Below are 43790 nucleotides of genomic sequence, written 5' to 3' on the forward strand. Positions count from 1 at the left end.
CGCGCATCGGCCACCACGGTCGAGGAGACGACGTTGCCGTTCTGGATGGTGTCGGGGCTGACCATGCCCGAGAAGCGGATGAACTCGATGCCCTTGTTCATGGCCACCTGCTTTTCGCCGGCCACGATCAGGTTGCCGTTCGAGAGGACCTCGGTGACGGTCACGCCGATGGTGCCGGTAAAGGCATTGCTGGCGCTCTGGTTGTCGCCGTCCGAGAACTTGGTGCTGCCTTCGGCCGCCACGTTGGCGCCCAGTTTCGACTGGATCACGCCCGGCAGGCCGAAGCTGGCGCTGCCCGACTTGTTGCCCGAGCTGGTGCCGGCCTTGTTGGCCGAGGTCTTTTCGACGATGTTAATGGTCAACAAATCGCCGATCTGGCGCGCGCGGCGGTCTTCGAACATCGGGCGGTAGCGCGCGGCGTTATAGATCGCGCCGTCGGTCGGCGGAGCGACTTCGGCCAGGGCCGGACGGGCGCTGCGCGTTTCCTGCACGATCGAGGTCGGGGTGGTGCCGCAGCCGGCGAGCACAGCGGACAAGGTAGCGATGAAGGCGAGCTTTTTCATGAATGGGCGTAAAAGAAGTCGGATTAGAGCTGGGACAGTTTTTGCAGCATCTGGTCGGACGTCGTGATCGCCTTGCTGTTGATCTCGTAAGCCCGCTGGGTCTGGATCATGTTGACCATTTCCTCGACCACGTTGACGTTCGAGGTTTCCACATAGCCCTGCATGATGATGCCGGCGCCGTTGGTGCCCGGGGTGTTCGCGTTCGGGTTGCCCGAGGCGGTGGTTTCCAGGTACAGGTTTTCGCCCTTCGATTCCAGGCCGGCCGGGTTGATGAAGGTCATCAGCTGCAGGTTGCCGATCTGGGTGGTGGCATTCGTGCCGGCCACTTTCACCGACACGGTGCCGTCGCGGCCGACGGTGATGGTTTCGGCGTTCGCCGGCACGGTGATCGGCGGCTGCAGCGGATAGCCGCTGGAGGTGACCAGGGTGCCGTTGGAATCGGTCTGGAACGAGCCGTCGCGGGTATAGGCCTGGGTACCGTCGGGCAGCAGCACCGGGAAGAAGCCGGTACCGTTGATCATGACGTCCTTCGAATTGCCGGTTTCCTGCGGATTACCCTGGGTGAAGATGCGCTCGGTCGAGACGGCGCGCACACCGGTGCCCAGCTGCAGGCCGGACGGCAGGTTGGTTTGCTGCGAGGATTGGGCGCCGGGCTGGCGCACGGTCTGGTACAGCAGGTCCTCGAACACCGCACGCGATTTCTTGAAACCGTTGGTGCTGACGTTGGCGAGGTTGTTGGTGATGACGTCGAGGTTGGTTTGCTGCGCCTCGAGACCGGTCTTGGCGATGTACAGCGAACGAATCATGGGTTTCTCCTATTGGCGGCGGCGCTGGTGGCAACAGCGCCCCACGCACAATAGAATTATGCTGGAGAAACACTTAGTTCAAAGCGAGGATCTGGCTGGCTTTCGCGGCGTTATTCTCGGCGTTCTTCATCAGGCTCATTTGGGTCTCGAAGCTGCGCGCCAGGCCGATCATCGACACCATGGCATCGACGGCATTCACGTTGCTGCCCTCGAGCGCGCCACCGGCCACGCGCACCGCCGGGTCGGCCGGGGCGCTGCTGCCGTCCTTCATGCGGAACAGGCCGTCGTCGCCGCGGGTCAGGTTGTTCTGGTCGGGATTCACCAGCTTCAGGCGGCCGAGGATGACCGGGGCGGCCGGGCGTTCCACGTTGGAGATGGTGGAAATGGTGCCGTCGCCGCCGACCGTCACGGTGACGTCGGGCGGAATCGTGATCGGGCCGCCCTCGCCCATGATGGTCTGGCCGCCCGGCGTGGTGAGCACGCCGTTCGGGCTCATCTGCAGGGCGCCGTTGCGGGTGTACGACTCGGTGCCGTCGGCGTTCTGCACGGCGATCCAGCCCGGGCCCTTGATGGCGACGTCGAGGTCGCGGCCGGTCATCTGCAGCGGGCCGGACGAGAAGTCGGCGCCGACCGTGTTGTTGACCACGAAGGCGCGGGTCGGCAAGCCTTCGCCTTGCACCGGCACGGCGCGGAAGGTGTCCAGCTGGGCGCGGAAGCCGGTCGTGTTCAGGTTCGCCAGGTTGTTCGAGGTCGTGGCCTGCTGCTCGAGGACGTGTTTGGCGCCGGAGGCGACGGTGTAAATCAGGCGGTCCATGTTGTTCCTTCGTTTGTTCGTGCCGGGTGATGCGTTTCGATGTGTTGCTGTTGTACCGCGTGGACTCGGAGTCCACCCTACAAAACCTGCTTGACCGTAGGGTGGACACCCGTGTCCACGCGGTCTCACCGTATGCAACGATGCGGCGTCGATCCCATCAATTAGCGCAGGTTCACCAGCGTCTGCAACACCGAATCCTGCGTCTTGATGGTCTGGGCATTCGCCTGGTATACGCGCTGCGCCGTGATCATGTTGACCAGCTCGGCGGTCAGGTCGACGTTCGAGGTTTCCACCGCCGACGACTGCAGCACGCCGAAGCTGCCGGAATCCGGGGCGCCGATCAGCGGCGTGCCCGACTTGGCCGACTCGGCCCATGCGTTGTTGCCCAGCGGCTCCAGGCCGTTCGAGTTGGCGAAGTTCGCCAGCACGACCTGGCCCAGCGGCTTGCTCTGGCCATTGCTGTACTGGCCTAGGATGGTGCCGTCGTCGCCGATCGAGAAGCGCTGCAGGTTGCCGGCCGAGTAGCCGTCCTGGGTCAGCTTCTTGTCGGTGGTGGGGGTGCCGTGCTGGGTGCTGCCGGTGAAGGCCACTTCCATGGTCTGGGTCTGCTTGGCGCCGGTCGACGGGAAGATCGGCAGGGTCACGTTCATCTTGCCGCCGCCGGTGGTATCGACAGCGTTCAGGGCGCCGTTGACGTCGAAGCTCAGGGTGCCGATCGGCACCGACGGCACTTTGACGGCGCCGGCGATGGCCTTGTCGACCTGGTCCGGCGAGTAGCCGGCGATGCGCGCGGCGTCGGCGCCTCGGGTCGGGCCGCCCCGGCGGAGGCCGACGACGAGACCGATCGTGATCGCGAGCACCACGACCGCGACCGCGACCGCGAGCATCCAGACGTTCGCTAGTGCCACGTGTGCACCACCGTCCTGGCGGCTTCGGCGCCGGCCACAGGATCGATCACCGGTCCCTGGCGGAAGATGCTCGGGTAGTAGTGCCTGCCGAGCGCATCGATGAGGGCGGGATGCACACCGCGGGCCACGAGATCGTCGAGCGCGAGCACCGGCGCCTCCAGGCCGCTGTACTCGTTCACGAAGGTGCGCACGGTGCGGCTCAGCTCGAGATTCGCCTGCCGGGCGGACATGCGGCGTTCGACGTACTCGGTCTCGATCTGCTGGATGCGCGCCAGGTACTCGGTGCGCAGCTGCGAGAGCACGTCGATGACCAGCGGTGCCTGCCCGGCGTTCGCGTCGGCGACCGCCAGGGTGCGCCGCGGTCGGGTGAGGACGATCAGCAACCACGCCCCCAGCACCAGCAGAGCCAGGATGCCGATCGCGAGCAGCATCCATCCCCAGCCGTACTGCGCCGGCGGATAGAGGTCGTCAGAGCCGGGCATTCGACCTCCGATTCAGCAGCGTCAGCAGCTGAGCGACGGCATCGTCCTGCCCGTCCAGCGTGGAGTGGCTGATCTCCATCCGGGTGAGGAGCTCGGCGAGGTGTGCGGCGTCGGCCTCGCGTTGCGCGGTCAGCTCCTGCACGATCTCGCGGTCGCCCTGCACGAATCCCGGCACCTGCCAGCGACTGTCGACGTCACTGCGGATGTGTCCGGTGGCGTGGTCCAGCACGGGCTCGGCGTCGCGCAGCGTGAGCCAGAGCACGTCGTGCTGCACGCGCAGTCGCCGCAGCATCCGTTCGGTCTCGCCGGTGACGGGGGCCTCGTCGGTGATCACGACCACGATCATGCGACGCGCGATCGTGCGGGTGACGAACGACAGCAGGCCATCACGGTCGCTCGGTGCGTCGCTCTGGTCGACGGCCCGATCGATCGTGCGCAGCGCGTGCTCGAGCGCCCCCTCGCTGCGGCCCGGCGCGAGGCGGCGCACCTTGGCGGCATCGCCGTACACCGTGGTGAAGTCGTCGCCGTGGCGCAGCGTCAGTACGCCGAGCACTCCGGTCGCCAGGATCGCCAGGTGCTTCTTCGACTGCTCGTCTGCGGCGAGGGCCGACATCGAGCGCCCGGTGTCGACCACGAACAGCACGGTGTGCATGCGGGTCGCGCGCGAGCGCTTCACCAGGGGCGTTCCCAGCCGGGCGGTCGCCCGCCAGTCGATGTCGCGCACCTGATCGCCGTACTCGTACTTGCGCAGGTCTTCGAAGTCGAGGCTCCGCCCGCGCAGCAGCGACGCGTAGGCGCCGTCGAGCGCGTGCAGCGACTTGCGCGTCGAGTGGATGAAGAGCTTGCTCTTCACCTGCGTGATCAGGCTGGCCATGGAGATGTCAGGGTGTGGGGACCGACGCGAAGATCTGGTCGATGATCTCCTCGCTGCGGATTCCTTCGGCGTCGGCCTCGAAGGTCAGCAGCACCCGGTGGCGCAGCACGAGGTGCCGGAGCTCGCGGATGTCTTCGGGCAGCACATGCGTGCGTCCCTTGAGCAGAGCCAGTGCTCGCGAAGCCTGGAGGAACGCGATGCTCGCACGCGGGCTCGCGCCGTACTTGATGAAGCGGGCGCGTTCTTCGCCGATGTACGGCGCCGGGTTACGGGTGACGTAGGCGATAGACACGATGTAGTTGCGGATCGCGGGGTCGACGTAGATGCGGCTCGCGACGTCCTGCAGCAGATGCACGTCGTCGAGGCTGACGGCGCTGGCGACGTGCCGGTCGGGGTCGAGCACACCCGAATCGATGCGGCTGAGCACCTCGAGCTCTTCGGCCGGGCTCGGGTACTCGACGATCTCTTTGAGCAGGAAGCGGTCCATCTGCGCCTCGGGCAGCTCGTACGTGCCCTCCTGCTCGATGGGGTTCTGCGTCGCGATCACGAGGAACGGCTTCGGCAGGTGGTGGATCTCCCCGCCGATCGTGGTCTGATGCTCCTGCATCGCCTCGAGCATGGCGCTCTGGGTCTTGGCGCTGGAGCGGTTGATCTCGTCGAGCAGCACGAAGTTCGCGTGCACCGGGCCGAGCACCGTACGGAACGATCCCGTCGCCGCGTCGTAGATCTGGTTGCCCGTGATGTCGCTCGGCAGCAGGTCGGGCGTGCACTGGATGCGCTTGAACTGCGCCTTCACGGTGTCGGCGAGGGTGCTGGCCGCGGTGGTCTTCGCCAGTCCCGGCACGCTCTCGAGCAGAATGTGGCCGCCGGCGATGAGCGAGATGAGCAGGCTCGTGCGCAGCCGGTCCTGGCCGACCATCTTGGCGGAGTAGGAGGCGGAGATGACCCGCAGAACCTCGGACGCTCTGGACATTTCGGCGTCCGTGGGGGCGGCGTTGGTGGGCGCCGCATTGGCGGGCGCGGACGGAGGTGTCGGCGGGTGCGTCTGCGCGGGGCCGGGCGGAGGCGGCGGTGCGGAGATCGTCCGCAGGTCCGGCGTGGAGGACTCGGTCATCGGTAGGCTCCCTCGTTCGGGGACCCGCGTCGCGGCCATCCCCCGCGGACCAGCGTAATCGCAACGACGGAGCGGCCGGCTGTGTGCGGTCTGACGATCACGCTCCGCTCACCTGCATGAACGGATTGCGGATGCAGGAGGGTTCGTCGTGCGGACCTCCTGCATCCGTCGAAGGATCATGCGTTCGGACGTTGTCACTGGCCGAACATCGTCGCGACGGCTGCGATCCCTCCGAATGAGAGAACGACAGCGAGCATGATGACCCAGAGGCTCATGGCGATCGCGTTGAGGGCGACTCCCCACCCGGCCCTGGTGCGTGCCTGCGGCTCGTGACGCAGCGAGAGGATGCCGAGGATGAGTCCGATGACCGGTGCGAAGAAGGTCCAGCCGGCGAAGAGAGAGCAGATCCCGAGAACGAGACTGACCGTCCCTTTAGCGGTCGAGGTGGCAGGGTCGGACAGAGCTGAAGGGGAGACGGTGGTTGACATGTCTTCCACGCTAGGACGGGCCGTGCCACGGGGCATCGGCCCTGAGTGCCGACGCCGTACATCCAGCGGATGATCTCGTCTACTCCCGTACTCGACCGTCGTGTCGGGTCCGCGCATCCTCGAGAAGTCGGTTCCGGAAGTCCGCGAGCATCTCGGCCGGCGTCGCCGACGCGACCACCGTGGTGCCGAGCTCGCCGGTCGCTCGCCGCTCACCGAGCAGATCGTCGAAGCGTGCGTCGAGGAGAGCCTTCAGCTGATCGCCGTTGGACCAGCGTCCATCGCGTCCTTCCGCACCATCTCGGAGGGCCCGTTCCCCCGTATCCAGAACCAGATACAGAAACGCCGCGGAACGAGGAATTCTCGTGAGCTGGTGACGGTATTCGGACTGCCATCGGCCGAACTGCTCCGGTGACAGAAGATCGACGTCGAACATGATCTCCGTGTACATCTTCACGCGCATCGGCGAGGCATCGGTCACGACGTAGTCGAACGGGCCGCTGAGTCGTTCGGCGCGGACGAGAGTGTCGAAGGTCTTGCGCAGTGCTTCCATCTGATTGGCGAAGGCGTAACGCCCGGGGTCGGTGAGGAAGCTCTCCCAAGTGTCCCACTCGTGGCACGCGATGCCGACCACCGAATGTTCGCCGTGCTCGGAGGTGAGAGGGCCCAGCTCGGCGCAACGATCGAGGATGACCGACTTACCCGCTCCACTCGAGCCGAGGATGCTGACCGAAGGCAACTCAGCTGCTTTCGTGAAGCAGGGCAAGCGCCTCATCCCGTAGGCGAACGGCGTTGAGGCTCGCCTCGAGCACGCGGTGAGCCTCGGCGGTGGCTTCGCGGTCTCCGGCTGAGAGCCCGAGAAGCACGTTCCAGGCTTCGAACATGCCACTCGGGGCGGGAGAGCGCAGTGCCACCGACTCGCCGTCGACATCGAGGAAGTCGTTGTAGACGCTCCTGCCCAGCTGAGCTGCTGTTTCGAAGTCATGGACATGCTCGATGACGACCTCGCCGCGTTCGCCGCGGAAGACGTATCGATCTCGCGACCAGGCGTCGGTGATGACGCTTCGAATCGTGCCGTTCCATTCGCCGGACACGAGGTGCATGTCGACGATCTGTCCGATCTCGATGTCACGAATGACCTGGGCGGATCGCACATGTGCGTCGAGCACCGGCTGGCCGAGCCTGTGCAGCGCCGCCAGTGGGTGGACGATGTGCTCCTTGAAGAGATCCATGTCGGACCGGAAACGGACCCGATCTCCCCTTCTCAGATAGTCGACGATATCGGCCGAGGCGCTTTCCGGGAGCCATGCGGCGTGCGGGTGGCCGATGGCGGCGACGAACCTCTCCTGGAAGTAGAAGTTGTCGCCGACCACCATTCGATCCCGGGCGCCCTCCAATGCGGTGATGCGAAGGGCATCGGCGTAGGACGCGCCCAGAGGCTTCTCCAGGTAGACCATCTTGCCGGCTCGGAGCGCCACCTCCGCCGACGACAGGAGATCCGACGCGGGCGTCGCGATCAGCACGGCATCGATGTCAGGGTGGGCTGCGAGCGCGGAGAGTGACCCCACGCGGGTCATGTCTCCACGGTAGGTCTCCATCGCACGATAGAAGCGTGCGCTGTCCCGCGTCGCGATGTGGGTGACGGAGATCTCCGGGATGGCGCGCAGCTCATCGAGGTGCCTCTCCAACACGACCTGACCGAGACCATAGATTCCCAGACGCACGATCTATCCCCACTTCTTCGGATTGGACAACATTTGAGATCGACTTCCGTATGAAGTCCGCTACCGTCCTCGACGGGCTCCACCGGAAATCGTCCTTGACGTTCGTTGGATCCCCCACCGAAACCCGCAACGCTGCCGGAGTGCTGGGCACCGTCACGGTGGGGATGGCGGCATCTCGCCGCGCGAGGGTGACGACATCATTAACGCTCAACACGTCGGGGCCGGCGACGTTGTAGATCCGCAGCTCCTCAGCGATGCGCGACGCGTCAGCCGTGACCACGGAGACGAGCAGATCCATGAGGTCGTCGACATGCAGGAACGTCCTGGTCTGCTCGCCATCCCCGGACAGTGCGATCGACTCGCCGGTCGCGGCCGCGTGAAGGACGGACGGCAGTAGCCGATTGTGCTGCTGCCCGGGCCCGTAGATGTTGTAGAGCCGCATGATGGTGGCCGCGTAGGCGCCGCCGGAGGCGATGTGGTGGGCATGAAGCACCAGCTCCTGAGCCGCCTTGCTCGCGGCGTAAGGGCTCTTTGGCACCAGCGGTGCCCTCGTCGATGGCCTCGTGGCGTCTCCGTACACCTCGCACGACGAGAAATGCAGGAGTTTCCCGCGGAAGCCGCCTGTGCTCAGAGCGTCCAGGAGGTTCTGGGTGGCGAGGACATTGTTCGTCAGGTACCGACGAGGTTCGGTGAAACTCGACGGAACGAAAGAGAGAGCGGCGAAGTTGAGCACCCAGTCGTACTCCGCGCTGTTTCTCAGGGCATCGACGGTTGCGCGATCGTCGGTCAGGTCCACGTGGATGTCGGTGCTCTGACCCTTTTCGCGATCGAGCACAGTGATCACGGACTCGGGGAACTCTCGGCGCAGACGTTTCGCGCTATGGCTCCCGAGGAAACCGGCTCCGCCGGCAACGAGCACGCGAGGAGCTGCGCCATCGTTCATCCGGCCACCCCGGTCTCGACGCGGTGAACCTGCATGCCGACCTTCGCAGCCATTGCGCAGACATCCGCACTGTCGTCGTAGACGCGGAGTGTGTCGGCGGGGCGATTCAGCAGCGCTCCCAGCCGTCGCCAGAAGTCCTCGGTCTCCTTGGCCAAGCCGAGGTCGAGGCGACTGAAGATGGACGCGGCAGAGAGCGAGGGCAGCCACGCACCCAGGTACTCGCGGACGTTGGCAGAAAGGTTGTTCGTGGCGATCACGATGTCCTTCGTGGCGAAACGCGCGATCAAGGAGAGGGCTTCCGGTCGCGGGGGCGTCTGCATGATGAGGGCCTGGATGCGTGCGTAGGTCTGTTGCCTCGGCGTGCCCTCTCGATGCGCGCGTTCGGTCTCTCGTCGTCGAATCGGCTCGGAATCGACGATGACTCCGTCGAAATCGATGACGAGGGTGCTGCGGGAGTCAATGACCACTCTCACCGGAACCGTCTGTGTTCTGCGCGAGGCGGATCCACTCGGCGATCGCGTTCGAGCAGGAGATACCGTGATCGTCCGTGGTGTTCATGAACGTGCGCGATGTGTCGATCCCCTCGGACTTCTTCCTGATGAGGTGTCGTATGCGCGAGACGAAGTCGACGAACTCATCGGGGTCGACGGAATTGCGTCCGTCCCTGCCGATGACGATGTCACGCCGCTCCTCCGGGAGTTGCTCGTAACGTGCGCGTACAGTCGAGTCGTCGAGTTCGAGGACGGCGGTGTAGACGGTGAGATCCGGCCACGTGCGCCAGTAGGCCAGATCGTCGATCCAGCCGGCGATCCGGCGGATGCGGCTCTGCTCATAGCCGAGATTCTCCGCTTCGATCACGAAACGGCACGACGTCTTCAACCACCACGAGTCCAGAACCGCGACCCCACCTGCGCGCACATGGGGGAGGACCTGACTCTCGAGGATGGCCGCGTCTTGAGTGATGGCGGCGAGGGCGAGCACCTCAAGCGCCGGTACATCGTCCAGCGATTCGCCGAAGAAGGTGCCGACGCTCCGGGTCAGGCGGTCGAGCGACGTGTCCGCATCTGCCGTGATGCGCGAGAAGACCGTCCCGCCGAGTTCCGACGCCAGCGAGCCGGCGACGGTCGATTTCCCTGTGCCGTCGGTGCCTTCGAGTTCGACGATGTATCCGCTCACGCTTTCATCCCCCTTGTTGTTCGGCGTTCAGATGAACGATTTCCGGAGCGCCTCTAGATGCGCTCGATCACTCCGGCAGCCTCCAGCTGCGGCCTGATGAGATCGACGTCCGCGGGAGGAAGGGACGCTTCGTCGCCGGTGATCAGCGCCTGCCACACCTTTGCGGCGACGACGGAGAGCAGCACATGATTCTTCCCCTCCTCGTTCAGGAGAACTCCGTCAGCGATCTGAATCGGCATGTGATTCGAGCGGAAGCTCGGAGTCGTCGTCGATCGGTCGACCGGGAATCGGTTGGACAGGATCTGGCTGGCGATGAGGAAATCCTGCAGGAAAGTCTGGAATTCCATGAACCGTGGATCCGACTCGCGAATCCACTCGTACTGACCGAATCTTCGCGCGCGCGCCAACTGCTCCGAGGGCATGCCCTGCCGAACTGCCTGGGTGAAAGCGTACTTGTCGACGAAGTACACATCGCCGGTCGCTGCCACCCACGACTTCACGGCGAAGTTGGTGGCCCGTGAGGAGGAGAACCCGAGACCATCCAGGTTCTTGGCCTCCGCGAAACCTTCGGCATCTTCCAGCGTTGCGGCGGCCTCCAGAGCGAATCGTGCAGACAGCACCTGCTCGTACTCTCCCTCGCGGGGGAGGTTCGCGCTCACCCACGACGAGTAGAAGCCTTCGCCGATCACAGGGACAGCGGAGACCACGCGACTGAGGAAGTCGAAATCGGGTGATCTCATCTCCCCCAGCGCATGCACTCGCGATTGGCCGACGCGGAGAGCATCGACGATACGCGCGACGGTTCGACCGAACTCTCCGATCGTCCAGGTCTCGATGTCGACGCGCTTGTCCCCGATGGTGAACTGATTCGCGTACAGTTCACCCCCAGCGGCTCCGCCGGGGTTGTCGAGGGTGACGAGGAAGACGTCGATGTCGCTCTTGCTGTTGGCGAGCCCCGTTGGGACGCTGCCGACGAGGAGCGCGAATGCAGGATTCACACCTTCGCGAATCGAGTACTCGGTGACGGCTTCGTTCGCGGCCGTCAGTGCCTGCGTCAGTGCCGTGGAGCTGGGGGCGGTTACCACCGGAGGGACGAACTGGATGATCGGTTACGGATTGATCTTCCGGTCGGCGAGCGTGGTGACGTGCTGGCCGTTGGTCACCGTCGGACCGACGGAGGACGTGCCGGACGTCTGCCCTGCCCGGTTGGCCGCGCTGGGGACATCAGAGGAATTGACCACGGCCTGCACCGTGATCGGAACAGCCGAGAGCGCGAGCGCGCCGGCAGCGACAGCGGTGGTTCCGAGGGTTTTCGAGATCGTCTTCATGATGCGTACCTTTCAAACTCTTATAGCAACAGCTGGTCAACGCCTGCGACGCTACCACAGTGGATGTCGATAGCAATGGGGTCGAAAGTAGAGGATGCTCTTGCGAAAGGTCACCTGATTACAGTCGCTTCTGAAATGCGAGCGCGATCACGTCTGCATCCGTGGGATTCAGGTGATCTCCGGCAGAGCTTGTCTCGATGAGCAGGGACTGGTCGCTGACAGGTGTTCCTGGCGGCAGCGTTGCGGTAAAGAAATGCTGCTTCGAGACGAACATTCGTCCATCGGATTCGTCGAAGAACCAATCGAGATGTACGAGCAGCTTTCTCAGCTCGCCCGCGATCACGATGCCCGTTTCCTCGAAGGTCTCACGCAGAGCAGCATTCCGGATCGACTCCCTCACGTCCCGTCCGCCTCCGGGGATCTCCAGCCCTGCACCGTCGTCTCGTGGTGCGAGCAGCACATGCGCTCCGTCGGCGGTGAATGCGATCACGTAGGCGGATTCGCGCAGCTGCGCCGCTTTCAATGGTGCGAATCTGGCGTTCCCCGAAGGCGATCGGAAGCGAACGTGACTGCTCCGGAAGAGGAGCCGGAGCAGATGCATCCGCAACATGCGGCTAGGGGGTCTCCGTCGACATGCTCTCGAAGGCCTCCAGAATCGTTCGCGAGTGCTGGGGGGTGAACCCCCAGTGGAAGGGGAGGTTGAGGAGGCGGCGTCGCCAGTCGTCCGCCCGCGGGAACGTCGCGATCGGTCCCTCGACTGCATCCCGAATCGCGGGGTCATCGTGGGCCGCGTACAACCACATCGCGCGTGCCTGGATACCCCGAGAGCGCAGGGTGCGCAGCACGTGGTCCCGCTGGCTCTCGTTCTCCATGAGAATCGACACCGGACCGAAGTCGGCATCGGTCGACCGGAGGACGGTCGTCGCAGGGAACACCTCGTCGAGCACCGCATCGAGCGCGGAGATGAACTCCTTTCGCAAGGACACCAAATCCGGAAGATGGCGTTGCGCCCGTGCGAGTGAAGCGGCACCAAGAACGGCATTGAGCTCGCCGATGTTGGCGTTGAGCGACTGGGAGCTTCCCACCTTGTACGTGGTGGACTCGATGAGACCGTTTCTCTGCACGATCCGCCGTAGGGCATCGGCTTCCTGGCGGTCGTCGACAAAGATCGCCCCGCCCTCGCCGGCCGCGATCGGTTTGCTCGCGTGCAGGCTGATGACAGACATGTCTCCGAGAGTCCCGGCACGACGATCGCGGTCCTGGACGAGCAGACTTGCTGCCGAATCCTCGATCAGCAGACGCTTCTTCGTTCGCAGATCTCCGAGCGACGAGCTGAACAGGATGTCCATGTAGTGCATGCCCACGGTGACGGGGGCGTTCAGGCTCAGGGCGGCTGCGGCGTCGATCGTCGGCGTATCGGCCGAGGAATCCAGAAGATGGAGCGTCGATCCGGCCAGGGCCGCCGCCCGCGCAGCAGCGTGATAGCCGAAGTCGGGCACCGCCACTCTCCTGCCTCCGCGATCAGACGCGTGGAACAGGCTGGCCATCAGCGCAGAGGTCCCCGAGGAGGTCAGTACGCAGTACCGCCCGACGGCATCCCCTAGACGGTCTTCGAGGATGCGGGTGTACATTCCCCTGGTCCACTGGTCACCCTCGACCACGCTCTGCAGATCTCCCTTGAGATCGTCGAACCGGAGCCTCGGTGCGGCCCACGGTACGCCGGCTTCCTGTGCAAGGGAGTCTTCGGTCATCGGCTGTTCACATTCCTCTCGATACCAGCGCTGATGAGGTATTCATCCGCGTTCCAGTTGATTTCGGCAGAGCCGTCGGCGGGGGCGGAGAGTGCCTGCAACTCGGCTTCGACGACGCGTTCCGGGGCGAGCACGCTGATGCCGTAGTAGCTGGTGAGATTCTGCGAGGCGTCCTGCTGAGCGTTCAGGAAGGAGGCGAGTCTGTCCGAGTGGGAAGAGCTCCACATCTCGCGCACCGAGGAGGTGTAATGATTCCCGAGCACCTGACTCTTGCCGATGATGCGGTTCGACGTCGTCGTACCGCTCAGACGGAAGACGATCTGAGTTCCGGGATACATGTCCTGGACGATGTGGATCGGGGCGGGCTCGCCGTCCCACTGCCCGACTCGCGTCGAACCCAGGTTGAGCCTGACGCTGGTCGACTTCTCGGGGAGATCATCCTGATAGGCGCGGAAACCCGATTCCAACCACTGCAGATCCTGAAGGTCGAGGGCGGCACTGTCCAACGACTGTGCTCTCCCCAGCTGGCACATCGGGCTGAGATCGATCGATGACGCGCCGAGCGCTTTCATGTCGGTCACGAAGCTCCGCCACTCACGGAAGTTGTCTTTCGTCAGGACGGAGATGATGTTCACCGTGATGCCGGACTCGATCGCCGCCCGCATTCCTCGGACGGCGCGGGTCCATGATCCTCGGCCCCGGTGCTTGTCGTTCGCCGCCTCTGCGCCGTCGAGGGAGAGCGAGATGCGCCTGACCCCTGAGCCGACGATGTGGCTCAACATCTTCGGCATCAGGAGCGTGCCGTTGGTGATGATCTGAAACGTCAGGTGCGGATAATCGGCCACGATGTCGAGGTATTCGTGGAAATCCTTCATCGTCGTCACTTCGCCGCCGGTGAGCGTGACTTCGAAAGTGCCCATCTCGCTGAGCTCATCCAGAATGGAGCGGAAGTGCGCCTGAGGCAGCGTCGGGCCGACACCGTCTTTCGGAATGAACCCTGCGTTGACGTGGCAATAGTCGCACTTCAGATTGCATGTTTCGTTGAGGTCGATCACTGCGCGTAGCGGGCCGCGTGTGTATAAAGATGCCTCAATCGGATTCACGCGACCGAATCTAGCACTTCATCCACATGGAGCAACCCGCCGATCTGAAGCGTTCGATATGCGAGATCCAGATGGTCCAGATCGGTAGGAGGTCCTCTTGCCTCGACGGGAGAGAACTACTCGGACCGGTGATCGAAGTCGCTTCCGGGACCGATCACCGGCCCTGCTAACGTCGAAGAACAGCCGCTTTCCGGGTCGGTCGAGCTCTCCGCTCCCACCGGGACAGACCTGTTCCTCGCTCGGATGCGGCCGCTCATCGATACATGACGCAAGTGTGAGGACGATACGTGACGAACAGAGAACGAGTAGCGATCATCGGCGCCGGCCCCTCGGGCATGGCACAGCTGCGGGCCTTCGAATCCGCAGCCCGCGCGGGGGCGGAGATCCCCGAACTGGTCTGCTTCGAGAAGCAGGCCGACTGGGGCGGACAGTGGAACTACACCTGGCGCACAGGGCTCGATGAGTTCGGGGAACCCGTGCATTCCAGCATGTACCGCAACCTGTGGTCGAACGGTCCGAAAGAGGCGCTGGAGTTCGCCGACTACAGCTTCGACGAGCACTTCGGCCGCCCGATCTCCTCGTACCCGCCGCGCCCCGTGCTGTGGGACTACATCGCCGGACGCCTGGCGAAGAGCGATGTGCGGAAGCTGATCCGCTTCCAGACCGTGGTGCGCTGGATCGAGTTCGATGAGGAGCGCGAGGTCTTCACCCTCACCAGCGAAAATCTGCCGACCGGCCAGTCGCGCGTCGAGGATTTCGATCGCGTCATCGTCGCCACCGGGCACTTCTCCTTCCCGAATGTGCCGGACTTTCCCGGGATCGAGACCTTCCCCGGGTACATCAGCCACGCCCACGACTTCCGAGGCGCCGAGGCCTTCGCAGACCGTGACGTGCTCGTGATCGGGTCGAGCTACTCGGCGGAGGACATCGGCAGCCAGGCGTTCAAGATGGGTGCCCGTTCGGTCACGGCGAGCTTCCGTTCGGCACCGATGGGATACGACTGGCCCGATGGCATCGAAGAGCGTCCGGTCCTCGAGCGATTCGAGGGCAGCACTGCGTTCTTCGCGGATGGCTCCTCGAAGCACGTCGATGCGGTCATCCTGTGCACCGGATACCTGCACAAGTACCCGTTCCTGCCCGATGACCTGGCTCTGTCGTCGCCCAACAACGTCTACCCGGACGGCCTGTACCGGGGCGTCGTGTGGCAGGGCAATCCGCGCCTGACCTACCTGGGCGCGCAGGACCAGTGGTTCACGTTCAACATGTTCGACGTGCAGGCCTGGTACGTGCGCGACGTCATCCTCGGTCGTCTCGAACTGCCCGACGAGCAGGAGCGCGCGGCCTCCATCGCCGAGTGGCGCGCCCGCTTCGACCGCATCGACTCGGCCGCGGCGGAGATCCGCTTCCAGGCCGACTACATCCGTGATCTTCTTCAGCTCACCGACTACCCGGAGTTCGACATCGACCGGGTCGTGGAGATCTTCCTCGCGTGGAAGCACGACAAGAAGGAAGACATCATGGGCTATCGCGACCGCACCTACGAGTCGGTCATGACGGGCACGATCGCCGTCGTGCACCACACGCCGTGGCTCGAAGAGCTCGACGATTCGCTCGAGCGCTATCTCGACGTCGATCCGGACGCCACCGAGACGACACGGATCATCGCGGGTCAGCCGCGTGATGATGACCGCGAGGCGCTCGCCGCGGTCTGAGCCTCTCGGTCGATGCCCCTTCCCTCCGTCTGCGGAGGGGAGGGGCATCGTCGTCACGCGGTGTCGCGGGTGCCCCGAAGCCGGCCGACCCAGACCACGAAGGCGGCGGTGGCGATGATGATCGCGGCGATCAGGAGGACCCAGAGCGCCACGCCACCGTAGCCGCCGTTGAGGTGCGGATCGAGGAACGGATACGGATACCACCAGTGCTTTCCTGTCGCCGGCGCGATCACGAGGTTCGCCCGGATCAGCGTGTAGGCGACCCACACGATCGGGAAGATCGCAGCGATCCCGACCGCACTCCAGCCGAGCGCCCGACGGCGAGGCGCGAAGAGCAGGTCGACGAGCATGATGAGCGGGATGACCACGTGCAGCACCTCGTTCGACCAGAGGACGGTCGAGCCCTGCGGCAGCTCGATCCCGCGCAGAAGCGTGTTGTAGACGATGCCGGTGACGATCATGTAGGTGCTGGCGCACGCCAGGAGCACCGCCAGCCACCGCGGTTCGGCCGACGTGGTCTTGCGGTTCGCGAGTGCCCAGACTCCGCCGATGGCGAGGACCGTGGCCGCCAGCACGTTCGAGAGGATCGTGAAGAAGCTGAAGAAGTTCACGAACACTGTGGGCAGGTGTGCGCCCCACGCGGTCTCCGAGCTGAGGGCGATCTCGAGAGTACGCACCAGCTGGGCGACGATCGCGGCCACGGCCAGAACCGATGCTGCCAGTCGTGCGTAGGGCCACCAGGTCGTCATTTCGCCTCCGAGCGAAACTGTAGCGCCACTCCGTAGACCGCATCGGTGGGGCGACGACTCAGGCGCGTCGCCGCCAGCGCAGCCGGGTGATGAGTACGCCGAGGAGGCAGAGCGCTCCGCCGAGGAACATCAGCGGTGTCGGCACCTCGCCGAGGATCGCCCACGACATCAGGATCGCGATGGCGGGTACGACGTACGTCGTCGCCGAGGTCTGCCCCGCGGTGCTGCGCTGTAGGACATACGCCCAGGTGGTGAAGGCGATCGCCGTGGGGAAGACGCCGAGGTAGACGACCCAGAGGGTCGCGTCCAACGGCGCCGTCTGGAGGGAGCCGACGAGGCTGCCGATCCAGGGCAGCAGTGCGACGGTACCAACCCCCGCGCCGAGCCACGTGAGGGTGGTGGCGTCGACACCAGAGGTGAGCAGACGCTTCTGCACGAGCGTGCAGCCGGCGTACATGACAGCGGCGAGGAGGGCGAGCAGGAGTCCTGTGATGTCGGGGCCGGTGCTGGAGGTGGAGTTCATGCCGATGAGCACGACCCCGAGGAACGCGATGGGTGCGCCGATCACGAGTGGCTTCGGGAATCCCTCCCGCAGGAACAGTCCGCTGAAGACGACGACCATCAGAGGTGCGAGATTCACGACCATCGCGGCGGTGCCGGCATCGAGCGTCAGCTCCGCGCTGTTGAGGGCGAGGTTGTAGACGCAGAACCAGCCGATGCCCCACACCGCGATGAGCAGCCAGTGGCGTCGGGCAGGGATGCGGATGCCGTGTCGAACCGCGATGATCGTCAGCACGGCCGTGCCGACGGCCATGCGGAGCAGCGCCAGAGCGCCAGGGTCGTAGTGCGGGCCCGCACCGCGGATGCCGATGAACGCGGACGCCCACAGCACCACCGTGACCAGTGCGGCGATGAGGACGAGCGCCCCCTGCTTCTTGGGCGTCTCGGTCTTCTTGGATGTCCCGACGTCGGTGCGGATCCCGTCGGAGGTGATCCGGTCGGAAGTGATCTCGGGGTCACCGGATGCGGCTGCTGGCATCCTCCGATCCTGGCAGGGGTGTCCGACATCGAGCGAGCCGCGCGAGTGCCATCCCCCGTCGTATTTCGGACGACGGCCGCTCCGGTCGCGATGTTCCATCTTCAACAGCCGCTGAGGCTGTCGTATCGCGACCGGAGGGCCGTCGGGGAACCCTTCGATAGGATGGGACCGCCCGAAGAGGGCCAGCTCATCGGCCGGTGCGAACCCGGCGAAAGCCAGGGGGTTACCCATGCCAGGAATCGTTATCGTCGGCGTGCAGTGGGGCGACGAAGGAAAGGGCAAGGCCACCGATCTTCTCGGTGAGCGCACCGACTGGGTGGTGAAGTTCAACGGCGGCAACAACGCCGGGCACACCGTCGTCGTCGGTGATGAGAAGTACGCGCTGCACCTGCTGCCCTCCGGCATCCTGTCTCCGGGCGTGACGCCCGTGATCGGCAACGGCGTCGTGGTCGACCTCGAGGTGCTGTTCTTCGAGCTCGAGGCGCTCGCCGCTCGCGGCATCGATGTCTCGCGTCTCAAGGTCAGCGCCAACGCGCACATCATCACGCAGTACCACCGCACGCTCGACAAGGTCACCGAGCGCTTCCTCGGCAAGCGCATGATCGGCACGACCGGCCGCGGCATCGGCCCGGCGTACGCCGACAAGATCAACCGCGTGGGCATCCGCGTGCAGGACCTGTTCGACGAGAACATCCTGCGCCAGAAGGTCGAGGGCGCCCTCGACCAGAAGAACCATCTGCTGGTGAAGATCTTCAACCGCCGTGCGATCACCGCCGACGAGGTCGTCGAAGACCTGCTGTCGTACGCCGAGCGACTGCGGCCCATGGTGGCCGACACCGGCTACCTGATCGCTCAGGCCCTGGACCGCGGCGAGGTCGTCGTGTTCGAGGGCGGCCAGGCGACGATGCTCGACATCGACCACGGCACCTACCCGTTCGTGACCTCGTCTTCGGCGACGGCCGGAGGCGCAGCGACGGGTGCGGGCGTCGGGCCTGGTGCGCTCGACCGCATCGTCGGCATCGTCAAGGCCTACACGACTCGCGTCGGCTCGGGTCCGTTCCCGACCGAGCTCTTCGACGAGCAGGGCGAGTGGCTGCGCAAGCAGGGCTTCGAGTTCGGCACCACCACCGGCCGTCCGCGCCGGGTGGGCTGGTACGACGCCCCCATCACGCGTTACGCGACGCGCATCAACGGCATCACCGACCTGGTGCTCACCAAGCTCGACATCCTCACGGGTCTCGAGCAGATCCCGGTGTGCGTGGCCTACGACGTCGATGGCGAGCGGTTCGACGAGGTGCCGGTCAACCAGACCGACTTCCACCACGCGAAGCCGATCCTGGAGTACTTCCCCGGCTGGAGCGAGGACATCTCGGTCGCGCGCACCTTCGAGGACCTGCCGCAGAACGCGCAGGACTACGTGCTGGCGCTCGAGAAGATGAGCAACACGCGCATCTCGGTGATCGGCGTCGGCCCGGAGCGCGACCAGGTCATCGTCCGCCACGGTCTGCTCGACTGACCCGCGCCGGTGACGCGCTTCTGGCTGGGCGGCTACGGTGCCGCGATGGACGGCTCGGCCGACGGCATCGGCCTGCTCGCGGGGGATGAGGGCCGCGAGGCCTCGACTCTCGCCTACCGCGGTACCGTGGTCGAGACGCCGTCGCCGTCGTGGCTGGCGCAGCATCCGTCCCTCGATGTCGTCTACGCGGCACTCGAGGGCGACTCCGCGGTGCAGGCGTTCTCCCGCGCGGGGGAAGCCGCCCTCACGCCGCTGGGTGCGCCCGCGCCGGTCGGCCAGTACGTCTGCCACGTCGCGGTGGCGCCGAATGGTTCGGCCCTGATCGCCAGCTGCTACGGCGACGGTCGCGTGGTGCGGTTCGACCTGGATGCGGAAGGCCGTATCGTGCCTCCGAAGCCGGATGCCGCGGCGGCGCTCCGCGCAGCACTGTTCGGTGACGCCGACCCGGATGCTCCCGCTGCGATTCCGCCCGGCGACGGCGTCGCCGCGATCGACCCGTACGGGGTGGGCGGCGACCGCGTTTCGCACGCGCACGCCGCCGTCTTCCTGCCCGATGGTCGGGTCGCGACGACCGACCTCGGCTTCGACCTCGTGCGGTTCTGGCGGCAGAGCGGCAGTGGCCTCGTGCTCGACCACGAGGTCGTGCTCCCGCTCGGCACCGGACCGCGGCACATGGTCCTGCACCCCAGCGGGCACCTGCACGTGGTCACCGAGTACTCCTGCGAGGTCTTCACCCTCGCGCGCGCGGCAGACGGCATCTGGAGTGTCGTGTCGGTGACCCTGACGAGCCCGATCGCCGAGGTGGGGACGGACTTCCCGGCAGAACTCGCACGTACGCGCGACGGACAGTTCCTCTACACGGCTCTGCGCGGCAGCAACACCATCGCCGCGCTGCGGGTGCGGGGTGCTGGCGAGTCTCTGGAATCCGTGGCGCTCGCCGATTCCGGTGTCGACTGGCCGCGGCATCATCTCGTCCACGAGGGCAAGATGCTCGTCGCCGGTCAGCGCTCCGACACGATCACGCTGATCGACCTCGACGAGCGCACGGGCGCGCCCCTCGGTATCCGTCACGAGGCGCAGGTTCCGACCCCGACGCACTTCCTGCCGGTGCGCTGACCTCGGCGTGATTCATTCGCTCGCGGTGAGCAGCAGCGCCGCGTTGTGGCCGCCGAAGCCGAACGAAGTCGACAGCACGGTGCGGACCGGATGCGGTCTTTCCCTGTCTCGTACGAAGTCCCAGTCGTCGGCACACGGATGCGACAGATTCATCGTCGGGGGCAGCACCTGATCGCGGAGCGTCATCGCGACGATGACGGCCTCGACGACGCCGGCCGCACCGAGCAGATGTCCGGTCGTCGACTTGGTCGCGGTGAGGGGAACGGATGATGCTCTCCGGCCGAGCGCCTGCGTGAGCGCGACCAGCTCGGCCTCATCGCCCAGTATCGTGCCCGTGCCGTGCGTGTTCACGTGGTCGACCTCTGCAGCGTCCGCGTCGGCGTCGGTGAGGCAGGCGGCGATCGCTCTCGTCGCCCTCGCGGCGGCAGGGTCGGGCGCGGTGGCGTGATGTGCGTCGCTGGTCGCGCCGAATCCGGCGATCGTCGCGAGGGGCCGAATGCCGCGCTCCCGTGCGGCATCGGCGGATTCCACCAGTACGGCGGCCGCGCCCTGAGCCATGACGAAGCCCGTGCGGGCGCGGTCGAAGGGGCGTGAGGCCGACGAGGGGTCGTCGCCGAAGCCCGTCGCGACCGAGCGGAGGTTCGCGTGCGCGGCGAGGTGCAGCGGGTTGAGGCAATCCTCCATCCCGACGACCAGCACGGTGTCGGCGTAGCCGTGGCGGATCCGTCGAAGGGCTTCCCCGATCGCGACCGCTCCACTCGCGCAGGCCGCGGCGACCGCGTGGGTCTGACCGAGGAATGCGTACCGTCTGCTGAGCACGCCGGCGATCGCATCCGCCGTTCCGTAGGCGGTGAGCCCTGGCGGCACCCGGCGAGGTCCGTGCTCGCGCAGTGCATTCGCCGCGTGGACTGTCGCCGCCACGGGCCCGGATCCTGTGGCGACGATCACCTGTGCGGCATCCGTCTGCCAGGGCTGCCCGTGGACGCCCGCGTCGGCGAGTGCTTCATCGGCGGCGGTGATCGCCCACTGCTGCATCGGTGTGAGGTGCCGGGCGAGCGATGCCGCCAGATCGACCGGGGTGGTGAAGCCGCGCACCACTCCGCCGACCTGCACAGGGCGCGAGCCGGAGATCTCCGGAGGGAGGCGGGTGATGCCGCTTCGTCCCGCGCGCACAGACGCCCACGACGCCGGCACCGTCAGTCCGCTCGGTGTGACCGCGCCGACACCGGTGATGACCACGGATCGCCTGCCATTCATGCTCGCCCCTTTCCGAGCGCGACGAGATCCGCGACGGCGGCGCGACGGATCTTCCCGCCGGAGGTGCGCGGAAGCTCCGGCAGCGCGTACCAGCGGCGCGGAACGGATGCCGGGGCGAGATGCTGTTTCGCCCACCTGCGCATCTCCGCGGCGGGTGGGGCGACGCCTTCGGTGACCAGCACGATACGCGTGCCGAGACGCTCATCGCTCTCGGCGATCGCGCAACAGGCGCTGAGGCCCGGCATCCCTTCGAAGGCGCGGTCGACCTCGTCGAGCGCGACGGTGTGTCCGCCCGTGGTGACGACGTCGCCTCTTCGGCCGACGAACGTGAAGTCCCGATCGCGCAGTCGCCCTTGATCGTGCACGCTCGCCCAGCCATCGGCATCCGTCAACACCGTCGGTGTCATCCCTGGGAGGTAGTCGGTCGAGCAGGAGGGCGAGCGCACCCAGAGGCTGCCCAGCTCACCGGCGGGAAGGTCGGTGCCGGCGTCGTCACGGACGCGCGCGTCGACGTGCGGGTAGAGCCGGATGGCCCCGCCGCCGGCGCGGTCGTCGCCGATGAAACCGAGTTCGCCGGTGCCGAAGTAGCTGATCGTCCGGGCATGCGGGAGAGCCCGGGTGACGCCGGTTCGTGTCGATGCAGAGAGTGCCGCCCCTCCCGTGACGATGAGCTCGATGCCGTCGTACCGCCCTGGATGGCGGGGGGCGGCATCGACGAGGGCCGTCACCGCCGCAGGGATCGTGACGAGACGCGTGATGCGCTCGTCGTGCACGCGGGAGGTGAGCCACAGCTCGTCCAGGCTGTCGGCGACGTGCAGCTGACCACCCGTGGCGAGTACCTCGAACAGCGTGTACAGGGTCAGGCTGTACGACATCGGCCCGGGTGCGAAGGTCGTGACGCGGTCATCCGCCCCCAGGTATTCATGCGACACCTCGATGTTCGCCGCGTACTGCGCTCGCGTCTTCAGGAACGCCTTCGGCGCACCTGTCGTGCCCGACGAGGTCAGCAGCAGGAACGGGGCGTCGTCGGCGGGAACCTCCGGCTCCGCGGCATTCGGGGTGGTCGGGGCGAGGTCGGCGAGTCGGAGGACCAGTCCGCGCCATCCGCTCGCTCGGAGTGCCGTTTTGAGCGCAGGAGAATCAGTGATGAGGGCCGTCGCTCCGGTGGCGGCGATCAGTCGCATCTGCAGAGCGGTCGGCCATCGTTCATCGATGACGGTGAGAATGCGCGGGCCGGCCTCTACCGCGACGGAGATGCGTGCGATGTCGACGGCGGTGGACAAGCAGATGGCGACGATCGGTGGCAGGGCCGAGGGGAGATGCGGATGATCCGTGGTCGCGGCCATCATGAGCTGGCTCTCGAGAGTCGCTGAGATTCGACGGGACTCGGCGTGGAGTTCGCCGTACGTCAGGTGGGCATCGCGGCCGACGATCGCCGGCCGGTCAGGGTCGTCGGCCGCGATACGGTGCAGCATCGGGGAGAGAGACGTGACGACTCCTGGGGTGGGTTTGCGTGGGGAGGGCGGGCGTCCCTATTCTAATGAACACCGTTCAGGTGAACGGTGTTCAGGAGGATTCATGACCAAGCCCCGCGCCACCGACACAAGCGCCTCGCTCGGACGCATCGCGGTCTTCGCAGCTCTGATCGTCGTGCTCGGCACTGTGATCGTGCCCCTGCCGAGCGGCGTGCCGATCACGGCGCAGACCCTGGGGGTCATGCTCGCCGGACTCGTGCTGGGGCCGCGTCTCGCGCCGCTCGCCGTGGTCCTGGTGCTCGCGCTCGCCGCGGTCGGTCTGCCGGTGCTGGCGGGCGGTCGCGGCGGCCTCGGCGTCTTCGTCGGGCCGAGTGCCGGGTATCTCCTCGGCTGGATCGCCGGAGTCGTGGTGATCGGGCTCCTCATGCGCACGGGGCGCTTCACCTGGTGGCGTTCCGCGATCGCCGCTTTCGTGGGAGGGGTGCTCGTCGTCTACGCGTTCGGCGTCCCGGTGCAGGCGCTCGTGACCGGCGTACCGCTCGGACCCACCGCGCTGTCGAGTCTCGCCTTCCTGCCGGGGGACCTGATCAAGGTAGTGGCCGCGACGCTGGTTGCGGTCGCGCTCCGGCGGGCCTACCCGCGTGCGTTCGCCGATGGTCGGCGGGTGCGGACGGTTTCTGCGGTCTAGGAATCCGCGCAGCGGCCACGGGCTCGCGACATGATCACGCGCGTGGCTGACTGCTCCCATCGACACCGTGATCGCGGACTCACTCCAGTCGGACGCAGCAGGGTTGGACGAAGTCAGTATGCCGAGTGCATCAGGCTGGCTTCGATCGATGGGCGGAGCAGCCAAGAGACCTTAGTCGATTGGCAGGGCTTTGTCTGTCGGCCGAACGTCCTACAGACACGGAGGTTGCGGGTTGGCGATGCTATAGCTTCCAGTTACTCAGGGAGATAGCTCATGACGAAGAAGTTCTTGACAGTATCGTCACGCGGGGCGAAGGCGCTGATGGCCGAGGACGGTCACCAGATCGAAAGTGATACATTTCATTTATGATGGTGTGGATCGTGTATTTGGAAGAAACTCCTGGTTTCATCGGCGTTTTTGACGTCGAAAGCGACGCGTACGAATTCCAGGAAAAGTATGCGGCTGATAGCGGACTCTCAGTTCTGCTTACCCCTGTCTCTGTGCCTTATCGGGTTGCAGGGACAGATGGGCCTCTTTATTCGCAGTAGACGCTACGACTCTCCTACCGCGCGTCAAGCGGCTCGAGTGTCTAGCGGAAGTTTTAGTTGACTAGAAATAGGTATTCAAAGACGCGACACCGTCACCACCGTAAGTTCGGTTCTATTATCGCTGGATCTTTGATCCTCGGGATCGTAGCAGCCGGCGGCAGCCCGGCTTACGCGGCTTCATCAGGCAACGACGCGCCCGACCTCCCGCCACTCACAGCGGTGAGCTCGGCGGACGTTCCCGACGAGTACCTCGTCTACCCGGATGGAACACCACTTCCTGCTGATGCGGTGGTTATGACAGACGCGGAGATGGATGCACTTGGGTCGGACACGAGCATCGGCGCTCCTGAATCGACGCCAGGTGCGACCACGAGAGCGACGGTAGTAGGAAATTGTCATTTTGCGGTGGGACAAATGTGGAAGAGATCATCCGGACAGGGGTTCCCCTCCGGTTCAGTGGGCGCGAAGCCAGCAATCTCTAGTTGTTGGGGAGCCGTCACCAAGACGTACATCAGGTCCATCGTTTTCATGCATAACGGGTGGCTCTGGGTTCCCGTTACTGAAGCCTTCGAGAGTTTTGGCACGTGGAACATGGTGCAAAAAAGTGTCCAGTACAAATGCAATGGGACCGGGCAGCACACGTTCCGCGTTGTCTCGTATTTTAAATCCTCTGGGGCCAAGGATGTCACCGCTGCGTCAGCTCAGCTCAGCTCAGGCGATTACAAGCTCCAGTGCGGCTAAAGAACTGTCTGATCTCATGACGCGGTGAGCAATCGCTGCACTGAACCGCGAGCTGGCCCGTTACCCTCGAACTCGTCACCGTAATCTCGGACTACGAACGACGACTGCTCTCGAACAAGACGCTAGTCCACGCACTCGAGTCCGCATCAGCGGAAGTCGAGCGAGGCAAGATCGTCCCGGCTGAACGTCGACACGTCGCCGCTGACCAGCAATACGAAGAAGGCCCACGTTCGCACGTGGGCCTTCTTCGTGTTGCGGCGCGACGGGTGAGCCCCGCAACTTGCAGGGCGACACGGTACTGCCAGGTAGCCCACAGCGTCGCGGCGGCGGTCATCGACAGGGTCGCCAGTGCGTTACCGACAATCCAGGTCCAGTCATACAGGTGGAGAGTCTCGACGGCCGAGGTATTCCCGTCGAGGTAGCTGGTGAGCGCCGTGATGCCCATGGCCTCGACGCCAACGAGCACGAGTGCCAGAACACCGCAGACGATGACCATGACCTGGGTCGCGGTGGCGAGCTTGGTGATCGTCCGCAATACGGCCCGTTCGCTCCGTGGTGGCAGCCGGCTGGCGCCAGTCCACCACCATGTGGCCTCGGTGCCATCCGATGCCGGATACCAACCAGGCGGCGGGGGCGTGATCGCAGTGCTCATCGGCGGGCATCCTCGGAGATCGTGCGGCTAACAGCGCGCGAAGTGGATCTGCGCGCGGGGCCTCCGCCGCCGATCGAAACAACGAACCACCCTCTATGACCTGCCGCAGCCCCCCTCGCGCCACGCCGAAGGGAACAACTCACCCGTGACTCGGCGTTGCTCATGAGCGAGACTGGGCCACGTAACCGGCTCACGGAGAGGTGCGACGCATGAATGCTGCGGAGAAGACCGACGAGTACGACCTGATCGTGTTGGGCGGTGGTCCGGTGGGCGAGAACGTCGCCGACCGAGCCGTGCAGGGCGGACTCACCGCGATCATCGTGGAGAGCGAGCTCGTCGGGGGTGAGTGCTCCTATTGGGCGTGCATGCCGTCGAAGGCGCTGCTGCGTTCGGCGCAGGCGCTCCGCGCCGCGCAGCACGTGGGCGGGTCTTCGCAGGCGGTGACCGGAAAGCTCGACGTGCGCGCCGTGTTCGACCGTCGCGACTCGTTCACCAGCAACTGGTCGGATGACGGTCAGGTCAAGTGGCTCGACTCGGCCGGCATCGACCTGGCCCGCGGCCACGGCCGCATCACGGGTGAGCGCGAGGTGACCGTGACGGATGCCGACGGCGCGGAGCGCGTGCTCAAAGCTCGGCACGCCGTCGCGATCAGCACCGGATCGGACGCCGTCATCCCGCCCATCGACGGACTGCGCGAATCCACCCCGTGGACCAGCCGCGAGGCCACCAGCGCAGAAGAGCTTCCCGAGAGCCTGGCCGTCATCGGCGGAGGCGTCGTCGCCGTCGAGATGGCGACCGCCTACGCCGCACTCGGCTCGACCGTCACCGTGATCGCCCGCAGCGGTCTGCTCGGCGGAATGGAGCCCTTCGCGGGCGAGCGTGTCGCCGCAGGCCTGAAGGAACTCGGCGTGGATGTGCGCACCGGCACGGGAACGACATCCGTGCACCGCGGCGCGAACGGCGTGACCATCACCCTCGACGGCGGCGAGGAGATCACCGCCACCGAGGTGCTCGCCGCAACCGGCCGCTCGCCGCGCAGCGGTGACATCGGCCTCGACGTCGTGGGACTGGAGTCCGGCCGCTGGATCGAGACGGATGACACACTCCGCGTCCCCGGATCCGACTGGCTGTACGCGGTCGGCGACGTCAACGGTCGCGTGCTCCTCACCCATCAGGGCAAGTACCAGGCGCGCGCCGCCGGCGATGTGATCGTCGCCCGCGCCCAGGGCGAAGACGTGGACGACGCCCCGTGGGGTCGCCACGTCGCGACTGCCGACCAGGCCGCCGTCCCGCAGGTCACGTTCTCGATCCCCGAAGTCGGATCGGTGGGGCTCACCGAGGCCCAGGCGTCGAAGGTCGGCATCGCGGTGAAAGCTGTCGACTACGACCTGGGCTGGGTCGCCGGCGCGAGCCTCTACGAAGACGGCTTCGAAGGCCAGGCGCGGCTCGTGGTCGACACCGACCGCGACGTCGTGGTCGGTGCGACGTTCGTCGGTCCTGAGGTGGCCGAACTCGTTCATGCGGCCACCGTGGCGATCGTCGGCGAAGTTCCGATCGCCCGCCTCTGGCATGCGGTGCCGTCGTACCCCACGATCAGCGAGATCTGGCTGCGACTGCTCGAGGGGTACGGTCGCGACTCCGCGTGACCCGCGGAGGGAATCGATCCCGACATCGGGCCTGACCCGAATCCAGGGCAATCCGTTCTTCCGGTCGCATCGAACAGGATCCGGATTGTTTCTCATATTGACGGCCGCGGCGCAACCCTCACCCCCGATGTCCGCACCGTCTTATACGCTCATACCCACATCCGAGGAGGCAGGACCATGAAGGCTGTACTCGCAGGAACCGTCATCGCCGAAGCCGACGAGAGTGATCTCGCCCGCATCGAGGGGAACTGGTACTTCCCACCGGCGTCCATCACGCCCGGAGTGCTCGTCGAGAGCCCCACGCCCTACACCTGTCCGTGGAAGGGGGCCGCTCAGTACTACTCGGTGCAGACCGAGGGCGAGCTCCACACCGACTACGCCTGGTCGTATCCGAATCCCTACCCCTCCGCCTTCGATCGCGTGGGCAAGGACTTCTCCGGGTTCGTGGCGTTCGATCCCCGTGTCGAGGTCGGCCCGTAGCCATCTGAAGAGCCCCGTAGCCACCCGTAGCCATCTGAAGAGCCCCGTAGCCATCAGAAGAGCAACGACTCGTCCGCTCGCACATCGATCGACCGACTGGAGACCAGCCCATGATCGAGTTCCGCAACGTCACCAAGCGCTTCCCCGGCGGCGCCCTCGCCGTCAATGACTTCAGCCTCGTGCTGCCTTCGCGCAAGACCACGGTGTTCGTCGGCTCGTCCGGCTGCGGTAAGACCACTCTGCTCCGCATGATCAACCGCATGGTCGAGCCGACTTCGGGCGAGGTCGAGATCGACGGCGAGAGCGTGCTCCAGGGTGACCCGGTGGCCCTGCGTCGACGCATCGGCTACGTCATGCAGAACTCCGGCCTCATGCCGCACTTCACGGTCATCGACAACGTGGCCACGGTGCTGCGCCTGACCGGCGTGAAGAAGGCTGCCGCCCATAAGCGCGCACGGGTACTGCTCGACACGGTCGGTCTCGACCAGGCACTCGCCGAGCGGTACCCGAGCCAGTTGTCCGGCGGTCAGCAGCAGCGCGTCGGTGTGGCCCGCGGCCTTGCCGCCGACCCGAACATCCTGCTCATGGACGAGCCCTTCGGTGCGGTCGACCCCATCGTGCGGGCCGACCTGCAGCAGGAGACCCTGCGGCTGCAGCGCGAGCTCGACAAGACGGTCGTGTTCGTCACGCACGACATCGACGAGGCGTTCCTGCTCGGCGACCAGGTCGTCATCCTCGACAAGGGTGCGCGAATCGTGCAGGTCGGCAGCCCCAGCGAGATCATCGAGAACCCTGCGGACGACTTCGTCTCGGCGTTCATCGGCGCCGAACGCGGACGCCGTGCTCTGCACCTCAAGCAGACGCCGCACGGCACCGTGGTGGTCGACGGCGAGGGTCGCACCCAGGGGGCGATCATCGATGTTCCTGATGCCGTGACCGACGCGCTTCTGAGCGAGGAGAGCGCGACGAAGGGCGCTCCGTGAACTGGATCGGCGACAATCTCGGCCTCATCCTCGAGCTGACCGGGATCCACCTGCAGCAGAGCGCGATCGCCATCGTGCTCGGCTTCGTGCTGTCGTTGCCGCTGGGGTGGGTCGCATGGCGTTATCAGCTGGTGAAGGGGCCGGTCATCGTTCTCACCGGACTCCTCTACACGATCCCCTCGCTCGCGCTGCTGATCCTGCTCCCGTCCGTCGCCGGATATCCCGCCCGCAGCCCCGTGAACCTCATCATCGGCCTCACGATCTACGCGGTCGCGATCCTGGTGCGCGCGGTATCCGACGGCCTCGACTCGGTCGACCCCGCCATCCGGCAATCCGCGACCGCGATGGGTTACGGCGGCTTCCGCCGGTTCTGGACCGTCGACTTCCCGCTCGCCGGTCCCGTCGTGCTCGCCGGTCTCCGCGTGGCAGCCGTCAGCACCATCTCCCTCGCCACGGTCGGCATCCTGGTCGGGGTGAACAACCTCGGCTACCTGTTCACCAACGGCCTGCAGCGTCGCATCCTCGCCGAGGTGTTCGCCGGCGTCATCGCGGTGGTCGTGATCGCGCTCGTGATCGACCTGCTGCTCCTTCTCCTGGGTCGCGCACTGATGCCGTGGACGCGCGCGGCGAAGACGCCGTCGGCCGCACGACAGGCCGCCACCCTGAGGACCGCCGCATGAACGTGTTCACCGACGCCTTCGCCTGGCTCTTCTCCCCTGACCGCTGGGAGGGGCCGTACTCGCTGCCCATCCTGTTCGGCCAGCACATGTACTACACGCTGATCTCGGTGCTCATCGCCGGCATCATCGCGATTCCCCTGGGGTGGCTCATCGGTCACACCGGCAAAGGCCGTGAGATCGCGGTCGCGGTCTCCGGCGCGGCACGTGCCATCCCGTCTTTCGGTCTCATGGTGCTGCTCGTGCTGATCCTGGGCGTGCTCCGCGTTCCCGAGGCCGCGATCATCACGTTCGTGCTCCTCGCGATCCCCTCGCTCCTCGCCGGCGCCTACACCGGCCTCGAAGCCATCGACCGTCGCGTGCTCGACTCCGCGCGTTCGATGGGCATGACCGAGTGGCAGGTGTTCTGGAAGGTCGAGGTCCCGCTTGGTCTCCCGCTGCTCGTCGGCGGCATCCGCGCGGCTCTCCTGCAGGTGATCGCCACGGTCACGATCGCCGCATACGTGAACCTCGGCGGACTCGGCTGGCCGATCATCCAGGGCATTCCGCTGCGCAAGTTCGACCAGGTGCTCGGAGGGGCGATCCTCGTCGCGGTGCTCGCCCTGGTCGTCGACCTGATCTTCGCCCTGCTCCAGCACGCCGCCGTCCCCGCGGGGGTGCGCGCACCGACCACCACACGTCGCTCGCGCGCGGCCGCTGCCTCGCCGGCACCGGCCACCGCCTGACGCCCATCATCCGACTCATCCCACAGCCCTCACACCGTCCCACAGCACCATCCCCGTTGTCCCAGAGAAGAGGAAGTCCTCATGTTCACAGCACGTAAGTCACGACTCGCCCTTGCCGGTGGTGCCGCGCTCGCCGCGGTGCTCGTCCTCGGCGGCTGCGCGAACAGCAACCCGCTCGACGCCCCGAGCGAAGGCTCGAGCTCCGGCGGCGACACGATCGTCATCGGCTCGCAGGCGTATTACTCGAACGAGATCATCGCCGAGATCTACGCCCAGGCTCTCGAGGGGGCGGGGTTCAAGGTCGACAAGCAGTTCAACATCGGACAGCGCGACGCCTACATGCCCGATGTCGAGTCCGGCGCGATCGACCTGTTCCCGGAGTACACGGGCAACCTGCTCGAGTACCTCGACAAGGACGCGACCGCCACCAGCCCGGAAGACGTCTACGCCGCGCTGAAGGAGGCGCTGCCCAAGGGCCTGACGGCTCTGGACTACGCCGAGGCGTCTGACCAAGACACCTACACGGTGCTGAAGAGCTTCGCCGAAGAGAACGGCCTCACCACGATCGGCGACCTCTCGAAGGTCACGACCCCGGTCACGATCGGTGCCGCGCCCGAGTTCGAGCAGCGTCCGTACGGTCCGGCTGCGGCCAAGGAGGTCTACGGCGTCGATCTCGGTTTCTCGGCCACCGGCCCGACCACGCTCGAGTCGCTGCTCGCCGGTGAGATCCAGGTCGCCGACATCTACTCGGCCGACCCGGCCTTCCAGACCGAAGACATCGTCGCGCTCGAAGACCCGGAGAACATCATCCTGGCCTCGAACGTCGTGCCGATCGTCTCGAGCGACGTCGCCGACGAGATCTCCGACGTCATCAACGCGGTCAGCAAGAAGCTCACCGCCGAGGAGCTGGTGGGGCTGAACGTGCAGAGCACGGTCGACCAGAAGTCGGCAGAGGACATCGCCAAGAAGTGGCTGGCAGACAACAAGCTCAGCTGAGTCGTCACCCCGCAGAAGCGCCCGGCCCCCTGAGGGTCCGGGCGCTTCTGCGTTGCGGGCGGGTCAGATCCGGGCGTCCTGCTTCGGGACGAGAACCTGTTTGATGATGATGAGGATCGACGCGGTCACCGGCACGGCGACCAGCGCCCCGAGCAGACCGAGCAGCGTGCCGCCGGCGAGAGCACCGATCACGACGAGAGAACCCGGCACCGAGACCGCCTTGTTCATGACGCGAGGGGTGATCACGTAGGCCTCGATCTGCATGTAGACGAGGTAGATCGCCGCGAAGATCAGGGCGGCGATCGGGTTGGTGAACAGCGCCAGGCAGGTGCCGAGGATCCAGAACAGCACCGAGCCGACCAGCGGGATCAACGTGATGCAGAAGGCGATGGCCGCCATCAGCGGGGGGAACGGCAACCCGAGGAAGAGGTAGAGCAGGAACGCGAGCGTCGCGTTGCAGAACGCGAGCACGACCATGCCCATCACGTAGCCGCCGACCGAGTCGGTGATCTGGTCGGTGATGTCGCCGGCACGAGCGCGGTCGCGGGCGGGGGCGAGACGCAACAGACCCTGCTTCATCGACGGCAGCGACGCGAGGAAGTACAGCGTCAGCACGAGCACGACGATGGCTCCGGAGATGCTGGTGGCGATCGAAGCGCCCACGGCCAGGGCGCCGCCGCCGATCGTCGCGAGGTTGCCGAAGTCGGTGAGGAAGGACTGCACCTGGGCGACCAGTTCTTGGAACTGGTCGCCGAACTGGGCTTCGAGGGTCGCGTAGATGTCGCTGTGTGTGAAGTCCTTGATCATGCCGGGCACGGACTGCACGAAGCTCACGATCTGATCGATCACGACGGGAACGATCATCCAGAGCACGAGGGCGAACACCACGATGAGTGCGAGGATCGTGATGACCACCGAGATCACACGCGAGAGGCCACGGCGTTCCAGGAACCGTACGGCGGGGTCGAGTCCGAGCGCACCGAACAGGGCGAGGGCGATGTAGATGAGCACGGTCGACAGGTTCGACAGCGCGAGGCCGATCACGATCGCCCCGAGTCCACCCAGCGTCACGAGGAAGCCGAACACGAACGGGCGGTCGATGCGCGTCCAGAACGAACGGCTCGGCGTCGTCGGCTCGATCACGACCGGGATCGGAGCGTCTGCGACGGCCGGCACGGATGCGGGTGCGGCCTTGCGACGGCCGGTCGCCGGCGCGGCGGGAGTCGCGGCGGATGCGTCGTCGTCGTGGGGCGCGGATTCCGGCGGCTCTTCGTTGCTCATGTGCTCACGATAGCGGTGCCATGGATCGAAACCAGGATGTCACGCGGCTCTAGAGTAGGGGCATGACCGCCGCCGAGGACCCGAAGGCCGAACTGCTCCGGCTTCGCGCCACCATCGACAACATCGACGCCGCACTGATCTTCATGCTGGCCGAGCGCTTCCGCGCGACTCAGCAGGTCGGGCATCTGAAAGCGGAGCATGAGATGCCGGCATCGGACCCGAATCGGGAGGAACAGCAGGTCGCCCGGCTGCGTGCTCTGGCCGAGGAAGCGCACCTCGACCCGGAGTTCGCGGAGAAGTGGTTCAACTTCGTGGTGGCAGAGGTCATCCGTCACCACACCGAAGCGGCCGAGAGCCGCTGAGGAGGAGGAGCCGGACGGGCGACGGTGTGTGCAGCACTCGCCCGTCCGGAGCTTTGTGAGATTCATTGACCAACTAAGTTCAATGAATAAACTTAGGGAGAGACTACGGATCGCGCCACGATCTGTCAACAGCTCGCGACGGGCGAGCGTCGGAACGGGAACACATGCTCAGCACGGATGACGGCCTCGACACCCAGGCGTCTGTTCGGCGTGCGAACCTGCGCCGGGCTCTGCAGCTGGTCTTCCGGAATCCGGGCACGCAGACGCGTGCGGGCATCGCGAGGTCGACCGGGCTGACCGCCGCCACCGCGTCATCGCTGGTCGCCGAACTCATCGAGAACCGGCTGATCGTCGAAGGGGAGCAGGCGGCGAGCACCGGTGGCAAACGGGCGACCACTCTGAGCGTCGATGCGGACCATCACCTGATCCTGGTGCTGGTGATCCAGCCCCTGCACGCCGACATCGCTCTCGTGGCGCTCGACGGCACCGAGGTCGACCTCCGTCGCGTGAGCTACACCGCCGAGAACCGCGACCGCACCCTCGACGAGGCGGTGTCGGCCGTGGCGGAAGAGTTCGGCGGACGGCTCCTCGCCGCCGGCGTGCAGCTGCCGGGCACGACCGATGGGCGATCGGTGCTCGAGAGCGTGCAGCTCAAGTGGCAGAACGTCCCCCTCGCCGACCGGTTCGAGCGTGTGCTGGGAGCGCCCGTGCTGCTGATCAACGACGTCGACGCCGAAGCCATCGCCGAGGCGGGTATGGAGGAGTCGCCGTCCGGCTACCGCCTCTTCATCCATCTCGGCGGCGGTGTCGGCGCGGCCGTCACGCTCGACGGCGAGCTGGCTCCCGGCCCCCGAGACCGCGCGGGTGAGATCGGACATGTGCAGGTCGTGTTCGGCGACGCCGCGCGCGCCTGCCGATGCGGGCAGCGCGGCTGCCTGGAATCGGCCGCCGCTCTCGGGGCGATGCTCGGCGACGAGTTCTCCGACGCCATGGATGCCCCGGAGATCCGCGCGCTCGCGGCTCAGGCCGACGAGGAGCAACTCGATGAGGGGGCTCGCGCGCTGGCCAGAGCCGTCAAGCTCATCGGCGCGCTGCTCGACCCGATCGAGGTCGTCATCGGCGGCCCGGCAACCGAGCTCGGACCGCGCTTCCTCGATCGCGTGCGCCGTGAGACCGAGTACCCCGCCCGCGGCACGGCGCAGGTTCCGGTGCGCTACGCCGATCCTCGTGTGTCGCTCGCCGCCGGAGCCGCCCAGGCCGCACTGACGTCGGCGCTCGGCGTGCGCTGGAATCCCGAGCAGCTGCGCGCGGCATCGACGTCGCGCTCCTGACCGGCAGACGCACATCCGCCCGACGGGTGCTCCCATCGGGCGGATGTCGTCAAGCGGATGTCGACGCGCGGATGCGGAGGGCTACTTGACGCTGCCCGCCGTCAAGCCGCCGACGAGACGCTTCTCGATGAGCATGAACAGGATGACCACGGGCAGGATCGCGACGATCGAGACGCCGAACACGTACTGCCAGCTCGTCTCGTACTGACCGACGAACTTGGTCAGAGCGACCGACAACGGCTGGTTCTTGTCGGTCGACAGGATCACGAGCGACGCCGCGAACTCGTTCCAGCAGGCGACGAAGGTGAACACGATCGCCGTGACGATGCCCGGCCACACGAGCGGCAGGTTGATCTTGAACAGCACGGTGAAGCGCCCGGCGCCGTCGATCTGGGCGGCCTCGTCGACCTCTTTGGGGATGCCGGCGAAGAACGAGTGCATGATCCACACCGCGAACGACAGGTTGAAGGCCGCGTTGATGAAGATCATCGCGATCCAGGTGTCGCCGAGTCCGAGCACGGTGAACTGGCGGAACAGACCCGAGGTGAGCACGGCCGGCTGCAGCATCTGCGTGACGATGACCAGGAACAGGAACACCATGCGGCCGGGGAACTTGAAGCGCGCCGTGTAGTACGCCGCCGGAAGCGAGACCAGCAGGACCAGCAGCGTCGCGAACACGGCGATGACGATGGTCGAGATCAGGTTGTACGGCAGGGGCGTCTCGGGGGTGGACCACATCGAGATGTAGTTCTCCCAGTGCCACTCGATCGGGAGGTAGGTCGGATCGACCGACCGGATCTGCGACTTGGTCTTCACCGAGCCGAAGAACATGATCAGGTAGGGCAGCACGAAGATGGCGAGCACCAGGAGACCGGCGACGGTGCGCAGGATCACCCGGGGCAGCGTGACCTGGTCTTCGGTGTAGCGGCGCTTGCGGCCGGGCGTCGGCGGCGTGCGACGACCGCGGCCTCCGGCGGTGGTCACGAGCTCGGTCTCGGTCATGGTCATGATCAGACCTCCTTCATGGGCTTGACGATCTTCACGTACGCCGCGACGATCACGATGACGATGAGGAACGCGACCACCGACAGGGCGCTCGCGACATCGACCTTCTTCTGCAGCTCGATGTATTTGAAGATCAGGGTCATGATCGTGTCGGCGCCGTAGCCGGGGATCGACCCGGTCATCACCTTCAGGATCGGCAGCGAGTTGAAGACGTTGATGATGTTGATGAGGATGGCCACGGCCAGAGCGCTGCGCAGCTGCGGCAGCACGATCGACCAGTAGGTGCGGGCAGGGCCGGCGCCGTCCATCTTCGCCGCCTCGATCGCGTCGGCCGGGACCGACTGGAGTCCGGCGAGGATCGTGTAGGTCGTGAAGGGGAGCGACACGAAGATCGCGATCACGATCGACCAGGTGAAGGCCGTCGCGGGGTTCTTCGTCCAGCCGTAGCCCACCGCGTCATCGGAGAGCCCGATGTCGTAGAGGAACTTGTTGAAGATGCCGAAGTACGGCTCGAGGCTGTAGTAGAACACCATGGTCGTCATCACGACGGATGCGGCCCACGGCACGATCACGGCCATGCGCACGAGCTGGCGCCCGGGGAAGGCCTTGTTCAGGATCTGCGCCAGACCGAGCGAGATCACGACCGTGAGGGTCACGACCGCGACCACCCACACGATCGTGCGGAAGAAGATCGGCCAGAACTCGGTGAACGTGAAGACCGTGACGAAGTTGTCGAAGCCCACGGACCCCTTGTCGAGGCCCGACAGGGAGATGTCACGCGTCGAGTTGAAGAACATCACCCCGGCGGGGAACAGCACGACGCCGATGATGAGCAGCAGCGCCGGTGCGATCCACGGCAGCGCTTGGAGAAGATCCTTTCCGCCCGGCCTGCCACGCGTGGCATCCGGGGTCTTCGGAGTGCGGGGGCGGCTCTTCGCCGCCCCCGCGAGGTTCGAGGACTCTGTCTTCTGGCTCATTCGGGTACCCGAACCTCTCCGATCAGCGGGCTCAGCCCGCGTCGACCTGTGCCTGGATCTCGGTCAGCACGTCCTGTGCCGGCTTCGACTGGATCTGACCGAACAGCGACTTGAACGCACCGTCGGCAGCGGACCACTTCGGGTTCGTCGACGGGTAGAACTGCGCGTCGGGCAGCACGTCGAGGAACGGCTTGAGGGCCTCTTCGCCGGAGAGCTGCTCGGCGCCGGACTTGGTGACCGGCAGGAAACCCTCGGCCTGCACCCACGGCACGTAGACGTCGGCGGAGTAGTAGTAGTCGAAGAACTTGGTGATCGCCTCCTGCTTGTCACCATCGTTCTGGAACGCCATCAGCTGGTCCATGACGCCGAGGGTGAAGGGCGAGCCGTCCTTCGTCGGGATCGGAACGATGGAGTAGTCCAGGTCGGGGTTGTTCTCCTTGATCTGGCCGACCGTCGGCGGGAGGCCGACCTGCATGCCGATCTTGCCCTGGATGAAGATGTCCATCAGGGGGGAGCGCTGCGTGGAACCCGGGTCGGCCTGCGTCGCACCGGCGTCGATCATCTTCTTGATCTGCTCGGCACCGGGGAGGTTCTCCGGGGTGTCGATCGTGATCTCGGAGGCATCGCCGAACGATCCGCCGCCGCCCCACAGCCACACGGCCGCTTCTGCCTGCGCCTCTTCCGATCCGAGTGGCATGCCGTAGCCGGCGACACCGCCGCCGAGTGCGGACACCTTGGTGGCGGCATCCAGCAGCTCATCCCAGTTGGTCGGCGCCTCGACGCCGGCCTGGTCGAGCAGCGCGTTGTTGACGAACAGGGCGCGCGCCGAGGCGATCATCGGCAGCGCGTAGGCGGTCCCGTCGACCTCGGCGTTCTTGAGGAACGACTCCTGGAAGTCGGAGTAGGTGTCGTCGGAGACGACGTCCTTCGTCGGGTAGAGCAGCTCATCGCCGACGAAGCCCGCGAAGGGTCCGCCGTTGTAGATATCCGGTGCCTCGCCGGCCTGGATCTTGGTGGAGACGACCTTCTCGAGGTTGTCCCACGACTGCACCTCGAGCTTGACCTTGATGTCGGGGTTGGCCTTCTCGAACCCGTCGATCACCGTCTCCCAGTTGGCCTTGGTGCCGTCGGAGTAGCTGGGGACGAGGAGGTCGAGGGTGGTCGAGCCGTCCCCGCCTCCGCTGTCGCCGGACGAACCGCCGAACCCGCACGAAGCGAGCGAGAGCGTGGCGACGGCCGCAATGGCGGCGGCGCCGAACCGCAGTGACTTCTTCATGTGTATTGCATTCCTCACTGTGATGTCCGAACCCTCGGCGGCAGGGCCGCTTCGGGAGGGGGTGTGGTGCACAGTCGCAAGCACATCACGCGACAGTGCGTGGGTGATCGTTTCGCCATGAGGCAGCCGCGATCGTTCAAGCCGGGGCTCGGGGCTCTCGACTTCGGCCGGGGTCGACGTCGAGGGTGGAACTCGTCTGATTATTTGTCAGGAGAACAAACAAATCAAGGTAAAGCTGTTGGTGTTGTGATTCGACGCCATACTATGATCGAATTAGGCTTCAAACGATCACAAGTCTGCAACTTATCGCCAGAAAGGCACCTCGATGTCCGAATCGCTGCCCGGCGCACACATGCGCGAAGAACTCAATTCCCAGCCGGAGATGTGGGCGCGGGCGGCCGATCTGAAGGCCGAGCAGGCTCTGCTCCCCGCATCGGGGGCCCGCATCGCCGTCGTCGGATGCGGTACGTCGTGGTTCATGGCGCAGTCGTACGCCGCGTTGCGCGAGTCCGCCGGTCAGGGTGAGACCGACGCCTACGCGGCGTCCGAGGCCTTCCTCGACCGCGGATACGACGCCGTCGTCGCCCTCACCCGTTCCGGGACCACGAGCGAGGTGCTCGAGCTCGTCGACCGCATCAAGGGGCGCATCCCGACCATCGGAGTGATCGGCGATCCGGATTCGCCGCTCGTCTCGCTCGCCGACGAGGCGGTGCTGCTCCCGTTCGCCGATGAGCAGTCGGTCGTGCAGACGCGATTCGCGACCACCGCGCTGGCGCTCTTCCGGGCGTCGCTCGGCGAAGACCTCTCCGGCGCCATCGCCGATGCCGAGGCCGTGCTCGCCGAGGACGGCGACGACGAGCTGCGCGACGCGGAGCAGTACACGTTCCTCGGACGCGGATGGACGATCGGCCTCGCCCACGAGGCCGCGCTGAAGCTGCGCGAGTCCTCGCAGTCGTGGACCGAGGCGTACCCCTCGATGGACTACCGGCACGGTCCGATCGCGATCGCGGCCCCTGGCCGCGTCACCTGGCAGTTCGGCGAGGCTCCCGAGGGACTCGCTGCGCAGGTCGAGGCCACCGGCGCCCGCTTCGAGCAGCGGTCGATCGACCCGCTCGCCGACCTCGTGCGCCTGCACCGCACCGCGCTCGACCGCGCCGTCGCTCGCGGCCTCGACCCCGACCAGCCCCGCAACCTCACGCGATCCGTCATCCTGGATGCATGACGCAACCCGCCGCCGGAGCTGACCATGACCCGAGCTGACGGGACGGATGCCGTTCCCGACGTCGAGCGAGACGCGACCGGTGAGAAGCTCGCCGCCGTGCGCACGCTCGGCGTCGGTGCCCCCGTGCTGGCGTTCGACGTGGGCGGCACCGACATCAAGTCGGCCCTGTTCGACGCCGACGGCACCGCCCTCGGACTGCGCCGCACGCCCACGCCGATCGCCGAGGGCGACCGCACGCAGGTGCTGCTCGAGCGTCTCGAGGTGCTGGCCGAGGAGCTCCGCGCCGCGCACCCCTCTGTCGTGCCGCAGGCGGTGGGACTCGTCGTGCCCGGGATCGTCGATGCGGATGCCGGCTTGGGCGTCTTCGCGAGCAACCTCGGCTGGCACGACTCGCCCTTGCGCGACCTCGCCGCTGAACGCCTCGGGCTGCCCGTGGCCTTCGACCACGATGTCCGTGCCGCCAGCTGGGCGGAACGCCGACTCGGTGGCGCGCGCGACTACGCCGATTCGGTGGTGCTCGTGATCGGCACGGGGATCGCCGGTGCGCTGCTGGTCGGGGGCGTCCCGTACACCGCCGGCGGTTACGCGGGTGAGATCGGGCACTCCCCGATCGCGGACGGGCCGATCTGCGCGTGCGGCGCACGCGGTTGCCTCGAAGCCGTCGCCTCGGCCGGTGCCATCGCCCGGCGGTATCGCGCGGCGACCGGGATCGCTCCGGACGGAGCGAAGGACGTGATCGCCCGCGCGGCGGCCGGCGACGAGGTGGCCGGGGAGATCTGGAACTCCGCGCTCGACGCGCTCACGATGTCTCTGGCTCAGCTCACCGCCGTCGTGGCGCCGGAAGCAGTGGTCATCGGCGGCGGACTCTCCCGCGCCGGCGGCGCCCTGTTCGATGAGCTGCGCACGCGCCTGGCCGCCCGGCTCAGCTTCCATCGCATCCCGGCGCTGGTCCCCGCCGAGCTCTCCGGCAACGCAGGGCTGCTGGGTGCCGCCCTCCGCGCACGGGAGCTCACATGATCCTCACCGTCACTCCGAACCCCGCCCTCGACCTCACCTGGCGCATCGATCGGCTCGTCGAGGGCGGAACGCACCGGGCGGATGCCGGGGCCGCTCGTGCCGGCGGCAAAGGACTCAACGTCGCGCGGGTGGCGCACGCCGAGGGTGCGGACGTGCTCGCGGTCACCACCGTGGGCGGTCGGGTCGGTGAGGAGTTCGCCGCGGAGCTGCGCACGAGCGGTGTGCCGAACGCGCTGGTAGCGGTCGCCGCGGAGACCCGCCGCAGCATCGCGGTGGTCGATGAGGCGCTCGGCGACACCACGATCATCAACGAGCGGGGTGCGAATCCGACCGATGCCGAATGGGCGGCGCTGCTCGCCGAGGTCGTCGAACGGTTGTCGGGTGCGCGAGTGCTGGTCGTGTCCGGCAGTGTGCCGCCTGGCGCGCCGGAGTCGTTGCTCCCCATGCTCATCGCGGTGGGGAAGGACGCCGGAGTGCCGGTGATCGTCGACACCTCCGGACCCGCTCTGCTGCGCGCGGCGGACGCCGGAGCCACAGTGCTCAAGCCCAACGCGGCCGAGCTGGTCGAGGCCACAGGCATCGCCGACCCTGTCGAAGGGGCCCGATCGCTGATCGCCCGGGGCACCGAACTCGTCCTGCTCTCGCTGGGGGCCGAGGGCATGCTCGCGGTCACGGCGTCCGCACTCGTGCACGCTCGCCTCGGCGAACCCCTCGCGGGCAACCCGACGGGCGCCGGTGACGCCGGGGTCGCCGCCTGCGCCGTGCTGTACGCCGAGGGGGTGCGCGATCCCGAGCAGATCCTTCGCCGGGCCACCGCCTGGTCCGCCGCCGCGGTGCTGACCCCGCTGGCCGGCGACATCTCGTCGCGCTGGACGGAGCTCGAACAACAGCTCCGCATCTCGCATCCCCATCCTGAATCGTTCCGGAAGGACCCTTCGTGACCCTCGTCTCCGCTCGCGACCTCGTCTCCGCCGCTGCCGCCGAAGGCACCGGCATCGGCGCCTTCAACGTGATCCACCTCGAGACCGCCGAGGGGCTGGTGCGGGCCGCCGCCCTCGCGCAGCTGCCCGTCATCCTGCAGATCTCGCAGAACTGCGCCGACTATCACGGCGGGCTCGAGCCCATTGCGCTCGCCACGCTCGCGGTGGCCAGGCGCGCGCAGACGCCCGTGGCTGTGCACCTCGATCACGCTGAGCGGCCCGAACTGGTCGACGAGGCCATCGCACTGGGCTTCGGCTCGGTCATGTTCGACGGCGGCGCCCTGCCCTACGACGACAACGTGGCTCTCACGGCGGAGGTCGCCGCCCGTGCCCGCGAGGCGGGGGTCTACGTCGAGGGCGAGCTCGGCGAGGTGGGGGGCAAGGACGGGGCGCACGCTCCGGGTGTGCGCACCGACCCCGACGAGGCGCGTGCGTTCGTCGCGGCCACCGGCGTCGATGCGCTCGCGGTCGCGGTGGGTTCCTCGCACGCGATGACCGACCGCACGGCGTCCCTCGACCTCGACCTGATCGCACGACTGCACGAGGCCCTGCCGGTGCCGCTGGTGCTGCACGGGTCCTCCGGCGTCGCGGATGCCGTGATCGCCGACGCCGTGCGGGCGGGCATGACGAAGATCAACGTCTCCACGCATCTGAACGGGTTCTTCACGCGGGCGGTGCGCGAGAAGCTCGACGCCGATGAGCGTCTCGTCGACTCCCGCAAGTACCTCGCCCCCGCCCGCGACGCCCTCGCCGGTGAAGCGGCGCGGATGTTGCGGATGTTCGCGCTGCAGCCGGCGGAATCGGTCGCCTGATGAAGCGGGCGGCTCGGCTGAACGCGATCCTCGACCTCCTGGCCGCGAAGGGCGAGGTCACGGTCGAAGAGCTGGTCGAACGGTTCGAGGCCTCGTCGGCGACCACACGCCGAGACCTCGACACCCTCGCCGAGCAGCGCCTGCTCACCCGCACCCATGGCGGTGCGGTGGCGCAGACCGTCGCCTATGAGCTGCCCATCCGCTACAAGAGCCACCTGCGCACGCACGAGAAGGCGAGCATCGCGCAGACCGCCGCCGGCCTGGTCGCCCCCGGCATGGTCGTCGGACTCTCGGGCGGAACCACCACGACCGCCATCGCCGCAGCGCTCGCCGCGCGCGACGACCTCTCGGGCAACGGCGGCATCACGGTCGTCACCAACGCCGTGAACATCGCCGCCCAGCTCGCCACCCGCCCCGACATCAAGGTCGTCGTCACCGGCGGCGTCATCCACTCGCGCAGTTACGAACTGGTCGGCCCGTTCGTGGAGCAGCTGCTGCGCGGGGTGCGGCTCGACATCGCCTTCATCGGCGTGAACGGGATGGACGCCGTCGCCGGTGCGACCACGCAGGACGAGCGCGAAGCCGCGGTGAACCGGATGATGGCCGAGCGGGCCCGGCGTGCGGTCGTGGTGACCGACGGCAGCAAGCTCGGCGTGGAGGCGTTCTCGACGGTCGGCGGCGTCGACCTCTTCCCGACCGTCATCACGGACGCCGGAGCGGATCCCGAGGTGCTCGCCGCCCTCCGCGCGGCCGGATACGCGGTGCTGGTCGCCTGAGCCCGGACGCTGTCGGACACCCCAAGGGCCCCGACGTCCCCAGATCGTCGAGGCCCTCTGAGGGTGTCGCGGCTGCATGCCGCGACGCCCCCGAGCAGATGGTGTCCGTGTCGTACTCGCGCTCCCCAGTGCGCCCGATCCCCAGATCCGACTGCGCCTCCCTCGCGCCTCACCCTTCGAGGCCCTTCGCATGGCACCTTCCGAAGAACAGGAGCGTGCGGCATCGGTTCTGATACACCGAATGGAGGAAAAGTCAGAATCCGTTTCCATGACACTGGAACGGCGCGTTCACGCCGGTGTCGACCGCGGCCCTCGCGAGCGCGACGGCCGGTGCGGCACCCGCGGAGAGACCGGTGTGCACAGCGCTGAGCAGATCGCCGGCCACATCATCGGGGACCGCGACGGGGGCGGCGATCACGCAGTCGGCACCGGCGTGCAGCCACACCCGCGTCATGCCCAATGCCTCCTCGCCCCAGCGCACCGACGAGCGTCCGAGCTCACAGGCCGAGAGGATCACCGTCGCCGGGACCCGCGGAATGAGATCGACGTCGTAGCCGAAGAGGATGCCGTCGGCGAGCTCGAATCCGGAGAACAGCGGGTTGTCCACCGCGTGCCTGCCGTGCGCCGCGATGTGCAGCACATCGGTGGCTGCGGCGAGTTCGGTGACCGCGGCGACCGTCGCCTCCCCGGTCAGCAGGGTCTGCGGTGCCACCCCGGCGCGTCGCCAGGCCGCCGCTGCCCGTTCGACCTCGTCACCGGCGCGAGCGACACGCGGGCCGGCGGCGAATCCGACCGAGGCCGGTCGCGTGATCGTGCGGGAGGGGCCGGCCAGCAGGCGCGAGACGGATGTCGCGAGCGTGAACGGGGTCCCCGACATGCCGGAGAGCATCGCCCACGGAACTCCACCGAGCGCTCCGGGTACCGTGATGGCCAGTCTCGCTGCGGACGGCGCGGCGAGCAGCAGCGGCGCGAGGAGCTCGGCGTCGAGGATCGCCAGGCGCGAGGCGAGCGCCCTTTCGGTGACCTCGCCCATCAGGCCGCCACGGGTCAGGGCGGCCATGTCGAGGTCGGCGCGGAGGCCGTCGAGCGCCGACTGCACCCGCGACCAGGACAGATCGACGACGGTCGCTCCGGTGGCCGTCACCACGACCGCATGCAGATCGGTGCCGGTGAACACGTATGACAGGACGGCAAGGTCGGGATCGAGCAGCGCCATCGCCTCCGTGAGTCCGAGCCGTTCGCGCGTGCCGCCTGAGCCGGTCGCCGCCCACTGTCGTTCGCGCACCCGATCACGGAGGGCGCGCACCCTCGCATCCGTCGTCCAGTCGGCGCCGGCCAGCTCGGCACGGAGCATGCGCAGTTCCGCCAGATCGACCGCGAGGGATTCGTCGTGCGGGGGGCGCACGGGGGCGACCTGCTGGCTGAGGTGCCGCGCACGCTCCGACCACTCGAACAGGAGGGAGGGGTCGCGCCGTCGAGCGGCCGCGGAGAGTCCAGCGAACATCAGGTCGCTGCCGTGCATCGCGACCGACGCCTGCAGGTCGAGAGCGCCGAACGACTGCTGCCAGGCGGTGAGCAGATCGAGGCCATCGGCGGCTGCCCGCAGGGCATCGCGGTCGCGACCGGCGGCTGCGGCGCGAGCGGCGCGCACCTCGTGTGCACGCAGGCGCAGGGGCGTCG

General features: G+C 66.7%; 45 protein-coding genes. 17 read left to right on the forward strand and 28 right to left on the reverse strand.

Annotated features, from left to right (window positions below):
* The 18 genes from B2869_RS15665 to B2869_RS15750 form a co-directional block, all read right to left on the reverse strand.
* On the reverse strand, positions 1-563 hold a 563-nt coding region (locus B2869_RS15665), incomplete at its 3' end, for a flagellar basal body L-ring protein FlgH (RefSeq protein ID WP_292768572.1).
* Positions 564-586: 23 nt separating this feature from the next.
* On the reverse strand, positions 587-1369 hold the full coding sequence (gene flgG, locus B2869_RS15670; RefSeq protein ID WP_292768575.1) for a flagellar basal-body rod protein FlgG: 783 nt from the start codon (positions 1367-1369) through the stop codon (positions 587-589).
* A 73-nt stretch (positions 1370-1442) separates the two neighbouring features.
* Positions 1443-2183, reverse strand: coding sequence for a flagellar basal-body rod protein FlgF (gene flgF / locus B2869_RS15675; RefSeq protein ID WP_292768578.1), 741 nt, complete (start codon positions 2181-2183; stop codon positions 1443-1445).
* A 161-nt stretch (positions 2184-2344) separates the two neighbouring features.
* Positions 2345-3091: a flagellar hook-basal body complex protein gene (locus B2869_RS15680; RefSeq protein ID WP_292768580.1), complete on the reverse strand. Its 747-nt coding sequence runs from the start codon at positions 3089-3091 to the stop codon at positions 2345-2347.
* Positions 3082-3573, reverse strand: a complete 492-nt coding sequence (locus B2869_RS15685; RefSeq protein WP_292768583.1) for a hypothetical protein — start codon at positions 3571-3573, stop codon at positions 3082-3084. Before B2869_RS15685 ends, B2869_RS15680 begins: the two co-directional genes overlap by 10 nt.
* A complete protein-coding gene (locus B2869_RS15690; protein WP_021200100.1) occupies positions 3560-4447 on the reverse strand; it encodes a DUF58 domain-containing protein in 888 nt (295 codons plus the stop codon). Before B2869_RS15690 ends, B2869_RS15685 begins: the two co-directional genes overlap by 14 nt.
* Positions 4448-4454: 7 nt before the next feature.
* Complete coding sequence (locus B2869_RS15695; protein WP_373695381.1) at positions 4455-5561, reverse strand: AAA family ATPase; 1107 nt, start codon at positions 5559-5561, stop codon at positions 4455-4457.
* A 194-nt stretch (positions 5562-5755) separates the two neighbouring features.
* A complete protein-coding gene (locus B2869_RS15700) occupies positions 5756-6049 on the reverse strand; it encodes a hypothetical protein (protein ID WP_292768588.1) in 294 nt (97 codons plus the stop codon).
* A gap of 79 nt (positions 6050-6128) precedes the next feature.
* Positions 6129-6785, reverse strand: coding sequence for a deoxynucleoside kinase (locus tag B2869_RS15705; RefSeq protein ID WP_292768591.1), 657 nt, complete (start codon positions 6783-6785; stop codon positions 6129-6131).
* A 1-nt stretch (position 6786) separates the two neighbouring features.
* The gene (locus B2869_RS15710; RefSeq protein ID WP_292768594.1) at positions 6787-7770 is read right to left on the reverse strand and encodes a Gfo/Idh/MocA family protein; all 984 of its coding nucleotides are present in this window, start codon (positions 7768-7770) and stop codon (positions 6787-6789) included.
* A complete protein-coding gene (locus B2869_RS15715; RefSeq protein WP_292768597.1) occupies positions 7715-8713 on the reverse strand; it encodes an NAD-dependent epimerase/dehydratase family protein in 999 nt (332 codons plus the stop codon). The genes B2869_RS15710 and B2869_RS15715 overlap by 56 nt, the downstream gene beginning before the upstream one ends.
* Positions 8710-9186: a hypothetical protein gene (locus tag B2869_RS15720; RefSeq protein WP_292768600.1), complete on the reverse strand. Its 477-nt coding sequence runs from the start codon at positions 9184-9186 to the stop codon at positions 8710-8712. The genes B2869_RS15715 and B2869_RS15720 overlap by 4 nt, the downstream gene beginning before the upstream one ends.
* Positions 9170-9889 (reverse strand): hypothetical protein, encoded by a 720-nt coding sequence (locus B2869_RS15725; RefSeq protein ID WP_292768603.1) that lies wholly within the window; start codon positions 9887-9889, stop codon positions 9170-9172. The genes B2869_RS15720 and B2869_RS15725 overlap by 17 nt, the downstream gene beginning before the upstream one ends.
* A gap of 53 nt (positions 9890-9942) precedes the next feature.
* A complete protein-coding gene (locus B2869_RS15730; RefSeq protein WP_292768606.1) occupies positions 9943-10974 on the reverse strand; it encodes a hypothetical protein in 1032 nt (343 codons plus the stop codon).
* Positions 10975-10998: 24 nt separating this feature from the next.
* A complete protein-coding gene (locus B2869_RS15735; RefSeq protein ID WP_292768609.1) occupies positions 10999-11217 on the reverse strand; it encodes a hypothetical protein in 219 nt (72 codons plus the stop codon).
* A gap of 118 nt (positions 11218-11335) precedes the next feature.
* Positions 11336-11740, reverse strand: coding sequence for an NUDIX hydrolase (locus tag B2869_RS15740; RefSeq protein ID WP_292768612.1), 405 nt, complete (start codon positions 11738-11740; stop codon positions 11336-11338).
* Between the two features lie 91 nt (positions 11741-11831).
* Positions 11832-12968 carry a DegT/DnrJ/EryC1/StrS family aminotransferase gene (locus tag B2869_RS15745; RefSeq protein WP_292768615.1) on the reverse strand — a complete coding sequence of 379 codons (1137 nt, stop codon included), beginning with the start codon at positions 12966-12968 and terminating at the stop codon, positions 11832-11834.
* Positions 12965-14071, reverse strand: a complete 1107-nt coding sequence (locus B2869_RS15750) for a radical SAM protein (protein WP_349678065.1) — start codon at positions 14069-14071, stop codon at positions 12965-12967. Before B2869_RS15750 ends, B2869_RS15745 begins: the two co-directional genes overlap by 4 nt.
* A gap of 287 nt (positions 14072-14358) precedes the next feature.
* Between B2869_RS15750 and B2869_RS15755 the strand changes: the two genes are divergently transcribed.
* Positions 14359-15783 (forward strand): NAD(P)-binding domain-containing protein, encoded by a 1425-nt coding sequence (locus B2869_RS15755; protein WP_292768618.1) that lies wholly within the window; start codon positions 14359-14361, stop codon positions 15781-15783.
* Between the two features lie 53 nt (positions 15784-15836).
* Here B2869_RS15755 and B2869_RS15760 read toward each other — a convergent pair whose 3' ends face one another.
* Both B2869_RS15760 and B2869_RS15765 read right to left on the reverse strand, forming a co-directional pair.
* Positions 15837-16532: a Pr6Pr family membrane protein gene (locus tag B2869_RS15760; protein ID WP_292768621.1), complete on the reverse strand. Its 696-nt coding sequence runs from the start codon at positions 16530-16532 to the stop codon at positions 15837-15839.
* Positions 16533-16590: 58 nt separating this feature from the next.
* The gene (locus tag B2869_RS15765) at positions 16591-17571 is read right to left on the reverse strand and encodes a DMT family transporter (RefSeq protein ID WP_292768624.1); all 981 of its coding nucleotides are present in this window, start codon (positions 17569-17571) and stop codon (positions 16591-16593) included.
* 229 nt (positions 17572-17800) lie between these two features.
* Here B2869_RS15765 and B2869_RS15770 point away from each other — a divergent pair, with 229 nt between their 5' ends.
* Positions 17801-19087: an adenylosuccinate synthase gene (locus B2869_RS15770; RefSeq protein WP_292768627.1), complete on the forward strand. Its 1287-nt coding sequence runs from the start codon at positions 17801-17803 to the stop codon at positions 19085-19087.
* 9 nt (positions 19088-19096) lie between these two features.
* Positions 19097-20203 (forward strand): lactonase family protein, encoded by a 1107-nt coding sequence (locus B2869_RS15775; RefSeq protein ID WP_292768630.1) that lies wholly within the window; start codon positions 19097-19099, stop codon positions 20201-20203.
* A gap of 12 nt (positions 20204-20215) precedes the next feature.
* Here the strand turns inward: B2869_RS15775 and B2869_RS15780 are convergent, their stop codons facing one another.
* Positions 20216-21460 (reverse strand): beta-ketoacyl-[acyl-carrier-protein] synthase family protein, encoded by a 1245-nt coding sequence (locus B2869_RS15780; protein WP_292768633.1) that lies wholly within the window; start codon positions 21458-21460, stop codon positions 20216-20218.
* The gene (locus B2869_RS15785) at positions 21457-22935 is read right to left on the reverse strand and encodes a class I adenylate-forming enzyme family protein (protein ID WP_292768635.1); all 1479 of its coding nucleotides are present in this window, start codon (positions 22933-22935) and stop codon (positions 21457-21459) included. Before B2869_RS15785 ends, B2869_RS15780 begins: the two co-directional genes overlap by 4 nt.
* Before the next feature lie 103 nt (positions 22936-23038).
* Here B2869_RS15785 and B2869_RS15790 point away from each other — a divergent pair, with 103 nt between their 5' ends.
* Positions 23039-23623, forward strand: coding sequence for a biotin transporter BioY (locus B2869_RS15790; protein ID WP_292768637.1), 585 nt, complete (start codon positions 23039-23041; stop codon positions 23621-23623).
* A 1380-nt stretch (positions 23624-25003) separates the two neighbouring features.
* On the opposite strand, the gene B2869_RS15795 is transcribed toward B2869_RS15790, so the two are convergent.
* Positions 25004-25564 (reverse strand): hypothetical protein, encoded by a 561-nt coding sequence (locus B2869_RS15795; protein WP_292768640.1) that lies wholly within the window; start codon positions 25562-25564, stop codon positions 25004-25006.
* Positions 25565-25773: 209 nt separating this feature from the next.
* Here B2869_RS15795 and B2869_RS15800 point away from each other — a divergent pair, with 209 nt between their 5' ends.
* The 6 genes from B2869_RS15800 (at position 25774) to B2869_RS15825 (ending at position 31071) form a co-directional block, all read left to right on the forward strand.
* A complete protein-coding gene (locus B2869_RS15800) occupies positions 25774-27210 on the forward strand; it encodes a dihydrolipoyl dehydrogenase family protein (RefSeq protein WP_292768643.1) in 1437 nt (478 codons plus the stop codon).
* A gap of 177 nt (positions 27211-27387) precedes the next feature.
* The gene (locus B2869_RS15805) at positions 27388-27690 is read left to right on the forward strand and encodes a DUF427 domain-containing protein (protein WP_021200122.1); all 303 of its coding nucleotides are present in this window, start codon (positions 27388-27390) and stop codon (positions 27688-27690) included.
* A 110-nt stretch (positions 27691-27800) separates the two neighbouring features.
* Positions 27801-28673, forward strand: coding sequence for an ABC transporter ATP-binding protein (locus tag B2869_RS15810; protein ID WP_292768647.1), 873 nt, complete (start codon positions 27801-27803; stop codon positions 28671-28673).
* A complete protein-coding gene (locus B2869_RS15815) occupies positions 28670-29353 on the forward strand; it encodes an ABC transporter permease (RefSeq protein WP_021200124.1) in 684 nt (227 codons plus the stop codon). The genes B2869_RS15810 and B2869_RS15815 overlap by 4 nt, the downstream gene beginning before the upstream one ends.
* Positions 29350-30075: an ABC transporter permease gene (locus tag B2869_RS15820; protein WP_029258814.1), complete on the forward strand. Its 726-nt coding sequence runs from the start codon at positions 29350-29352 to the stop codon at positions 30073-30075. The genes B2869_RS15815 and B2869_RS15820 overlap by 4 nt, the downstream gene beginning before the upstream one ends.
* An 81-nt stretch (positions 30076-30156) precedes the next feature.
* The gene (locus tag B2869_RS15825; protein WP_292768651.1) at positions 30157-31071 is read left to right on the forward strand and encodes an ABC transporter substrate-binding protein; all 915 of its coding nucleotides are present in this window, start codon (positions 30157-30159) and stop codon (positions 31069-31071) included.
* A gap of 63 nt (positions 31072-31134) precedes the next feature.
* Here B2869_RS15825 and B2869_RS15830 read toward each other — a convergent pair whose 3' ends face one another.
* Complete coding sequence (locus B2869_RS15830) at positions 31135-32352, reverse strand: AI-2E family transporter (protein WP_029258816.1); 1218 nt, start codon at positions 32350-32352, stop codon at positions 31135-31137.
* A 62-nt stretch (positions 32353-32414) separates the two neighbouring features.
* On the opposite strand from B2869_RS15830, the gene B2869_RS15835 reads away from it, so the two are divergent.
* Positions 32415-32714, forward strand: coding sequence for a chorismate mutase (locus B2869_RS15835; RefSeq protein WP_021200128.1), 300 nt, complete (start codon positions 32415-32417; stop codon positions 32712-32714).
* 164 nt (positions 32715-32878) lie between these two features.
* Positions 32879-34045: an ROK family protein gene (locus B2869_RS15840; RefSeq protein ID WP_029258817.1), complete on the forward strand. Its 1167-nt coding sequence runs from the start codon at positions 32879-32881 to the stop codon at positions 34043-34045.
* An 81-nt stretch (positions 34046-34126) separates the two neighbouring features.
* On the opposite strand, the gene B2869_RS15845 is transcribed toward B2869_RS15840, so the two are convergent.
* Genes B2869_RS15845 through B2869_RS15855 form a run of 3 tightly spaced genes read right to left on the reverse strand, consistent with a single transcriptional unit; the run spans position 34127 to position 37303 of the window.
* Entirely contained in the window at positions 34127-35053 is a 927-nt protein-coding gene (locus B2869_RS15845; RefSeq protein ID WP_021200130.1) for a carbohydrate ABC transporter permease, read from the reverse strand.
* Positions 35054-35055: 2 nt separating this feature from the next.
* On the reverse strand, positions 35056-36027 hold the full coding sequence (locus B2869_RS15850) for a carbohydrate ABC transporter permease (protein ID WP_029264718.1): 972 nt from the start codon (positions 36025-36027) through the stop codon (positions 35056-35058).
* Positions 36028-36058: 31 nt separating this feature from the next.
* Positions 36059-37303, reverse strand: coding sequence for an extracellular solute-binding protein (locus B2869_RS15855; RefSeq protein WP_021200132.1), 1245 nt, complete (start codon positions 37301-37303; stop codon positions 36059-36061).
* A 325-nt stretch (positions 37304-37628) separates the two neighbouring features.
* Between B2869_RS15855 and B2869_RS15860 the strand changes: the two genes are divergently transcribed.
* Genes B2869_RS15860 through B2869_RS15880 form a run of 5 tightly spaced genes read left to right on the forward strand, consistent with a single transcriptional unit; the run spans position 37629 to position 42110 of the window.
* On the forward strand, positions 37629-38525 hold the full coding sequence (locus B2869_RS15860) for an SIS domain-containing protein (protein WP_021200133.1): 897 nt from the start codon (positions 37629-37631) through the stop codon (positions 38523-38525).
* Between the two features lie 24 nt (positions 38526-38549).
* Entirely contained in the window at positions 38550-39542 is a 993-nt protein-coding gene (locus tag B2869_RS15865) for an ROK family protein (RefSeq protein ID WP_292768662.1), read from the forward strand.
* On the forward strand, positions 39539-40483 hold the full coding sequence (locus B2869_RS15870) for a 1-phosphofructokinase family hexose kinase (protein WP_292768665.1): 945 nt from the start codon (positions 39539-39541) through the stop codon (positions 40481-40483). Before B2869_RS15865 ends, B2869_RS15870 begins: the two co-directional genes overlap by 4 nt.
* Positions 40480-41334: a class II fructose-bisphosphate aldolase gene (locus tag B2869_RS15875; RefSeq protein WP_292768668.1), complete on the forward strand. Its 855-nt coding sequence runs from the start codon at positions 40480-40482 to the stop codon at positions 41332-41334. Before B2869_RS15870 ends, B2869_RS15875 begins: the two co-directional genes overlap by 4 nt.
* Positions 41334-42110: a DeoR/GlpR family DNA-binding transcription regulator gene (locus B2869_RS15880; protein ID WP_021200137.1), complete on the forward strand. Its 777-nt coding sequence runs from the start codon at positions 41334-41336 to the stop codon at positions 42108-42110. Before B2869_RS15875 ends, B2869_RS15880 begins: the two co-directional genes overlap by 1 nt.
* A gap of 253 nt (positions 42111-42363) precedes the next feature.
* On the opposite strand, the gene B2869_RS15885 is transcribed toward B2869_RS15880, so the two are convergent.
* A partial coding sequence (locus tag B2869_RS15885) for a CHAT domain-containing protein (protein ID WP_292768671.1) occupies positions 42364-43790 on the reverse strand: 1427 nt, incomplete at its 5' end.

Source organism: Microbacterium sp. UBA3486, assembly GCF_002377845.1.
In the GTDB taxonomy this organism is placed as follows: Bacteria; Actinomycetota; Actinomycetes; order Actinomycetales; family Microbacteriaceae; genus Microbacterium; species Microbacterium maritypicum_A.

Coding starts and splice junctions, on each gene's coding strand:
- flgF (WP_292768578.1), bottom strand. CDS start 2,183: ATGGACCGCCTGATTTACACCGTCGCCTCCGGCGCCAAACACGTCCTC.
- B2869_RS15820 (WP_029258814.1), top strand. CDS start 29,350: ATGAACGTGTTCACCGACGCCTTCGCCTGGCTCTTCTCCCCTGACCGC.
- B2869_RS15770 (WP_292768627.1), top strand. CDS start 17,801: ATGCCAGGAATCGTTATCGTCGGCGTGCAGTGGGGCGACGAAGGAAAG.
- B2869_RS15830 (WP_029258816.1), bottom strand. CDS start 32,352: ATGAGCAACGAAGAGCCGCCGGAATCCGCGCCCCACGACGACGACGCA.
- B2869_RS15700 (WP_292768588.1), bottom strand. CDS start 6,049: ATGTCAACCACCGTCTCCCCTTCAGCTCTGTCCGACCCTGCCACCTCG.
- B2869_RS15745 (WP_292768615.1), bottom strand. CDS start 12,968: ATGACCGAAGACTCCCTTGCACAGGAAGCCGGCGTACCGTGGGCCGCA.
- B2869_RS15780 (WP_292768633.1), bottom strand. CDS start 21,460: ATGAATGGCAGGCGATCCGTGGTCATCACCGGTGTCGGCGCGGTCACA.
- B2869_RS15845 (WP_021200130.1), bottom strand. CDS start 35,053: ATGACCATGACCGAGACCGAGCTCGTGACCACCGCCGGAGGCCGCGGT.
- B2869_RS15800 (WP_292768643.1), top strand. CDS start 25,774: ATGAATGCTGCGGAGAAGACCGACGAGTACGACCTGATCGTGTTGGGC.
- B2869_RS15810 (WP_292768647.1), top strand. CDS start 27,801: ATGATCGAGTTCCGCAACGTCACCAAGCGCTTCCCCGGCGGCGCCCTC.
- B2869_RS15835 (WP_021200128.1), top strand. CDS start 32,415: ATGACCGCCGCCGAGGACCCGAAGGCCGAACTGCTCCGGCTTCGCGCC.
- B2869_RS15860 (WP_021200133.1), top strand. CDS start 37,629: ATGTCCGAATCGCTGCCCGGCGCACACATGCGCGAAGAACTCAATTCC.
- B2869_RS15695 (WP_373695381.1), bottom strand. CDS start 5,561: ATGACCGAGTCCTCCACGCCGGACCTGCGGACGATCTCCGCACCGCCG.
- B2869_RS15685 (WP_292768583.1), bottom strand. CDS start 3,573: ATGCCCGGCTCTGACGACCTCTATCCGCCGGCGCAGTACGGCTGGGGA.
- B2869_RS15765 (WP_292768624.1), bottom strand. CDS start 17,571: ATGCCAGCAGCCGCATCCGGTGACCCCGAGATCACTTCCGACCGGATC.
- B2869_RS15795 (WP_292768640.1), bottom strand. CDS start 25,564: ATGAGCACTGCGATCACGCCCCCGCCGCCTGGTTGGTATCCGGCATCG.
- B2869_RS15825 (WP_292768651.1), top strand. CDS start 30,157: ATGTTCACAGCACGTAAGTCACGACTCGCCCTTGCCGGTGGTGCCGCG.
- B2869_RS15790 (WP_292768637.1), top strand. CDS start 23,039: ATGACCAAGCCCCGCGCCACCGACACAAGCGCCTCGCTCGGACGCATC.
- B2869_RS15715 (WP_292768597.1), bottom strand. CDS start 8,713: ATGAACGATGGCGCAGCTCCTCGCGTGCTCGTTGCCGGCGGAGCCGGT.
- B2869_RS15865 (WP_292768662.1), top strand. CDS start 38,550: ATGACCCGAGCTGACGGGACGGATGCCGTTCCCGACGTCGAGCGAGAC.
- B2869_RS15760 (WP_292768621.1), bottom strand. CDS start 16,532: ATGACGACCTGGTGGCCCTACGCACGACTGGCAGCATCGGTTCTGGCC.
- B2869_RS15855 (WP_021200132.1), bottom strand. CDS start 37,303: ATGAAGAAGTCACTGCGGTTCGGCGCCGCCGCCATTGCGGCCGTCGCC.
- B2869_RS15690 (WP_021200100.1), bottom strand. CDS start 4,447: ATGGCCAGCCTGATCACGCAGGTGAAGAGCAAGCTCTTCATCCACTCG.
- B2869_RS15840 (WP_029258817.1), top strand. CDS start 32,879: ATGCTCAGCACGGATGACGGCCTCGACACCCAGGCGTCTGTTCGGCGT.
- B2869_RS15850 (WP_029264718.1), bottom strand. CDS start 36,027: ATGAGCCAGAAGACAGAGTCCTCGAACCTCGCGGGGGCGGCGAAGAGC.
- B2869_RS15880 (WP_021200137.1), top strand. CDS start 41,334: ATGAAGCGGGCGGCTCGGCTGAACGCGATCCTCGACCTCCTGGCCGCG.
- B2869_RS15735 (WP_292768609.1), bottom strand. CDS start 11,217: ATGAAGACGATCTCGAAAACCCTCGGAACCACCGCTGTCGCTGCCGGC.
- B2869_RS15805 (WP_021200122.1), top strand. CDS start 27,388: ATGAAGGCTGTACTCGCAGGAACCGTCATCGCCGAAGCCGACGAGAGT.
- flgG (WP_292768575.1), bottom strand. CDS start 1,369: ATGATTCGTTCGCTGTACATCGCCAAGACCGGTCTCGAGGCGCAGCAA.
- B2869_RS15785 (WP_292768635.1), bottom strand. CDS start 22,935: ATGCTGCACCGTATCGCGGCCGACGACCCTGACCGGCCGGCGATCGTC.
- B2869_RS15870 (WP_292768665.1), top strand. CDS start 39,539: ATGATCCTCACCGTCACTCCGAACCCCGCCCTCGACCTCACCTGGCGC.